The 57,671-nt window shown below is 55.3% G+C and carries 49 protein-coding genes and 1 pseudogene (2 of these 50 cut by a window edge); 23 read left to right on the forward strand and 27 right to left on the reverse strand.

Annotated features, from left to right (window positions below; translation table 11 throughout):
* Positions 1–53, forward strand: the 3' portion of a protein-coding gene (locus ACODS3_RS14970; protein ID WP_489034991.1) for a TonB-dependent siderophore receptor. It extends 2,452 nt beyond the left edge of the window; the window shows 53 of its 2,505 coding nt (coding positions 2,453–2,505); its start codon lies off the left edge, out of view; it ends in the stop codon at positions 51–53.
* Positions 54–194: 141 nt separating this feature from the next.
* Positions 195–635 (forward strand): CBS domain-containing protein, encoded by a 441-nt coding sequence (locus ACODS3_RS14975; protein WP_201000349.1) that lies wholly within the window; start codon positions 195–197, stop codon positions 633–635.
* 53 nt (positions 636–688) lie between these two features.
* Here the strand turns inward: ACODS3_RS14975 and ACODS3_RS14980 are convergent, their stop codons facing one another.
* Both ACODS3_RS14980 and ACODS3_RS14985 read right to left on the reverse strand, forming a co-directional pair.
* A complete protein-coding gene (locus ACODS3_RS14980; protein ID WP_201016937.1) occupies positions 689–1,219 on the reverse strand; it encodes a DUF4174 domain-containing protein in 531 nt (176 codons plus the stop codon).
* 114 nt (positions 1,220–1,333) lie between these two features.
* Positions 1,334–2,536, reverse strand: coding sequence for an aspartate aminotransferase family protein (locus ACODS3_RS14985; protein WP_201016936.1), 1,203 nt, complete (start codon positions 2,534–2,536; stop codon positions 1,334–1,336).
* A gap of 103 nt (positions 2,537–2,639) precedes the next feature.
* Here ACODS3_RS14985 and ACODS3_RS14990 point away from each other — a divergent pair, with 103 nt between their 5' ends.
* A complete protein-coding gene (locus ACODS3_RS14990; protein ID WP_201016935.1) occupies positions 2,640–3,557 on the forward strand; it encodes a LysR family transcriptional regulator in 918 nt (305 codons plus the stop codon).
* A 35-nt stretch (positions 3,558–3,592) separates the two neighbouring features.
* Here the strand turns inward: ACODS3_RS14990 and tssM are convergent, their stop codons facing one another.
* The 14 genes from tssM to tssA are packed head-to-tail and all read right to left on the reverse strand — an operon-like array spanning position 3,593 to position 21,719.
* Positions 3,593–7,090 (reverse strand): type VI secretion system membrane subunit TssM, encoded by a 3,498-nt coding sequence (gene tssM, locus ACODS3_RS14995; protein WP_489034994.1) that lies wholly within the window; start codon positions 7,088–7,090, stop codon positions 3,593–3,595.
* Positions 7,090–7,956 carry a type IVB secretion system protein IcmH/DotU gene (gene icmH, locus ACODS3_RS15000; protein WP_489034996.1) on the reverse strand — a complete coding sequence of 289 codons (867 nt, stop codon included), beginning with the start codon at positions 7,954–7,956 and terminating at the stop codon, positions 7,090–7,092. Before icmH ends, tssM begins: the two co-directional genes overlap by 1 nt.
* Positions 7,957–7,958: 2 nt before the next feature.
* Positions 7,959–9,293 (reverse strand): type VI secretion system baseplate subunit TssK, encoded by a 1,335-nt coding sequence (tssK, locus tag ACODS3_RS15005; protein WP_489034998.1) that lies wholly within the window; start codon positions 9,291–9,293, stop codon positions 7,959–7,961.
* Positions 9,286–9,786 (reverse strand): type VI secretion system lipoprotein TssJ, encoded by a 501-nt coding sequence (gene tssJ, locus ACODS3_RS15010; RefSeq protein ID WP_201017202.1) that lies wholly within the window; start codon positions 9,784–9,786, stop codon positions 9,286–9,288. The genes tssK and tssJ overlap by 8 nt, the downstream gene beginning before the upstream one ends.
* Positions 9,786–10,574, reverse strand: coding sequence for a type VI secretion system-associated FHA domain protein TagH (gene tagH / locus ACODS3_RS15015; RefSeq protein WP_304574659.1), 789 nt, complete (start codon positions 10,572–10,574; stop codon positions 9,786–9,788). Before tagH ends, tssJ begins: the two co-directional genes overlap by 1 nt.
* 18 nt (positions 10,575–10,592) lie before the next feature.
* Complete coding sequence (locus tag ACODS3_RS15020) at positions 10,593–10,733, reverse strand: type VI secretion protein (RefSeq protein ID WP_489035000.1); 141 nt, start codon at positions 10,731–10,733, stop codon at positions 10,593–10,595.
* 52 nt (positions 10,734–10,785) lie between these two features.
* A complete protein-coding gene (locus ACODS3_RS15025; protein WP_489035058.1) occupies positions 10,786–12,303 on the reverse strand; it encodes a sigma-54 interaction domain-containing protein in 1,518 nt (505 codons plus the stop codon).
* A 10-nt stretch (positions 12,304–12,313) separates the two neighbouring features.
* Entirely contained in the window at positions 12,314–14,893 is a 2,580-nt protein-coding gene (tssH, locus tag ACODS3_RS15030) for a type VI secretion system ATPase TssH (RefSeq protein WP_489035002.1), read from the reverse strand.
* Positions 14,894–14,905: 12 nt separating this feature from the next.
* Positions 14,906–15,907, reverse strand: a complete 1,002-nt coding sequence (gene tssG, locus ACODS3_RS15035) for a type VI secretion system baseplate subunit TssG (RefSeq protein WP_304574660.1) — start codon at positions 15,905–15,907, stop codon at positions 14,906–14,908.
* Positions 15,871–17,661 carry a type VI secretion system baseplate subunit TssF gene (tssF, locus tag ACODS3_RS15040; protein WP_489035004.1) on the reverse strand — a complete coding sequence of 597 codons (1,791 nt, stop codon included), beginning with the start codon at positions 17,659–17,661 and terminating at the stop codon, positions 15,871–15,873. The genes tssG and tssF overlap by 37 nt, the downstream gene beginning before the upstream one ends.
* Before the next feature lie 33 nt (positions 17,662–17,694).
* A complete protein-coding gene (gene tssE / locus ACODS3_RS15045) occupies positions 17,695–18,102 on the reverse strand; it encodes a type VI secretion system baseplate subunit TssE (RefSeq protein WP_304574662.1) in 408 nt (135 codons plus the stop codon).
* Positions 18,103–18,129: 27 nt separating this feature from the next.
* Positions 18,130–19,605: a type VI secretion system contractile sheath large subunit gene (gene tssC / locus ACODS3_RS15050; protein WP_304574663.1), complete on the reverse strand. Its 1,476-nt coding sequence runs from the start codon at positions 19,603–19,605 to the stop codon at positions 18,130–18,132.
* Between the two features lie 26 nt (positions 19,606–19,631).
* Positions 19,632–20,138 carry a type VI secretion system contractile sheath small subunit gene (gene tssB, locus ACODS3_RS15055; protein WP_489035006.1) on the reverse strand — a complete coding sequence of 169 codons (507 nt, stop codon included), beginning with the start codon at positions 20,136–20,138 and terminating at the stop codon, positions 19,632–19,634.
* Positions 20,139–20,171: 33 nt separating this feature from the next.
* Entirely contained in the window at positions 20,172–21,719 is a 1,548-nt protein-coding gene (gene tssA, locus ACODS3_RS15060) for a type VI secretion system protein TssA (protein ID WP_489035008.1), read from the reverse strand.
* A 516-nt stretch (positions 21,720–22,235) separates the two neighbouring features.
* Between tssA and ACODS3_RS15065 the strand changes: the two genes are divergently transcribed.
* The 7 genes and pseudogenes from ACODS3_RS15065 (at position 22,236) to ACODS3_RS15095 (ending at position 32,523) form a co-directional block, all read left to right on the forward strand.
* Entirely contained in the window at positions 22,236–22,751 is a 516-nt protein-coding gene (locus ACODS3_RS15065) for an Hcp family type VI secretion system effector (protein ID WP_489035010.1), read from the forward strand.
* A gap of 79 nt (positions 22,752–22,830) precedes the next feature.
* The gene (locus tag ACODS3_RS15070) at positions 22,831–24,894 is read left to right on the forward strand and encodes a type VI secretion system Vgr family protein (RefSeq protein WP_489035012.1); all 2,064 of its coding nucleotides are present in this window, start codon (positions 22,831–22,833) and stop codon (positions 24,892–24,894) included.
* Positions 24,891–25,436, forward strand: a pseudogene (locus ACODS3_RS15075) (DUF4123 domain-containing protein); the annotation flags it as partial. The gene ACODS3_RS15070 and the pseudogene ACODS3_RS15075, both read left to right, overlap by 4 nt.
* Before the next feature lie 248 nt (positions 25,437–25,684).
* Positions 25,685–29,464, forward strand: coding sequence for a hypothetical protein (locus ACODS3_RS15080; protein ID WP_489035014.1), 3,780 nt, complete (start codon positions 25,685–25,687; stop codon positions 29,462–29,464).
* 155 nt (positions 29,465–29,619) lie between these two features.
* Positions 29,620–30,522 carry a hypothetical protein gene (locus ACODS3_RS15085; protein WP_489035060.1) on the forward strand — a complete coding sequence of 301 codons (903 nt, stop codon included), beginning with the start codon at positions 29,620–29,622 and terminating at the stop codon, positions 30,520–30,522.
* Positions 30,523–30,739: 217 nt separating this feature from the next.
* Complete coding sequence (locus ACODS3_RS15090) at positions 30,740–31,642, forward strand: hypothetical protein (RefSeq protein WP_489035062.1); 903 nt, start codon at positions 30,740–30,742, stop codon at positions 31,640–31,642.
* A gap of 305 nt (positions 31,643–31,947) precedes the next feature.
* Positions 31,948–32,523, forward strand: a complete 576-nt coding sequence (locus ACODS3_RS15095; protein WP_201016920.1) for a GNAT family N-acetyltransferase — start codon at positions 31,948–31,950, stop codon at positions 32,521–32,523.
* Positions 32,524–32,535: 12 nt separating this feature from the next.
* On the opposite strand, the gene ACODS3_RS15100 is transcribed toward ACODS3_RS15095, so the two are convergent.
* Both ACODS3_RS15100 and ACODS3_RS15105 read right to left on the reverse strand, forming a co-directional pair.
* Positions 32,536–32,808 carry a hypothetical protein gene (locus tag ACODS3_RS15100; protein WP_201000330.1) on the reverse strand — a complete coding sequence of 91 codons (273 nt, stop codon included), beginning with the start codon at positions 32,806–32,808 and terminating at the stop codon, positions 32,536–32,538.
* A gap of 161 nt (positions 32,809–32,969) precedes the next feature.
* Positions 32,970–34,535: a TerC family protein gene (locus ACODS3_RS15105; RefSeq protein WP_201017198.1), complete on the reverse strand. Its 1,566-nt coding sequence runs from the start codon at positions 34,533–34,535 to the stop codon at positions 32,970–32,972.
* Positions 34,536–35,179: 644 nt separating this feature from the next.
* On the opposite strand from ACODS3_RS15105, the gene ACODS3_RS15110 reads away from it, so the two are divergent.
* From ACODS3_RS15110 to ACODS3_RS15130, 5 genes are all read left to right on the forward strand, one after another.
* Positions 35,180–35,461 (forward strand): hypothetical protein, encoded by a 282-nt coding sequence (locus tag ACODS3_RS15110; protein ID WP_201016919.1) that lies wholly within the window; start codon positions 35,180–35,182, stop codon positions 35,459–35,461.
* Positions 35,462–35,583: 122 nt separating this feature from the next.
* Positions 35,584–35,925: an FKBP-type peptidyl-prolyl cis-trans isomerase gene (locus tag ACODS3_RS15115; protein WP_201000328.1), complete on the forward strand. Its 342-nt coding sequence runs from the start codon at positions 35,584–35,586 to the stop codon at positions 35,923–35,925.
* Between the two features lie 165 nt (positions 35,926–36,090).
* Positions 36,091–36,318, forward strand: coding sequence for a hypothetical protein (locus tag ACODS3_RS15120; RefSeq protein WP_201000327.1), 228 nt, complete (start codon positions 36,091–36,093; stop codon positions 36,316–36,318).
* A 51-nt stretch (positions 36,319–36,369) separates the two neighbouring features.
* Positions 36,370–37,074, forward strand: coding sequence for a YoaK family protein (locus ACODS3_RS15125; RefSeq protein WP_201016918.1), 705 nt, complete (start codon positions 36,370–36,372; stop codon positions 37,072–37,074).
* Between the two features lie 91 nt (positions 37,075–37,165).
* Positions 37,166–38,128 (forward strand): class I SAM-dependent methyltransferase, encoded by a 963-nt coding sequence (locus ACODS3_RS15130; protein ID WP_489035017.1) that lies wholly within the window; start codon positions 37,166–37,168, stop codon positions 38,126–38,128.
* 86 nt (positions 38,129–38,214) lie between these two features.
* On the opposite strand, the gene ACODS3_RS15135 is transcribed toward ACODS3_RS15130, so the two are convergent.
* From ACODS3_RS15135 to ACODS3_RS15155, 5 genes are all read right to left on the reverse strand, one after another.
* On the reverse strand, positions 38,215–38,547 hold the full coding sequence (locus tag ACODS3_RS15135; RefSeq protein WP_201000324.1) for a DUF2790 domain-containing protein: 333 nt from the start codon (positions 38,545–38,547) through the stop codon (positions 38,215–38,217).
* A gap of 138 nt (positions 38,548–38,685) precedes the next feature.
* Positions 38,686–39,015, reverse strand: coding sequence for a DUF2790 domain-containing protein (locus ACODS3_RS15140; protein ID WP_201016916.1), 330 nt, complete (start codon positions 39,013–39,015; stop codon positions 38,686–38,688).
* A 192-nt stretch (positions 39,016–39,207) separates the two neighbouring features.
* Positions 39,208–42,339, reverse strand: coding sequence for a CusA/CzcA family heavy metal efflux RND transporter (locus tag ACODS3_RS15145; RefSeq protein WP_489035019.1), 3,132 nt, complete (start codon positions 42,337–42,339; stop codon positions 39,208–39,210).
* Between the two features lie 24 nt (positions 42,340–42,363).
* On the reverse strand, positions 42,364–43,635 hold the full coding sequence (locus ACODS3_RS15150) for an efflux RND transporter periplasmic adaptor subunit (RefSeq protein ID WP_489035021.1): 1,272 nt from the start codon (positions 43,633–43,635) through the stop codon (positions 42,364–42,366).
* 56 nt (positions 43,636–43,691) lie between these two features.
* On the reverse strand, positions 43,692–44,927 hold the full coding sequence (locus ACODS3_RS15155; RefSeq protein WP_489035064.1) for a TolC family protein: 1,236 nt from the start codon (positions 44,925–44,927) through the stop codon (positions 43,692–43,694).
* Between the two features lie 369 nt (positions 44,928–45,296).
* On the opposite strand from ACODS3_RS15155, the gene ACODS3_RS15160 reads away from it, so the two are divergent.
* The 4 genes from ACODS3_RS15160 to ACODS3_RS15175 all read left to right on the forward strand — a co-directional run bounded on the left by ACODS3_RS15160 (position 45,297) and on the right by ACODS3_RS15175 (position 50,517).
* Positions 45,297–45,971 (forward strand): heavy metal response regulator transcription factor, encoded by a 675-nt coding sequence (locus ACODS3_RS15160; protein ID WP_201016913.1) that lies wholly within the window; start codon positions 45,297–45,299, stop codon positions 45,969–45,971.
* Positions 45,968–47,338: a heavy metal sensor histidine kinase gene (locus ACODS3_RS15165; protein ID WP_489035023.1), complete on the forward strand. Its 1,371-nt coding sequence runs from the start codon at positions 45,968–45,970 to the stop codon at positions 47,336–47,338. The genes ACODS3_RS15160 and ACODS3_RS15165 overlap by 4 nt, the downstream gene beginning before the upstream one ends.
* Before the next feature lie 289 nt (positions 47,339–47,627).
* Positions 47,628–49,250, forward strand: a complete 1,623-nt coding sequence (locus ACODS3_RS15170) for a methyl-accepting chemotaxis protein (protein WP_201016911.1) — start codon at positions 47,628–47,630, stop codon at positions 49,248–49,250.
* Positions 49,251–49,320: 70 nt separating this feature from the next.
* Positions 49,321–50,517: a cyclic di-GMP phosphodiesterase gene (locus ACODS3_RS15175; protein ID WP_201016910.1), complete on the forward strand. Its 1,197-nt coding sequence runs from the start codon at positions 49,321–49,323 to the stop codon at positions 50,515–50,517.
* Positions 50,518–50,622: 105 nt separating this feature from the next.
* On the opposite strand, the gene ACODS3_RS15180 is transcribed toward ACODS3_RS15175, so the two are convergent.
* Positions 50,623–51,003 (reverse strand): RidA family protein, encoded by a 381-nt coding sequence (locus ACODS3_RS15180; protein ID WP_201000316.1) that lies wholly within the window; start codon positions 51,001–51,003, stop codon positions 50,623–50,625.
* A 203-nt stretch (positions 51,004–51,206) separates the two neighbouring features.
* Between ACODS3_RS15180 and ACODS3_RS15185 the strand changes: the two genes are divergently transcribed.
* From ACODS3_RS15185 to ACODS3_RS15200, 4 genes are all read left to right on the forward strand, one after another.
* Positions 51,207–52,559: a cation:proton antiporter gene (locus ACODS3_RS15185; protein WP_304576006.1), complete on the forward strand. Its 1,353-nt coding sequence runs from the start codon at positions 51,207–51,209 to the stop codon at positions 52,557–52,559.
* Between the two features lie 89 nt (positions 52,560–52,648).
* The gene (moaA, locus tag ACODS3_RS15190) at positions 52,649–53,647 is read left to right on the forward strand and encodes a GTP 3',8-cyclase MoaA (RefSeq protein ID WP_201000314.1); all 999 of its coding nucleotides are present in this window, start codon (positions 52,649–52,651) and stop codon (positions 53,645–53,647) included.
* A gap of 154 nt (positions 53,648–53,801) precedes the next feature.
* Positions 53,802–54,224 (forward strand): PAS domain-containing protein, encoded by a 423-nt coding sequence (locus tag ACODS3_RS15195; protein ID WP_201000313.1) that lies wholly within the window; start codon positions 53,802–53,804, stop codon positions 54,222–54,224.
* A gap of 6 nt (positions 54,225–54,230) precedes the next feature.
* Positions 54,231–55,775, forward strand: a complete 1,545-nt coding sequence (locus tag ACODS3_RS15200) for a flavodoxin domain-containing protein (protein WP_489035027.1) — start codon at positions 54,231–54,233, stop codon at positions 55,773–55,775.
* Between the two features lie 4 nt (positions 55,776–55,779).
* On the opposite strand, the gene ACODS3_RS15205 is transcribed toward ACODS3_RS15200, so the two are convergent.
* The 3 genes from ACODS3_RS15205 to ACODS3_RS15215 form a co-directional block, all read right to left on the reverse strand.
* Positions 55,780–56,289 carry a chalcone isomerase family protein gene (locus tag ACODS3_RS15205; protein WP_201016907.1) on the reverse strand — a complete coding sequence of 170 codons (510 nt, stop codon included), beginning with the start codon at positions 56,287–56,289 and terminating at the stop codon, positions 55,780–55,782.
* A 184-nt stretch (positions 56,290–56,473) separates the two neighbouring features.
* Positions 56,474–57,085: a peroxidase-related enzyme gene (locus ACODS3_RS15210; RefSeq protein ID WP_201017196.1), complete on the reverse strand. Its 612-nt coding sequence runs from the start codon at positions 57,083–57,085 to the stop codon at positions 56,474–56,476.
* A gap of 542 nt (positions 57,086–57,627) precedes the next feature.
* On the reverse strand, positions 57,628–57,671 hold the end of the coding sequence (locus tag ACODS3_RS15215) for an acyl-CoA thioesterase/BAAT N-terminal domain-containing protein (RefSeq protein WP_489035029.1). The gene runs 1,222 nt beyond the window's last position; 44 of the gene's 1,266 nt are visible here — the last part of the coding sequence; its start codon lies off the right edge, out of view — the gene reads right to left on this strand; it ends in the stop codon at positions 57,628–57,630.

Below are 57,671 nucleotides of genomic sequence, written 5' to 3' on the forward strand. Positions count from 1 at the left end.
GCTGGTACGGCGCGCAACGTACCGTGCAGGCCAGTGCGACCTATCGCTGGTAGATCATGCAAAAGGGGGGGCCTGGCATCCCCCTTTCACAAAGACTTGCCTGAATTCTCCGTTCCCGTGATTCTGTAGTGCCCTCAACCGAGGGCTACAATAATTCACACAGTCTGTTCAGGTCCTCATTCACGGAGAGCCATATGAAAACCGTTGCCCAATTGCTGAAGCTCAAATCCGAACACAACCAGCAAGTGCATACCATCGGTCCCGATCAGATGGTGCTCGATGCACTCAGGCTGATGGCCGACAAGAATATCGGGGCATTGCCGGTCGTTGCAGGCGGTGTGGTTGTCGGGGTGGTCAGCGAGCGTGACTACGCACGCAAGATGATTCTCAAGGGACGCTCGTCTGTCGGCACGCCGGTCAGCGCCATCATGAGCAGCAAGGTCATCACGGTCGATTCACAACAGAGCGTGGAAACCTGCATGGGCATCATGACCGACAATCATCTTCGTCACCTGCCGGTAGTGGAAGACGGGCAGTTGCTGGGACTGTTGTCCATCGGTGACCTGGTCAAGGAAGCCATCGCGGAACAGGCCAGCCTTATCCAGCAGCTTGAGCAGTACATTCGAGGCGATTGAGCCTCAACAGAAAAAGGGTGGAGCTGACAACACAGCTCCACCCTGCTCTCTCATCAATCGTCCAGCGTCTTGCCTTGGGTCGCCTTGCCGGGTTTCGCAGCCTTTTCGGCAGGCGCCGGTTTGGCTTCCGGTTCCGGGGGCGGCGCGGCAGCTTCTTTTTCGCGCATCGGCATCTGATCGATGGTGGCGAAGATTTCCTTGGGATCGATTGCCCCGGATTTCTCGATCTTCTTCTCGCCATCCTTGCCCACAAGAATGACCTTGGTCTGTACACCCGCACCCAGCTTGAGTTCGCGTATCAAGGCCATGGTGGACTGGGCATCCATGGTTTTGCCGTTACGCTCACCGATGGTATTGACCACGGTATAGAGGACCATATTGCGCTGGGCGAATGCCTCGCGATTGGCGGGTTCATCAAGGGCCTTTTTCAGGCTGATCAGGGTGGGGTCGACCGTGCTGGGGGCAATGATGATCAACGGACGTGTCTTGCCGCGCTCCTGCGCCAGCGGAGCATCGCTGTCGGCCGCGAACGACGGACCGGCAGCGATCAGCAAGGTGGCGAGGGTCAGGGACCGGATAAGCATGGTGGGCTCCTTTCAAATCCATGGGGGGTGAGACTCATAATTCCCGCCTTTGTTCTACCGCATCTGCATCATCACGGTATAGCCCAGGATTCGCCTTTCCCTCAATCCGTTGCCTCAGGCACACCCCTGAATTGCACTGCGGTCGACGCTATCCAGTGTCTTGACGATGCCCTGCACGATCATTTCGACTTCTGCGCCATCAAGAATCAGCGGCGGTAAAAGGCGGATGGTCTTGCCTCTCGTCACATTGATCAACAAACCTTGCTGGCGGGCTGCAATCAAGGCCAGGTTAGAAATGGCTTGTTGCAGTTCAATTCCGATCATCAATCCCAGGCCACGAATGGCCAGTACCTCTGGGTGATCGCTCAGTTCTTCGCACAACCGCTCAAGCAAGTGCAGCCCTTGCTGACGAGCGTTCTGCACAAGATCCTGCTGCTCGATGATGTCCACCACAGTACAGGCGGCGCGGCAGGCCAGTGGATTACCGCCAAAGGTGCTGCCATGACTGCCGGGTGTAAACAATCGGGCAGCCGGGCCTTTCGCCAGGCAGGCGCCGATGGGCACTCCATTGCCCAGGCCTTTGGCCAGGGTCATGACGTCGGGCACTATGCCTTCGTGCTGAAAGGCAAACCATTGCCCGGTACGCCCCATGCCCGTCTGGATTTCATCGAGCATCAGCAACCAGTTGCGCCGTGTGCAACATTCACGCAAGGCTTTCAGATACCCATCTGGCGCGACCTGCACCCCGCCCTCGCCTTGCACAGGCTCGACCAGCACGGCGGCGATGCGATGGCCATGGCTTTCACATATCCGGTCAAACGCTGCCAGATCCCCGAACGCAACCTTGATGAAATCCCCCGGTAAAGCGCTGAAACCCAGCCGCACGGCAGGCCCGTCACTCGCGGACAAGGTGCCCAGCGTGCGCCCGTGAAAAGCGTTTTCCATGACCACCACCAAGGGCTGATCAATGCCTTTGTGCCAGCCATGCAAACGGGCGAGCTTGAGTGCCGTTTCGTTGGCCTCGGCACCGGAATTGTTGAAAAACGCACGCTCCAGGCCCGATAACCGGGTCAGCTTGTGTGCCAATCGTTGCTGCCAATCAATGCTGTACAGATTGGAGGTATGCAACAGTAGGCCTGCCTGCTCGCTGATAGCGGCTACCAGCAAGGGATGAGAGTGGCCGACATTGGTCACCGCAACGCCTGCCACGGCGTCCAGATACTCGCGCCCTGCCTGATCCCACAGACGGGTGCCCAGGCCACGGACAAAATTCAGGGCCAGGGGCTTGTAAGTGGTCATCAGGCAATCGGCGGTCATGGTGTAAAGCTCCAGGGTGGTCAGTCGTTTTTTGCAGTATCGTTAGCCACCAGAGCTGGATAAACACTGAAACCCTTCAATCATTTTAAACTTGGACTTGATAATGGATTTGTTCCAGGCAATGTCGGTGTACGTAAAAGTTGTGGAAGCAGGCAGCATGACCGGCGCCGCACAGGAGTGTTCGATTTCCACAACCATGGTCGGTAACCATCTTCGGGCGCTGGAACAGCGCCTCGGGGTCAGCCTGCTCAAGCGCACGACCCGGCGTCAGCGCCTGACAGAGTTCGGCACCGCCTATTACGAACGCTGCCTGGAGGTGCTGGGGCTGGTGGCCGCATCCGAACGACTGGCCGAACAGGCTCAGGGCGAACCCACCGGCACCCTGCGTATTACCGCTCCTCTGACATTCGGCTCGGAAGTGCTGGCCCCATCCTTGTGCGAGTTCTCTTTACAGTTTCCCAAGGTCAAGCTGGATCTGGTCTTGACCAACCAGCGTCTGGACCTGCTCGACAACGGTTTCGATGCCGCCATCCGCATGGGCAGCGTTCCGGAAAACTCGCGTCTGATCGCAAGGCCCTTGCAGGACTACACACTGACCATCTGCGCATCACCGGATTACCTGGCCCGGCGCGGCATGCCCCTTCGGCCGGAGGACCTGCAACTGCACGACTGCCTGGCCTTCGCCTACCCGGCCGGCGATGACTGGAGCGGTGTGGAAAAGCACTGGCGCCTGACCGGGCCGGAAGGTGAAGTCACGGTGGAGATAAGCGGCCCGATGGTGATGAACAGCTCGTCAGGCCTGTACCGCACGGCCAGGGTTGGCGCAGGCATCGTCATGCTGCCCGACGCTTTCGTGCAGCAGGACCTTCGCGACGGGCGACTGGTTGCGCTGCTGCCTGACTACCACTTGCCCAGCAGGCCCATGCATTTGATCTACTCACCGGATCGCTACCAACTACCCAAACTGCGCAGCTTTGTCGACTTCACCATGGAACGCTGGGGCAAGCAGGTGCCGGAATAAAACAAGGCCGGGCGGCAATTCCCGGCCTCAAAACATCAAAGCTGTGCCGGCATCCGGAATCTGCGCAATACCGAAACATCGAAAGGGTTCGCAGATCGTTGACCGAGCAACAGGTAATTGGCCCGCAGCCCACCCACATCGGCCTTGAGCACCAGCACATCCCGGCCTTTGAGGTATTCAACCTGCATCAGATCGAGAAGCCGGAAAAACGACCATGGCCCGGTACTCTTCTCGATACCTATCGGGCGTTCTGTCATTCGCTCCAGCACCAGGCTGGCACGGCCGTCATCTGCATCGGTGGGCCACTTGAACGAGACCGGCACAATCGGGCCATGGCGATACTCCATCATCTGGTTGCCCAGACGAAACTCGGCACGGCAGACGGCCGGGTCCAGCGTGTAAGGCTCAAGCTTGAACTGCACCAGAGGTTCGTCGGGGTTTTCCGCAAAAAAACTCTTGCGAATGGTCTGCACACTGGCCATCTGATCGAGGTAGGCACGACTGGCAGGCAAGCCTGAACCATCAATGGTACGCAGGCGATAATGCCCCGGATCGCCACTTACAAAAGGCTTCATGTAACTGTCGAAAAACCGCTCGGCCAGCCCTTGCGCCTTGAAGAACTCGCGAAAGTCATTGATGGCGACATCGCTGCCACTATGAGCATGGAACGGATAGCGTTTATCGAGGGACTGCTCATAGAAACTGTACAGCTCGTTCCTGTAGCGCTGGTTGATATAGCGATAAGCCTCACCCAGAACGAATGACCAGGTACTTTCGGCCAGGCCGTTGAACCATCCACCAACCGGCTGCGGCAACTGAGTGGATGCATTGCGCAGGTTGCTCAGTGCATCCCGTTGCCCCGACATGCGGGTTCGCGCCATCTCGAAAGCCAATAGCTCAGGCTGACCGGATCGCGCCAGACTGGCGAGTTGCAGTTGAACCTCGTTCAAAGCCTGGATCACCACAAACAGATCCGCCGCCGGGCCGTTGTGTTCGTCCAGCAAGCGATGCAAAGGTTCAAAACGGCGCTGCAACGATTTCTTCGCAGTGTCCGGCAACACCGGGAGCAAGGCCGCTGCCGGCTCAACCGCAGCAGACGCCACTGCATTCAACACACCTTTCGGGGCAACTGCTGGCGCTTCCACCACCGTTTCGGCTGCTGCTGCAAACTGGGTGTTATCGCGTACTTGCGTCAGCAGTTGCAGTAACGGCGAATTGGCTGATATCAGGCCTGAAACCTGAGTCGCGCCCTGCATGGGGCCGTCAAAAGGCTGCAATGAAACCTGCCCGACAGCCTCGCTCCAATGATTGGCATAATCACGAAAATACAGCTGCTCCAGCTCGACCATCAGGCTGCGCAGTTCCATGCCGTTCAGGCCTGTGCCGTCGCCCAGCACCCAATTGTCACGCAGGATGTCATTGACCGCGCCAACACCCTGGGTCACGAAGAACTGTTGGTAGCCTCGCCGAGTATAGAAACCGGGAATCGGGTATTGCGTGCCAACCAGAAGGCTGGCCTGGGTGCCGATATGTTGAGCAAGACGATAATCCCCAAGATTGCGCGCCTGCTCGCGCAATACCCGATAGACGATAGTGGCCAGCGACTCGCTACGAAGCGCCTGACGGGCCTGGGCCACCAGCGCATCGTTGACGGGGTAAACGAAAGACTCTCTGAGCAGGCGTTCCAGATGGCCATTTAGCTCGTTTTGCTCCTGCGCCTGACCTGCATACCGCAGCGCCCAGTCCGCCGCCATCCTGTCTCGCAGCAAGGCTTGATCCCGACGCTGGGGCAAATACAACATCAGGTAAGCACGCAGGCTTTCCAGCAGTTGCTCACGGTCCTGCATGCTGGCCTGTATCTGCGCCTCCAGCGTCCGGGCCACACGAGGTAACAACAGGTTTTGCAGTTCCGCCTGATAAGCATCCATCAGCACACGATTGCTGGTCTCGCCTTGATAAAGGCCGCTGTGCTCATGAAGTGATACCTCTTCTGGCGCGGGAAAAACCTGGGCGGCTGCATGGCTGAGGTTCAGAGGCTTGAGTATCGCCAGAGCATCGGCCTGCGTATTCAGGGTCGAACGCTGCTGTGTCCACTGCTGCGCCAGATGGCGAATGCTCTCCAGGCGATCATGATTGGTGGAAAAACCGTTCGCCCACAGCGCACCGAACAACGCCAATATCATCAGGGCAGCGCAATACAAGCCGCGACGCGCCCAATCCACTCGCCAGCGCTCGCCCTTGTCCATCATGGCCAGGGCCGCTTCGGGGAAAATGACCCGGCTCAACAGGTAACGAATGAAGCGTGCGCGCCCGGTGTGCATGCCTGGCAACACCTTGTTGTTGCCCGGCGCACTGTTGCCCTCCTCTGCACTGGCCTCTTGAACGCTTGCGGGCAGATGAGGCGCGCAGGTCAGATAGAAACCGCGCAGTTGCGTGGCGCGCTGATATCGACTCCCCGCAAAAGCCATCTCGGCAAACATGCACAGCCGATGCCCGATCAACCCGAACTGATCGGGAAACCCGAGCATTCGCCCACGCCGCTGAAGGTCATGCTCCTGGTGGATACGCATGATGACCTGGCTGCCCAGGCGTCGCAGCAGTTCTTCGAACTCGTGCTTGAGCACATCGGGATCACTGCCTGGCTGATCCTTGCCGAACGTCGCGCCAAGCACCTGCTCGCCTTCTTCTCTGGATAGCTGGTCGAAAAACTCATCGAACCCCTGCAGCGAGTCGGCCTTGGTCAACACCAGATAAACCGGCACATCGACATGCAACTTGCGATACAACTCATCCAGACGGTTACGTACCGCTTCGGCGACCATCTCCAGACGGACTTCGTCATTCTCCAAAAGGATATCGACAGACAACGTCACCAATACGCCATTGACCGGACAGGTCCGTCGACGGTTACGCAGCAGCCCCAGCAACGTAAGCCAGGCGCTGGCATCGACTTGCGGCGTGGCCTGCTCAAGGTATCGGCCCGGCGTATCGATAATCACCGCCTGATCGGCAAAGTACCAATCGCTGCTGGCGGTGCCTCGGGTATCACGGGTCAACTTGCGCCCGGTTTTATTGAGCGGAAACTCCAAGCCGGAAAAGTCCAGAAGGCTCGTCTTGCCACTCCCGGCAGGGCCGATCAACAGGTACCAGGGCAAACGCTCACCCTGACCGCCATACAGGCTGGAAAGCTTGATGACACGCAACGCATCCCTGAAACGTCCGGATAACTCCTTGTGCTCTTTTTCAATCAGGGCCTGCTGGCGAAGATGCTCCTGACCAGCCGTGTCGGCCTCCAGTTTCTTCCTGCCTGCTGCGCTGCGCCAACTGACGAAGACCATGCTCAGCCCCCACAGCAGAAACAACAGGCTCACGGACAAAAGACGGGACGTCGGGCTTTCCCAGAACTTGTGATCGGCCACCGCCAGCAACGGCCCCACGAACCATATGCACAGCGCCAGAAACAACACGGACAGCAGCGTCCACAGCCATGTCCGGCAAAACAGGGCTGCCATTTTCTTGAAGAGATTTTTCATTACATGTCTCTGTTTGCGGCTGAGGTCTTGGGTACTGCGGCGTGGATCTGACGATAGGGTTTGAGCACCATCTCGCGCTGCTCGGCCAGTACCCAGGCGAACCCCGAATACATCACTGTCAGGCTCACGAAGGTGAACACACCCACCAGCCACCAGGGAGCCGGGCGAATGGCCGGACCCTGCTGGCCCTGCATTCCATGCCAGTTCGGCGATAGCTCTGAACAGACATCGCCGCGCAACTGCCGGATCTGCCGATAAAGGCCGTCACGAATCCCTTCCAGCTCGATGCTTCCGCGCTTCATGACCCGGTATTTGCCTTCAAACCCCAATGACAGGCACAGATACATCAACTCCAGCATGGGTAAATGCCGGGCCGGATTGCTCGATAAGCGCTCCAACAAAAGGAAGAACTTCTCACCGCCAAAGGTTTCCTGATGAAAACGGCTCAGCAGGCTCATCGTCGACCATTCGCTGCCCCAACTTGTGGTCAGTACGGTTTCATCAATCACTGTACAAAGCACATAACGGGCAGCCAGCAGTTGATCGTTCTCTATGCCCTCCTGCCGGGCTCGGGCCTCGAAAAGCCTGATGTTCTGCGAAAGCCTTCGGTTCAGTGAGTGAAGTTCATCCGCCTCTGCGCCAAGGGCCAGCTTGACGATCTCCGCCAACAGATCACTCGCGGCCGTTACAAGAGGGTTGATGTTGATGCTGAACGTCTCGGCAGGCACCACACGTGCCGTATAGCTCAGCCGCTCTTCGAGTTGCTCGAAACCTGACGGTCTGGCGAAGTCTGTAAGCCCGCCATGTCCGCTGTCCTGCTGATGAACCAGGTTGTCGTCCTGATCGCCTTGCATATCAATGCGCATGTTCATGAGTTCCTGATGGCCCAGAATTTCAGTTCGAGCCCGTCAAACTCACCTGAAACATGGAAAGCAAAGCCACCGGAGTTTTCCACCTGGGCTTGTTCCTGAGTACTGAGTTCGAGAATGAAATAGGTCTTGTTCGAGTGAAACGGAATCTGCCGGGGCGCGACCGGCAGTGGCCTGAGCCTGATTCCCGGTAGATGCAGGCTGACCAGTTCGCGGATGCTCTCTACAGACCCGACCTTGAGATGTGAAGGCAATCGATGCCGTAACTCTTCGGTATCGCAATGCGCACTGGCCGCCAGAACGAACGACGCCGAGCCAAGCAATTGCTGATCGACACGTGGGGAAACCAGAACCCCATACTGACGGGCCTGAAGTTCCAGTTCGGTTGCATGTTGCTCAAGCACCATCGACAACACTTGCCGGATATCAGCCATCAAGGCCCTGAACGTCGCACACTGATCGCCATGTCGATAAGTGCTGCTCAGTGAGGGACGCCTGCTGTCACTGCCGAAAGTGGCCAGGTCACCCAGCATGACCAGCAGCACGCGGTACAACTCTTCAGGATGAACATCTTCGATATTCAGGTAATGCTTCAGGATAAGTTCAGTGCGATTGATCAGTTGCAACATCATGAAGTCGCCAACTTCCGCGCCCCCGACCTTGCCGCTCGCCCGAATGCGCCCGGCAATGACATCGCCTCTGTATTCCAGCAGGCCCACAACTTCCTTGAGGCATGAGGCCAGATAGGCCGAGCTGCGAACGTTGATGAATGTCGGTGTGAACTCAGTCGCCAGGGTGATCGCCTTGTCTGGAGAAACAGACAGGACATGGCACAGCTTGAGCTTCACATAAGTCTGTTCACTCTGCTGCTCACCCAGCAGCAGGCGAAACTCCGGGCGCGCACAAATGATCTCCGTGGCGTTACCCTCCCCGGCATTGGAGTCGGATATCTTGCTTGTATAGGCGGTGTAACGTGCCAGCACATCCGGCTGTTCAGGGCCTCGCGCCTCAATGTAATTCCCGGTCACCAGCGGCAACGCAAGATAGACCGACGTGTCCATGATGTCTGGCGGTATATCCAGCACCAGGGGTTTATCGCGGTCCCTGAGGTCAAAGATGCTTCCATCGGGAAGAACACCCGAGGCCTGCGCAATCACTATTTGCCCGGAAGCAAGAAACTGCGGGTCAATCACCAACGTCATGAAACCCCACAGGTAGGCACCGGCCAACCGTGTACGGGTCTTCATCTGATGGTCATAGTAACGGTCGTTATGCTGGAAGTGCTGCGGGCGCAACAACATACCTTCGCGCCAGATGACTTTATGCTCATTCATGACCGGTCATTCGCTTCGGCTGATATTCATCACTGCGGTGAATACCGGTTTCATCGAGTGTCAGCCCGGTGCGCGTATGCCCTTCGGCCGTCAGCGGGATAACATGGCGCCACCGGGCTTCAGGCAGGTTTCGATAAGCCGCCAGGACACCGATATATTGACTGTCTTTACCGGCTCTCAACTTGAGATCGATACGTTGCCCTGGCAATAACTCCAGTTCCTCACTGATCACCAGATCCTTATTCAGGGATTCCCTCGCACGCCCATACAAACTGAAGAAATCCAGGTTCTCGAAAGTGACGGGATGCCTTAACTCCAGCAGACGCAAGACAATGGGAGATGACCGACCATTGATATCCGGATTAAGGTAATCACTGGCAGTCAACTGCAGACTCAAACGAGTCTGGGTCGAGTAAGGCGACAATGCCGAACAACCGCCAAGTGCCAGCAGCACTGACAGCATGATCGAACTCCTGAAGCAAAACATAAGCATCATCCTTGGGTATTGAAATGGAGGGTATTGATCAGGCGAATCTGTTCTTGATAGGCCTGAGAAAAATTGCGAACCAGCAGGTGTTCTTCCCATTCACTCTCTTGTTCCAAAGTGCGGTAATGGCGCATATACGCGCGCCAGCGACTGCCCGCTGTCCGCAATAACGAGGCACCGTTATCCAGCTCAAACTGCCAGGTCAGGTGTTGCGGTGAAAAATGATCGAAAGTGGCACGCACCAGGGTCCGACTGGCGTCAAACATGGCAACCTGATGCGCCTGCAAGTCACGAAAGGCCTGGACAAGCGACGGCGATGTGCCCAGCAGCAATTTATCCATTGCAATGCTGATATCTGCCGCGTCTTCAAGCGGGCTAATGCTGTCAGGTACTAACTGCAACTCGCGTTTCAACTCACTGCGGGTGTGCAGGTTTTTTCGCAAGCCGCCAATACACTGCCGGAACAGGCGAGCGGTATTTATCGCCAGGGCTTCACGGCCGGACAGTTCAAGATGATCGAGACTGATCCCCAGCGCATCGCCAAACTCTTTCCAGAAGTCGTCCATCAGCCTTTCCGGCTCGACCGGACAAGGTTCAGTGACTGGCATATCAATCAACTCAGGCAACGACATATGTTCACTGTCTACTTGAGCATGATCCTGACTCTGGCCTGTCTGCCAGGACGCACTGGGCAATGAATAGAAGTCATTCATGTCTGAATAAACACTGTTTCTGGACTCCAGTGCTGCAAGAGGGTCCAGCAAGGTGTTTTCCACTTCAAAAAGCCGTTCCATGAGCACACCTATTTATGATTACTTACCACGGTTTAGTGAGTCGGGATCGCCCAGAGGACGGTACTCGTCATCATCAAACTTGAAGTGGCCAGTGCATCCCGCAAGAAAGGCAATAACCACAAGAACAGAAACAACAGGCAGCCAGTAGCGAACACTCATAAAACCTCCATGAGCATGGATAATAAGAACAACCAGAAGAGTGTCTTTTTAATCAGACATGCAACTCATCGCGCTTGATGTTCAAGTGAGATATTCGATAAAGCAGCGTGCGACGGGCCAGCCCCAGTTCACGTGCAGCCAGACTGCGATTGCCGCCACTCTTGCGCAAACTATCAAGCAATACGCTGCGCTCTACTTGTTCAAGGCGCTCCCGCAGATTGAGGCTGGTGTCACGACTCAGCAGCTTTACATCGAAAGAGAAATGCTCAGGCAGTAGTTCATCGCCTTCGCACAGCAGCACAGCGCGTTCGACAAGCCCTTTCAACTCGCGGACATTGCCGGGGAAGTTACGTTTGCACAGCAGAACAAGCGCGACTTCGGACCACCGAACAGGGACCCGTTGAAGAAAGTGGCAGGCCTTGTCGGAAAAATGCCGTGCCAGTTGCACAATGTCGCCTTCACGATGGCGCAAGGCAGGCAACTCAATAGGGAACTGTGCCAGACGATAGTAAAGGTCTTCCCTGAACAGACCTTCGGCGACCAGCGCCTGAAGATTGCGGTGGGTTGCTGCAATGATGCGCACATCGATCTTGCGGGTAACGTTTGAGCCCAGCGGACGGATCTCTCCTTCCTGCAAGACCCGTAATAACTTGGCCTGCAGAGACAGCGGCATATCGCCAATCTCGTCCAGCAACAGCGTACCGCCATTGGCTGCATCGAACAGACCTGCCCGGTCACGATCCGCCCCGGTAAATGCACCTCTGCGATAACCGAACAGCTCGCTTTCCAGAAGCCCCTCAGGAAAGGCACTACAGTTCTGGACGACAAATGGCATGGAGCGACGAGGCCCGTGGTCGTGGATGGCTCGGGCAACCACCTCCTTGCCTGTGCCTGTCTCCCCGGTCAGCAAAACGGTATATGAGCTATGCAGAACCTTCCCGATCAAGTGACAGGTCTGATGCATGATCTCGCTCTGGCCGATCAAGCCATAGCCGGTGTCTCGAGGAGTCGTTGCCAGCGGCTGAACGAAAGGCTCCTGCAGGTTGCGCAGACGTTGCAACAGATGCATTTGCGCAAGCACGAATGCCCCCAGCCCTCCCAGTGACTCAGCAAAACCCGCCAGAACCCGGCTCTCAAGGCTGGCGCACAATAACAGGCCGGCAACCCTCTGTTGCTGATTGATCAGAGGGACACATAACAATGACTTCCAGGTCTTTTCATGGGGCGGCAAAAAACCGGTGTCGAATGAACAGACATCGAGTTCACTCACACTGACAACCTGATTCTGGCAGAGACATAACTGCAATGGCTGCTCGCTGTTGAAGTCCACTGCAAGGCTTGCAGTGGCTCCAGGTATGACCACACCGCCCAGAGACTCTGCACACAACTTCAAGTGCGTATGCGTGGCATCGAGCCGATACAACCGGGCCAGCTCGCAACCACTCAGTTCCGATGCCGCCAGAGCAAACCCCTGCAACAGCATCTCGCTATCGGATATCTGCGAAATGCTGGTGTATTGAATACAGAGTTCCTGTGCATAGCCAAGTGGCTCTTCGATTGAATCGAACATGAAGCCCATATCACACACACTCGCAAATAACGGTGCCTGTACCGTCGAGCGTGACATGTACTTTTTCCAGCCTGTTTCCCCTGGCCATGGCATCCAGTACGTGGTCTGCAATCAACGGCAATACGTGAAGGTCAAGCAAACAATCCACCAACCGGGCACCGCTATCGCTTTGAGTACAATGCTCAGCCAGATAAGTGACCAGTTCCTGACAGTGGCTGAACATCAGTTGCCGGCCTGACAACCGATCACCCAGACGGCGAAGCTTGAGTTCGATCAGTTCCCGCATCAGAGGCCCACAGACCGGGTAATAAGGCACCACCTGCATCCGTGCCAGCAACGCCGGCTTGAAGTGAGCACTGAGCACCGGGCGGACAATCTTGTCCAGCTCATCGGCATCGGGGCGCTGACCGTTCTGGCAAAGCATCGTGATGTAATCGCTCCCAAGATTGGAGGTCATCAGGATCAGGGTATTGCGGAAATTGATCTCCCTTCCCTCGCCATCATTGAGCACACCCTTATCGAATATCTGGTAGAAAAGATTCAATACATCGGGGTCGGCCTTTTCCACTTCATCCAGTAAAACCACCGAATATGGCTTCTGCCGGACAGCCTCTGTCAACATGCCACCTTCGCCGTAACCCACATAACCGGGTGGCGCACCGATCAATCGGGAAACCGTATGCTTTTCCTGAAATTCGGACATGTTTATCGTGATCAGGAAGCGCTCTCCACCATAGAGAAGATCAGCTAGAGCCAGAGCCGTTTCTGTCTTGCCGACACCACTGGGGCCTGTCAGCAAAAAGACGCCGACAGGTGCATCGGGTTTGTTCAGGCCTGCCGCCACCGCACGCATGGATCGATCAAGTGCCTGAACAGCCTGTTCCTGACCTCGAATCCAGAAACGCAGGTCCGAAGCGAAGTCAGCGACCTTTTCGCTGTACTCACGAGCCAGTTGTGAAAGCGGAATACCGGTCCAGGCGCTGACCACCTCAGCGACCAGACGGGGACAGACCTCAAAACTGACCAATCGATTGCTTGCCTGGGCCTGGACCAGGCGCTGATGGGTGATCTGCAGTTCATACTCAAATGATTCGGATACGGCGTCGTGGTCTTTCTGCGCACGCGCAGCAGCCAGCTTCTGTCGTAACTCAAGCAAATGCCCGGCAATCTCTCGTTGCTCAAGCCAGAGCCTTTCCAGTTCAGCCTCATCCTCTCGAACCTGCGCCATCCGGGCTTGCAGCGCATACAGCAAGCACGCATCAACCGACAATCCGGCATCTGCATCACGCCGCAAGGCATCGAGTTGACGCTGCCCCTCAGCCAGCTCGGCACGCAGACGTTCAAGGCTTTCAGGAGCCGCAGCAAGACTGATGCGGACACGAGCACAGGCCGTATCCAGAACATCAACTGCCTTGTCCGGCAACTGTCGTCCGGTCAGGTAACGTGCAGATAACCGGGCTGCCGCAACCACCGCATCATCACGCAGATAAACACCGTGACTTCTTTCATAGACCTGGGCCAGGCCGCGCAGAATGGTGATGGCTTCATCGACCGTAGGCTCATGCAACTGCACAGGCTGAAAGCGCCGTGAAAGCGCCGGGTCTTTCTCGAAATACTTCTTGTACTCTGCCCAGGTGGTTGCCGCGATGGTCCGCAACTCCCCTCTCGCCAGAGCAGGTTTCAGCAGGTTCGCCGCATCGGAACTGCCGGCCTGCGCTCCTGCGCCGATCAGGGTATGGGCCTCATCGATAAAAAGGATGATCGGTTCTGGAGAAGACTTCACCTCATCGATGATGCCTTTGAGGCGACGTTCAAACTCCCCCTTGAGGCTTGCACCTGCCTGCAACAAACCCATGTCCAGAGACAGAAGTTCGACGCCCTGCAAAGGCCGAGGGACTTCACCACGGGCAATCCGTAGCGCCAGCCCCTCCACAATGGCAGTCTTCCCGACGCCCGCCTCGCCGACCACAATCGGGTTGTTCTTTCTGCGACGGGCCAGGATGTCGATCATCTGCCGGATCTCGGAATCACGGCACAGAACCGGGTCGAGCCCGCCCTCACGGGCTTGCCGGGTCAGGTTGTGGGTGAAACGGGCCAGCAGGGACTCCCCGTTTCCTGACGGGACATCGGCAGAGGCAACCTGCTCGCCAAGCGCAAAGTCCCGCACACGATCGGTATTTATCTTCGCCAGAAGTGGCTGATAACGGCTACCGGCGTAGCGGATCGGATTGCGCAGCAGAGCCAGGATCAAGGCGGCCTGACCGATCTCGCTCTGGCCCAACTCCAGATTGGCGACCAGTAACGCATCCTGAAGCCACTGAACCAGCTCAGGGGCAAATACCGGATTTCGGGAGGAGCTTTGCTCCATGCTCATTTGCAACGTTACCGCCAGCTCTCCTGGCTCGACATCTGCGTCCTGCAAGGCGCGGGACAGTATCCCCCCGGGACGCTCGAGCAAGGCCAGCAGCAGATCCTCTACTAGGATCTTGCTCCCGCCTCTTGCCACACAACGCCCAGCAGTTCCCTCAAGGTCTTGGCGGGTTACTGCATCCAGTGCCTTTACAAGTTGTTGCAGGTCTACATTGATCATGAATATCTGTCCTTAATGACTATTCAGAGTGACGAGCCCGTCAGCCCGCTCACATCCAAGCCAACTGCTCCAGCCGAGATGGCAACGGTTCGATTCGCCAATACGCTGCTCTCTGATTTCGTCCTGGCGTAACTCCAGACGAATGTCGTAATCCAGTTGATCGCGCAGGGTGAAACGCACCAATGCCGAAAGACTTCCAAAACCGGAACCTATGGGCAGGAATTCGTGAAAGCGATTCCAGCCAAGCTGTTTGATATGAATACGGAATTTTCCACCTCGGTCGCAGACTCTTTCGCCCAGTACAACATCCTCGCCAAGACGGTTATTCACCACACCCAGGCGATTGCATTGCCGCTGAACAATATCGACAGAGCGCTCCATACACTGCTCGATAAACACACCTGCATGTTTGAAGTAGTAACGCAGAACAGACTCTATCAATGCAGCTGAATGAGCCCGCAAACTCAGCAACCCCAGGTAAGGCAACAAACGCTTCCAGTTCAGTTCTTCAGTACTGCGAATATCCTCCCCTGCGAGGCCTATCAGCGCAAAAAGCTGCCCTGAAAACGAATCCTGCGCACCACAGGTGAAACTGGCGTCATAGCGATATTTACGCCAGACCGGAAAAAGAAGTCGTTGCAGACGGTGATGAAAGACATCAAGAAACGAGCGTGTCGTTTCCGCTTCTCTGCTATCACCCAAGGCTTGCTCACTATAAAAAGCAGGTAATGGCGAACTGGCTCCGGACAAACACAAAAGATTAAGCCCGAGCCGTGCTCGTTGCTGTCCATTTTCTTCAAAAAAGTGCAGACAATCGATATCACTCGCGGGAAACCCCAGACTTGGATTGGCCTGAAACTCCAGCAACTCCTGAATCTCGTCTTCATCGATATCCGGGTTACTTTCCCGAAGTCGTTCGAGAATCAAGGGTATTGCCTGAAACAGGGAATACCTGGGTATTTCCTGACTCAGGCGATTCAGATCAACGACTGAAGTCCCATGCGCGGCGTCCATTCGTATACCTCTCCCTGGGTGCTCTTGACATGCAACTCGTGAAAAGAGTTGAGACTCGCATAAAGAGCAAAAAACTCATTAAGTACCGAGGCAAAGACAAACAAGCCTCCTTCACCGGCACACCCTTGTGTATCGATCAACAACTCGGTTTTCAATCCACGAACAGGAAGGCCTCGATATAAATGGTCGACCGGTTCATGACGGATAGACTTGAGCGCGCTCAAAAGCAGCTTGCTGACCTTTTCCGCCTGCTGATCGTAATGGCGTGGAAAGTCATACGTTTCCAGAATGTTTCTCAGTGCCGATACATTGTTCAATGACAGATAGTTCAAGGACATGTTACTTATCACTCGCCACAGAAACTCTCTATGCAGAGGTGGCGCAAAGCAGCGAGTGGCCGGTGTAATGTTCTTGAACCTCAAAAAGTCAGGCGTATCTTCGCAAGGCCTGCAAATGCCCCCCATCGGTATGTGAAAGGGAAGACCCTGATGGGTACACGTCAACTCTACAGCGACTGTTTCATGTCGCTCAGTCTGGCGACCATCAAAACTCAAATACGTATCCAGACCATCATGCAAAGGCGAAGGATGCTGACGAATGCTGTAATAAGGCTTGGGCTGCTGCACATCAAAACTGGAATCGTGCTCGAATGACTCGAACAGCACAAACTCCTGATACCCAAGACCTCCCGGCTGCCAGCCCGTCACCTTATCCACCGAAAAGATCCCGCACTTTTCTGAACCATGACCGCCCGGCATTAAAAAATATTCATCCCGTGTTCCCTCTAGACGAATGGGCACGGCATCCTGCTTGAACAGATTCACGACAGGAGTGCAATACAACTTGATATTTTGAAGGGTGGGTCGCAAACGCTGAATATCATTTTTTGCAATATCAAATGACAACTCGACGCCTCTCACCTTTTCAATGAGACCCTGGGCCAGCGTGTTGACAACTTCAAGCCCCAGCACATCGACGAATAAAAACTTCTCTTTAAATATGAAATACTCTTGCAGATAACGATAACCACGAAACGTATTCAAGGGATAGGGAATCAGTGCCTCTTCTTCTGAGAACCCCACAGGTTGCACTTTGTCGACAGAAATATTGAAAGACACTTTCTCCCCGGCAGCTCCTGTCGTCAAAGGATTACCCTCTGCATCCAAAGGAGTCACGCTGACACTTTCAAGGTTACGCATCAGGCCCAGGTACAACATCTCGCTGATGTGTGGTTCTCCGGCAAGATGCAGACGCAAGCGATTCAATTGCAGAGAATCAATTGCCCCATCACCGTTCATCTCAAGACGCAGGCCAAGTAATACACCGCTGCCATTTTCCGAACAGTTCAATGCGCTCAGTCTTAACGGCAGAACTTCCGTCCGGTAGCAGGTGCTGAAACGACAGACAGAGTCCTCGACAGGTATGCTTTCCACAGGAGTGCCACGGGCAACGATCACTCCCGCGCCAGAATATTCCAGTGGCTCGAACTGCAACATGCTGACAGCCGGGAACGGGCGCATGTAATTCGGCCATAACAACTGCACAAGGGAGTGAGTCAGCTCAGGTAACTCATCATCGAGCTTTTGCCGCAGGCGTCCTGTCAGGAATGCAAATCCCTCCAGTAACCGCTCGACATCCGGATCACGCCCGGCCTGCCCTAAAAAAGGGGCCAGTGAGGGATTACGCTCGGCAAAGCGACGCCCTAATTGACGCAACGCCGTCAACTCACTTTGATAATAGTTATTAAAAGACAAGCGTTACCCACCTGTTCAGGGACTGACTGACACTTAATTGATATTTACTTTTCCACAACCATCCAGACTTGCCGCAAAACTTACGGCACGTTTTATACCGTCCAACACCAGGAAGCCCTCAATAGAAAATCGCAACCTCAACTTGTCATCTCCGGGCGGCAGGGGCGCGATAGATACATCGTATAAACGAGGCTCACACATTCTGATGAAAGCCTCGATAGTTGAACGAGAGGAAACAAGGATGTCATGCAGACTCATGCTCATATCATTCAAATCCGGCAGCCCATAATCGGGCAGTGTCTGTACGCTACCCGCTCGGGTACTAAGCATTTTCGCAAGATGAGCAGCCACCGAAGCAATGACACACTCTTCACGGCTCATACCATTGCGGCCCCTGCTCTCACCCCCCAGACGCTCGAAAAGACTACCGTAAGGACTCATTTCAGAGCGCCTGCGACTTGCATCCCGTTATTCCTTGTCCAGCTTGCCGACCAGGGAAAGCGTAAAATCCGCTCCCATGTATTTGAAGTGAGGCCGCACGTTCAGGCTGACCCGGTACCAACCCGGTTCGCCCTCAACGTTGCTGACAATAATCTGCGCAGCACGCAATGGACGTTTGCCACGAACATCGGCACTTGGGTTTTCCTGATCCGCCACGTACTGACCAATCCACTTGTTCAGCTCAAGCTCAAGATCGGTACGCTCCTTCCAGGAACCGAGCTGCTCACGCTGCAGCACTTTCAGGTAATGCGCCAGTCGGTTGACAATCATCATGTAAGGAAGCTGAGTGCCCAGCTTGTAGTTCAGCTCAGCTGTCTTTCCCTCGGCACTGATGCCGAAGAACTTGGGTTTCTGCACGGAACTGGCGGAGAAAAAAGCTGCGTTATCACTTCCCTTGCGCATGGTCAGGGCAATGAACCCCTCTTCGGCAAGTTCATACTCACGGCGATCGGATACCAGCACCTCGGTGGGTATTTTGGTTTCGATCTCACCCATGCTCTGGAAGTGGTGCAGCGGCAGCCCCTCAACGGCACCGCCACTCTGAGGGCCGATAATGTTCGGACACCAGCGAAACCTGGCAAAGCTGTCGGTCAAGCGAGTGGCAAATGCATAGGCCGTATTTCCCCACAAGTAATGTTCATGGCTACCGGAAACGTTTTCTCTGTAGATAAACGTTTTCACCGGGTTCTCTTGCGGATCATAGGGATTGCGCAGCAGGAAACGCGGCACCGTCAAGGCACAGTAGCGAGCGTCTTCCTGTTGACGAAAACTTTGCCATTTGACGAATTGCGGGCCATCGAAGTGATCTTTCAGATCCTTCAGGTCAGGCAAGCCTGTAAATTGCTCCAGACCAAAAAAACCGGGACCGGCAGCAGCGATGAATGGTGCATGAGCCATGCAGGCAACACTCGATACATACTGCAGGGTTTTCACGTCAGGCGAACTTGGCGAAAAGAAATAATTGGCGATGATCGCCCCAACCGGGTTACCACCGAACTGGCCATATTCGGCGGTATAGACATGCTTATAAAGGCCTGACTGCATGACTTCTGGCGAGTCTTCAAAATCATCCAGCAAATCTTGACGGGATACGTTCAATATTTCGATTTTTATATTTTCACGAAAATCAGTGCGTTCAACCAGCAATTGAAGACCACGCCATGAAGCTTCCAGTGCCTGAAAGTCTTTGTGGTGCAGGATTTCATCCATCTGCTGACCAAGCCGGGTATCGATCTCGGCGATCATTCGATCAACCAATGCCTTTTTTACGGGCTCCTTGCTGTTATGTGGCTTCAGCAACTCTTCAATGAAAGCAGCTACTCCACGTTTGGCAATATCATAAGCCTCGTCGCCGGGCGTCAGTCTTGTTTCGGCGATGATCCGGTCAAGAACCCCATACTCTACAGCGTTGTCATTTTCTGACTGTAGCGCTTTAGCACTCATTAGATTGATTTCCTTATGCTTATAACTCAGGCGCTTTCCGATGCAGCACTATCCAATCCCAACTCACCCAGTACACGGTTGCGAGACTCATCATCGGCAAGCACACTTTCAATGGCCTTGCGAAAAGCAGGTGCATTCCCAAGAGGCCCCTTGAGCGCCATAAGGGCATCCCGCAATTCCATAAGTTTTTTCAGCTCGGGGACCTGTTCTACCAGGCTGGCCGGATTGAAATCCTTGATTGAGCGAACCCGGACATTGATGCCCAACTCTTCACTGCCATCAGACGCTTGAAGGCGGTTTGGCACACTCAACGCAAGTTTCAATTCCTGCTTTTCCAGTACAGCGTCAAAACTGTTTTTATCGATGCTTATTGATTTTCGATCCTCAAGCTTCCGCTCATCGGCACGTTGCGTAAAATCACCCACCACCAGAAGTTTGAATGGAAGCTCAACTTCTTCCTTTGCACCTCCAATCGCAGGTTTGAAGGTGACGTTTATCCGTTCTTTAGGCGCGACAGAACCTTCTTTTGCCATATGTTTCCCCTTTAGCGTTCCAGCCTTCAAGGCTTACTCAAGTAGCACCTCAAGATCGAGGTGACAAAGCCTGCGGTATATTTCATCCTTGCGTTCCCTTACCACATTGCTTTGCGGCAAGCTTTCATAGCAGCTATTCAATGTGTGCAGCACTTTCAAGGAAAGCTCGGGCTCCCATGTATGAAACCCTGACGCCTGTAAATACTGATCCAGTATTTCCAGCTGGCTTTTGGCAAGTTCATATTTCCTTGCGGTGTAACAAAGTTGTGCCAAGGCGAACTGCCAATAAAATCGATCCCGCTGACTCTGAGCAATCTGCAATTTTTGTTTAAGCATCTGAACGGCCGTCTTGAGCCCTTCTTTTCGCGAAACTTCCAGCGCCTCCTGTAACACCTGTTCCCACTCAGGTTGAGCAGCACTTTTTTCACTGGTATCAGCGGGACTCGCAACCTGGACATGGGGCATTACCTGCTCACTGATCCAGCCTCGCGTATCATCATCGGCGAAAGGCGATCCATCATGGAACTTCAGATCAGAAATGCCTGGAAGCCGCTGCAGGAACAAGGCAAAGAGAACCTCCACCTCCCGCATAGCCACCTCGGATTTCAATGCACGCAAGCACTCCCATACCAGACGCTGCCCATCAAACCAGAAAGGTGACTTGGCAAGACTGGCTTCAATATCAACCACCAGATCCGCATAGTGTCCCTGCTGAAAACGCTCTGCGTAGCTTTTCACTGTATCCTCTGAAATGCCGTGTAACGTGGTTATCTGCCTGACATTGCATTCGGGCATTCTGTCTGTAGACAACCACAACACCGTGCGGCTCAGGCGTAAAGCACGTACATCAGTAGCTTTCTGGCGTAACCACCAGGCGCATAATAACCGCGCACTTTCCTGCTGATCTTTCAATGCTTTATGAGCATCTTTTTCGTTTTCAATGACTGCCTCATTTTTAAAAACCCTGGCAGCCACCTGCTTTACCTGGGCAACAAGACTTTCTGTATCAGGCTTACTTTCGGTCGCACGCTGTACCATGCCTGCAAGCCGGCGACGAACTGGCAAAAGCAGCGGCGCCTCATCACCCAGACGACTCGTCAGCACGTTATCCAGAGCTTCAAGTATTTCAACCAGCTTTTGAAACAACGCTAACTGCGTTGTCACAGATACATCTTCGGCAAGCGCCTGTTCGAGCCGGGGGACCAGCCAATTCAACGCTGCCGTTCGAGTTCGCAACTTTCGAGGATGAAGCACTGGCCAGTGATGACTGCATAAATAGTGAAGCAAACTTACTCCTGCCAACAACCCGGAAAATGATTCACATTGATACAAGGCCCACGTCAACCAGACCGTAACACGCAAATCCCTGGAGCATCCACGCAAGATATATTCACTGCCCTCACGCACTTTAAGCCAATCGACCTGTACATTCCCCTGCAATGAGTACGCCTTGCCAACTTCCGCTTCCAGAGCCTCGAATTCGTTTGAAAAACGAATATCTTCACCCTCATGGGACATCTGGGAAACAGGTTGTTCGACAAGTTCAAGGCAATGAATGGAAAGCTTATCCAAGTAATTCATCACTCAACCTTACCCGACCAGTCAGGCAATTAACACGCAGATCAGAAAGACGCTTTGCGAAACTCACGATGCGGACACTAACCATGAAAAAATTCTTTAACAAGCAGAAAAAGCTCACACCGCAGACTTTCGGACCTTTCCTACAGCTCTGTCGGTAAAAATTTTACAATCATCCTTGAAAATTCATGACCGCAGCGAACAGACACCCGAAACACCAAATCAACCCTTGCAAATCAATGCAGCAAAAACGCCATCATGCGCAAGTTTTTGCGCAATACATTGTGGATATAGGTGTGAATAACATCCCACACCACTCATGAAACAACGCTTGAAAAGCACATATGCAAAAACTTGCGCAACTTTCCCGTTGAAATCGCCTGTTTTAAAACTAGCAAAATGCCAACCCCATGTTCCAAAAAGGAAAACCAAAACTGGCACACTTCTTGGTATTAGACAGACTGTACCATTGGCGAAATATGCCACTGGATGCTTATTTTTTTTGCAAGGAGAGTATCAATGGCTATCCCCGCCTACATGACCATCACAGGCACCGACCAAGGCCTGATTACTAAAGATGCCTCTACTTCCGACTCGGTCGGGAATATCTATCAGGAGAATCATGAACATGAAATCATGGTCCAGGCCATTAGTCATGTGGTTACTGTTCCCAGTGATCCGCAGTCAGGTCAACCTACCGGTCAGCGCGTGCATAAGCCCCTATGCATCACCAAGGTTTTCGACAGATCTTCCCCTCTGTTGCATGCAGCTCTTAGCGCCGGCGAAACCCTGTCCAAAGTCGAAATCCACTGGTACCGCATTAATGACGGCATACAGGAGAACTATTACGTCACCACGCTGGAAGACGCAATCATCGTTGAAATCAAAGACTACATGCATAACTGCCAGGATCCAGCCAGCAAGCATTTCACCCACTTGCAAGACGTCCATTTTACCTATCGCAAGATAACCTGGACTCATATATCAGCCCATAGCCTGGGCTCTGACGACTGGCGCGCCCCTGTCAAAGCCTGAGTCTGAATAACAGCCCTGTCGGTTCATCAGAATCGATAGGGCTCAAGTTGTCACTCATTCAGGCATGGAGTAATACGTGATGTCCGCACCCGCCCATCAAACACATTTCAGCCTGCATCTGGAGGACGTCAGACATGACTTTCAGGTGCTGGCCTTTACCGGCACGGAGGCCATCAACCAGCCCTTTGTCTTTGAGCTGGAACTGGTCAGCGAAAACCCGGCGCTGGATCTGGACAGCCTGCTCAATCGCTCTGCCTTTCTGCAGTTCGGCCCCGACGACGCTGGCGTGCATGGCTTGATCGACCGTATCGCTCAAGGCGACTCCCGCAAGCGACTGACCCACTACGCCATGACCCTGCGACCGCACCTCGCCTACCTGGGCCATCGCATCAATCAACGCATTTTCCAGCAACAGTCGGTGCCGGACATCATTGCCCGGATCCTGCAAGAGCACGGCATCCTGGCCGACCGCTATCACTTTCAACTCGGTCTGCCGTACCCGAAACGCGAGTACTGTGTGCAGTACGACGAATCGGACCTGCATTTCATTCAGCGACTCTGTGAAGAAGAAGGCCTGCACTATCACTTCCAACACAGCAGGGCCATGCACCGGCTGGTATTCGGCGATGACCAGACGGTCTTCCCCAGGCTAAAGCCGCTGACCTATCGACAGGACAGCGGGATGGTTTCCGATGAGCCGGTGGTCAAGCGCTTCAATGTGCGTCTTGAAACCCGCACCACACGCACCACGCGGCGGGATTATGACTTTCAGAAACCGCTGGTTCCCCTTGAAAGCGAAGTCCAGAACAAAACCCTGCCCGACCTTGAGGACTACGATTACCCCGGCCGTTTCAGCAACCGTGAGCGTGGCAACCTTCTGGCCCGACGGGCACTGGAACGCCACCGCCATGATTACCGCCTCGCCGAAGGCCATAGCGATCAGCCACGGCTGGTCAGCGGCCACTTTCTGGAGCTGGCCAGTCACCCGCAGAAAAGCTGGAACCAGCTCTGGCTGCTGACCAAGGTTCGTCACGAAGGCCGCCAACCGCAGGTGCTGGAAGAGTCGGCGGGGCCGTCTGACTGGCAGGGCTATCGCAATACCTTTCGCGGTACGCCGTGGGACGCTTTCTATCGCCCGCCTCTGCGCCATCCCAAACCACGCATTCAGGGCAGCCAGACCGCCATGGTCACCGGGCCTCGGGGCCAGGAAATCCATTGCGACAAACATGGCCGGATCAAGGTGCAGTTTCACTGGGACCGCGAAGGCCAGCAGGATGCCAAAAGCAGTTGCTGGCTGCGGGTGTCGTCCGGTTGGACGGGCAATCGCTATGGTGCTGTCGTCTTGCCACGGGTCGGCATGGAAGTGCTGGTGACTTTTCTGGAAGGCGATCCCGATCAACCTCTGGTCACCGGCTGCCTCTACCACGCCGAAAACACCCCGCCCTACGGCCTGCCCGAACACCGCACCCGCAGCGTCTTCAAGACCCTGAGCAGCCCCGGTGGCGGTGGCTCTAACGAGCTGCGCATCGAGGACCGCAAGGATCAGGAACAGATCTTCATCCACGCCCAGCGCAACTGGGACCAGAGCATCGGCCACGACCAGAAGATCCATGTCGGCCATGAGCGTCACGACCGGGTCGAGGCCAATAGCTACAGCGAATTCAAGGCCGAGGAACACTGCACCGTCGATGCCGACCGCAAGGTGGAAATCAGGGCGAACGATCATTTGAGCATCGCTCAGGTTCAGCACATCAAGGTGGGAGTGGCGCAGCTCGTAGAAGCCGGAAAGGAAATCCACATCAAGTCCGGCGACAAGCTGGTGATCGATGCCGGGATGGAGCTGACCCTCAAGGTCGGCGGCAGCTTTATCAAGATCGATCACAGTGGCGTGATGATGAACGGGCCATTGGTCAGGACCAATGAGGGCGGCTCTCCGGGCATAGGGACAAGTTCAATGCCATTGCTGCCAGGCCTGTTACAGCAGGCAGCGACGGAAAGACCCGGACAACTGTTGATGCAAAATCTGAGAGGCCCCGCTCCCATCGTCGAGTTATGTCAGAAACCCAAAGGCGGTACGCCATTGAATTGCCTGCTCGAAGATTGCGGCTGCCGCAAAGTATTGCTGACGGGAGAAAAACAATGACCTCTTCAGTGCTACTAGAACGTACGGACGATTTACTGGAAAAGATCTACAGCTTATTGCCCTCTCCGGCCCCACATTTCCTGTTCAACGAGACAGAACTGGCTGACTGCAAAGAACAAAGCCCGCTATGGCTGGAGGTTATGGATAACACGCCGTTGCTGGATGCCATTCACCTGGAACCAGAGCATTGGCCTGGACTGCTTATTGAAAGTACCTCATCGACCAATGTCCTGCTCGCGCATCTCAGGCGGATCCTCTTCATCCACTTCGATCAGATACGTCGGGGTGTCCTGCGCTATTCAAATCCCATTACAGCCAGCTATTTCTTCGGCATTAATGATGCGCAGGCTAACGCCCAATGGCTGGGGCCAATTTCACGATTGTCCTGGTATGGCGGTACATGGACAGACTATGCCTTAGACAGGCAACGCTGGCAGTCCACGGAGAATCCTCATGTACGCGACTGGCAATGCCCGGATGAGTCTTTCACTCCACACCTGGATGCCATACATGAGCATGCTCTCCAACGCCAGGAGCAAGAGCGCTTTGCCTACAACTGGTGGAGGAAGCGGTCCGATACATCCTTTCCTCAAACGCTGATCTATCTCGCTGAAGGAATGAGTCAAGGATTCGGCGAAGAACAAGACGTGATGAAGCGATATCTTTCGCTACGGGCGCAATATCCGACAAGCCTCATACAGCTTACAGATGAACACGATAACAATGAAAAACGCCTGCACGACCTGCAGCAGTCCCTGGAGCAACAAGTTCAGAACAAGGGTTTTCTTTCATGAGCAAACCTCTTGGCAGTCTGAGCGCTGGCCCGGCATGTGAAGCAGGAAAATTGATCGTACAGGTGATCGGTAAGGATCATCCTGACAGCCAAAAACTCCTGTTTTGTGACAACGCCGGTATGGCCTTCAAAGCAAGCATCGATGAACAGGAACATGAGTTGTACAGCAGCGTACTGCATGCATGGGATTACATGGCTCAGTCCAGACTTGAACTGGAAATCGCCACGACCGACGGTAAGCCTATTCGCCTCCCTTTACTTGATGATCTGCAAAACACGCCACGTCAGCCCGATGCGCAATTCAACCAACTGGTGCCAATAATCCCCTTCGTTGCCTTACCCGGCTCAAAAAATCGCAACGACTCCGGCACACCGATACTTGCTCGAGCGGGCTTTTTATATGTGTTCTACCGGCAAAAACTCTGGCGAGAACTGGAAATCCGGATTGCGGCCAACCGCACCACTTACCATGACATTGACGTCGCTCGATATCGCCAGGGCGAAAGCTTTCTGCCTGACGAGCGCAAGGCTATCGGTCAGGCGCTGGACGATATCTGGCTGCCCGCTATCTGGAACAACGTGAAAGTAAAAAACTTGCAGCTCTGTTTTTCAGAAATACAACTGAACGCCCCACGCCTCAAACGTTTGGAGCAGGACAGCAGCCTTAGAGCGTTACGTTGCACAAACCCGGACCTGTATTGTTCAAAGGCAAGGTTCAAGGAGCTATACAAGAATAAACCTGATGGCAAGTTCATGTTGGAGGCCTTCTCAAGCTTCGATATGCAAAACGCTATCAACCAGAGAAATGTCACCTTGGCAAAAGCTGTTAGATATAACCTGGATCTAATGGTATTCCCTGTCAGCCTGGCCGCGCCACAACGCTCACGCGAGCCTGGCTACGAGTGGTTGCTGGATCAACCCGCATTGTACTTATGCGACCTATCGGGGCAGTTTCCGGTACATGCATACCAACAGGCCAAAGACTTTCTTGCCTACGCAGCCAAGGGCGTGACCTTACAGGACACTCTCAGGCTGGAGTTAACTGCCGTAACCGATGCATTGCTCGCCAGCCTGCCCGGCAGTACTGCGCAAGAGCCACATAATCCTGTTGAGTTATGGGCAGCACAAGCAAACGTCAGTGACGTATTGGCCAATGCCCGACGACGTCAGATTTGCGGTGTATTGCTGGAAGATCCGCGTTACCGTTTACGTCACCTGCAACGACGCATCGAAACGCATACACAATTGTTTGGCCTCTGTGCCCGACGCGCCATGCAACATCCACATCACTCAAGTGCATTGCTGGTACAGCACTTGATCGCGCCCAGGGCCATTCAAGGCCAACCCAATCCACTGCACGAAGGAATGGCAAGGCTTAGCGAAACCGGCAAGAGAAATATAAATTGCAGTACGGCCACGGTTGAGCGTACACAGGTCTGGCAACACATGAGCACTGCCCAAGAGCTGGTTGCCCTTAGCCTTTCACAAGCATCCACACAGCAAACACTTGCCGATCATCTGAGCCTGAACGGATTCGACTATGTATCTGCACTGTTTGAATTAAGCAGAACACTGGCAGCCATTGCATTGACACCTGCGCAGCTAGATCCTTTGGCCAATGGCCGTGATCTCACCGATGCCGTCACAGGTGTCGGCATGCACAATCCCGAGGTCAGCAAAAGCCAGAATTTTTTGGGACAAATTGTCGACGCCCCCCAATCCCCCTTACATGCAATGCTTTGGCCTGTATGCAATCCGCAAACCGTATACGAGGCCTATAAAATCCCGGACAAAGAGGATGAAAACTCAGGCGACGGACGTTTTCGTGCGACCGAACTGGCGAAACATGAAAACTTGATAACTCCCAGTCCTGTGAATCAGGCCACTCTGGATAGCGTAATACTGAGCAATCTGCTGGCTGGTGACAGCCTCATGAGCTTTCTATGGCTCACCAGTGGCAAGGGTATCTCCGCTGCATTGGTCAGTATATTTGAAAATCTCCAAGGTGCTCTGGACAAGCCTCAAAGCTACGGTGGTACGGTCCGCAAAGAACTCCTTCAAGCAGAAATTGACGCTGAAAAAATCAAAAAAACGAATAACAACGCCAATGATCTTCCGGAAAAAGCGGGGCAACACCTTGGCGCATCAGAGCTTACGGTCAACATTGATCGACAGTCACTCGGCTTACAGCAATTACGCAGCATGCTGCCCAAGACCTTCGGGCCGACCTACTTCATGCAAAGCAGCCAGATCAACCAAGGCCACTATGTGTTTGGTCTGGAAGACCTGCCTACGCGACAGGCCCTTCACAACACCCATTACGGAGAGTTTCTCGATAGCCAAGGCAATCGACTGAACAAAAACGATAATCCCAGAATATCTTCCAACAGCGGGGCTACCGGCGAACATAGGGTGTTAGTGATACCGCGTAATCACAATACTGCAAAACTGATAAGCCAGATGAACCAACAACTGACAGCAGCTCAGGAGGCAGCATACGCGGCACAAAGCCATAGCCCAAATACCCAGCAGGGCTTGGGTAGAACGCTCAGCGAGCTAAACGAGAACATCACAAATGCCTCTTACCGAATACTCGCCTCGTCCCCCTTTTGCGTTGGGGTATTGATGCTAGAGATGTGGAATGTGAGTTCTGAAAAACAAGGGCAAGAGCAAAGCATTCGTGAAAAAGGAAGTTTCCGAACGAATATCGGTTTGGCTGGTGCAGCCATTGATATAGTTGTTGCGATGGAGGCCTTAACTATAAAACTTTCTGGAGCAGACCCTGCAAAAGTTATTACCAGAAAAACCCTTTTCCATATTTCCGAAGAAGGAGCCAAACGCTGGCTTGGCAGTGTATTAGGAGCAGCGCTCACTAAAGAAATATCAGCCAGGCTCATTCTCCAGTCTGCTTCCGGCCTGACTCTCGCCAGTGTTAATCTTTACGATGCCTGGTATTCATGGCAATGGAACGACAGGGCCAGATATGGCTATCTGATGATGTCCATGGGCGGTATAGCCAGCACTGCTGGGGGGCTCCTGGGAAGCACGACAACCATACTGGGACTTGGACCTCTTGGCTGGCTTGCGCTGTTACTGATTGTCGGCGGTGCCGGACTGGTCTTCTGGCTGAGCAGTACACCGCTACAGACATGGCTTGAAAATGGCCCCTTTGCCGAAAGCAATTCCATTGCCCGACACTTACAGGACCCAAAGGAAGCGTTCTATCGACTGATCAGCCTGCTTGCCGGCATCAGCATCGATATACAACGCAATCCGGCCTATGAACTTGAACCTAAACTGGATCTCCATGCAGAAGTGCCTTACCGGGTACGTACTTCTAACACCCTGATTCGGCTTAAAAGCTACTTGCCTGGCATGATTGGTAGCCTTGGCACTATTGATATACAGGCTGATTGTCGAGTCTGCATGCTCACTCAATCGTCCAATAACCAAGGCGTACCCTACACCAGTGAAAGCGAACTTCCACAAACGTCCGAAAAACCTGTGGCTCAACGCTTATACCCGGATGCATTGGAGCTGTACTTCTCGACACCTCATTTTCAGCCATTACGACTAAGTGATACTAAGTCTCAATATTTCAAGTGGTACATCAGAGCTCAATTTGTACTCAGTAACGACGGCGAAAAGCGCTACTTTCCTGCTCCACCGGTCAAGGACCCAACTCAATACAGCCCGAACTGGGCCAGACCAGACTTCAGAAAAATCAGCCAACCGTTCTGGGCAGATGAAATCACCCACCAAGGCCCTGCACAATGAATAACCCACAAGCTTCGTCTTACTATGGCCCACATGCTTACCGACCAGACCGCATACCGGACCAGATCGCATCGAGTCCGCGCAGCTGGTTACATAAATTCGCGACCAGACGGTTGCCATGGGGGGAGACTCAGGACGTTACCCTTATCCGCCTCATGGAAGATCCAACACCCAAAAGCATGAGGTTCTGGGAACAAGCCGAAAAGGAAAAACCGGAGCAACAGGCTGCGGGAACTTATGTACCGGCCCCTTTTGAAGGAGTGGAACTGCATCAAAAATATGATCAGGAGCGCTTCAGGTTCGCTCAACTCCCTTTTCGATCACAGTTCTGGTTATTAATGCTTGCGTTTGGCAAGGGAGGCTTTATTGTTTTTCTGCCTATTTCACTGTTCGTTCACCTACTAGCAGTAGTTGATTCGCGTCGTTCGTGGTGGGAAGAGACCTCTGATCTTCTTCTTAGTGTTTATCCCGTATTTTTGGGTATTCCCCTCCTGCTCTGGCTCATCGGCCACATCATTGTCAACTACTTCCCCCGCATCTGGTTCCGCCCACCCAAAGGCCCGCTTTGGGAGTTGAATCGTCGTACCGGGCTGGTCACGCTCTTCGATTACAAGCGATTCAAGAAAGACGGTGTCATCGACGAGCGGGTAGCGCCGTTCCATGAGTTTGATGCCTACATGACCACCACACCAGATCGTCACGGGCCGATGCATGGGTTATTGCTATGCCATCGCTATGACGATATCCAGATCAATCTCAATAGTCTGTTCTGTCCCGATGACATGACAAATAAACCTTGCGCGCTATGGGACTACCTGCAGAACTTCATGGATACCAGCCGCCCTCTTCCCGATGTACCACGCCATGAGCCTTATCGCCATCTGGACCCCATCACGGCAGAGCATGACCGCAAGTACAGCCGTAAACAGCGTTACTGGATGAACATGGATGACGACACTTTCAAAGCGAAGGTAAACGAAATGAGTTATCGGATTGCAACCATTGACACCCTCATCCGCCCCAATCTGATGGCGCGACATGTGATTTATAGTGACTGAGAAAAACCAAGCACGCCCCTGCTCTGACTCGGGAGCAGGTACGCCAAGGCCCTGCACAATGAATAACCCACAAGCTTCGTCTTACTATGGCCCACATGCTTACCGACCAGACCACATACCGGACCAGATCGCATCGAGTCCGCGCAGCTGGTTACATAAATTCGCGACCAGACGGTTGCCATGGGGGGAGACTCAGGACGTTACCCTTATCGACTTCATGGAAGATCCAACACCCAAAAGCATGAGGTTCTGGGAACAAGCCGAAAAGGAAAAACGGGAGCAAAAGGCTGCGGGAACTTATGTACCGGCCCCTTTTGAAGGAGTGGAACTGCATCAAAAATATGATCAGGAGCGCTTCAGGTTCGCTCAACTTCCTTTTCGATCACAGTTCTGGTTATTAATGCTTGCGTTTGGCAAGGGAGGCTTTATTGTTTTTCTGCCTATTTCACTGTTCGTTCACCTACTAGCAGTAGTTGATTCGCGTCGTTCGTGGTGGGAAGAGACCTCTGATCTTCTTCTTAGTGTTTATCCCGTATTTTTGGGTATTCCCCTCCTGCTCTGGCTCATCGGCCACATCATTGTCAACTACTTCCCCCGCATCTGGTTCCGCCCACCCAAAGGCCCGCTCTGGGAGTTGAATCGTCGTACCGGGCTGGTCACGCTCTTCGATTACAAGCGCTTCAAGAAAGACGGTGTCATCGACGAGCGGGTAGCGCCGTTCCATGAGTTTGATGCCTACATGACCACCACACCGGATCGTCACGGGCCGATGCATGGGTTATTGCTATGCCATCGCTATGGCGATATCCAGATCAATCTCAATAGTCTGTTCTGTCCCGATGACATGACACATAAACCTTGCGCGCTATGGGACTACCTGCAGAACTTCATGGATATCAGCCGCCCTCTTCCCGATTTACCATGCCATGAGCCTTATCGCCATCTGGACCCTATCACGGCAGAGCATGACCGCAAGTACGGCCGTAAACAGCATTACTGGATGAACATGGATGACGACACTTTCAAAGCGAAGGTAAACGAAATGAGTTATCGGATTGCAACCATTGACACCCTCATCCGCCCCAATCTGATGGCGCGACATGTGGTTTATAGTGACTGAGAAAAACCGATCAACAGCCCTAGGCTTTGTACGAAAAGTGGCTGCGCTCGGTGATGCTGCGTTAAAAACAGGCTCGTGCGCGAGTCCGGGCTCGGCGCCCCCATCGCAATGCTCATTTACAAGACGTAAAGTCGAGCGCGACTCCGACCGTTCCTCGCCTGTTTTTGCCTTGCCTGACCTTCGCTCGCCGACTTTTCGTACAGAGCCTAGCCCCGGCAGAACCCAGACTGTACAAAATCCGGGGCTCAGGCAAAATCTACCCGCCCGATACGACATTCTGCTACAGCCCTTCTGCAAGGAACCCCATGATTCAGATTCGCCCCATGACCAACGACGACTTCGAGACTTTCTGGCCCACTTTTCAGGCTGTCGTCGTGGCACAGGAAACGTACGCCTACGACCCTGCTCTGACTCGGGAGCAGGCACGCGACCTGTGGATGGGGTTGCCGCTGCATACGCTGGTTGCAGAAGAAGACGGCCAGTTGCTGGGCAGTTATTACCTCAAGGCCAATGCCGCCGGTCCCGGCAGGCATGTCAGCAATTGCGGTTATATGGTGACTGAGGCGGCACGGGGGCGTGGCGTGGCACGCCTGATGTGCGAGCACTCTCAGCAACTGGCTCGCGAAAGCGGTTTTCTGGCCATGCAGTTCAATTCGGTGGTATCCACCAATGAAGCGGCGGTTGCCCTATGGAGCAAGCTGGGTTTTGAAACCGTGGGGCGTCTGCCACACGCCTATCGCCATCGGCAATCGGGGCTGGTGGATTGTCTGGTGATGTTCAAATGGCTGATCGATGAGCCTGAAGCTCAAGAACCAGCCCAGCCGAAGTTGATCGGGCGCAAGAATATCGAGTCAGTGGTTTCGCGGCCACGGCGTCGATAATCAAAAGTCGGGTCAGTCCTTGACTTCGTTCAGGGCAAATCGTCGCCCCTTGGTGTCCCGTACTTCGGCCCCCACGATATAGGCGATGGTTTGCCCGTCATGGTCAACCAGACGCTGCGGGGTTCCAAGGCTCAAGGTGCCTATCTCGCCACTCCAGTCGCGGCGCGGATCATGCTCCAGATAGGCGTAGACCTTGCGCTCGCGGATACGCCAGACCGGATAGGCCTTGCGGGCAGAAACGACGTCATAAGTCAGATTGGGATTGAACAGGAAGGCAGCGGCCATGGCAGTCTCCGTTTTGTGGACGTGGTTGACTGCATGTTGAAACCACTGGGAATGAGGCAGGATAGACCAAGCCTCGCTGGCAGTGCAGGTTCGCCTGACCGCCGACAGCAAAACGTGGGTGGTACGGGCTAAAAACACCCATACCACCCACGATTCAAGGTTTAAGAGGTTTGCGCATCCGGCTGCTTTTGCAGCAGAACCCGAGTCACGCGCCGCTCCTCGACACCGATGACCTTGAGTTGCCAGCCTTGCCAGTCCAGGTTGTCCCCGATCACCGGCAAGCGATCCAGCAGGCTCATGACCAGACCGGCCAGGGTCTGGTAATCATCGGTTGCCTTGGCCTGGAAGCCGGTCCGCTCGCGGATCAGGCTCAGGTTCAAGGCACCCGAGACCAGGAAGTCCTCGCCCTGCGGCACGATATCCGGGCCTTCCACTTCGCTGGCATCGGGTAACTGGCCGGCAATGGACTCCAGAATATCGGTCATGCTCAGGACTCCGATGAAATCGCCGAACTCATTGACCACGAATGCGATGTGAGTCGATTCCTTGCGCATCTGCTCCAGGGCATTGAGGATCGTGAAGTTATCCAGCAGGTTGATGGCCTTGCGGCTCATCAGGCGCAGATCAGGCTCGTTACCGGCCAGGATTTCCTTCAACAGTTCCTTCTTGTGTACAAAGCCTAATGGCTCATCGATACCAGCCTCACCGATCAGCGGCAATCGGGAATACGAAGAGTGCATCAGCTTGAGGCGGATCTTCTCTGCATCGTCACCGATATCGATGTAATCGACTTCGGTACGCGGCGTCATGGCCGTACGCACAGGGCGCTCGGCCAGTTGCAGGACGCCGCTGATCATGACGCGCTCGCGGCGGTCAAAGACCGGCTCGGTGCCTTCGCCTTCGACCATTTCGATGATTTCCTCATCGACCTCGCCCGCCTCCAGCTTGCGGCCACCCAGCAGACGCATCACCGCATGGGCTGCACGCTCACGACGCGGAAGATGACCATGGGCAGACTTCTTGCTGCGCTTGCGAGCGATCTGGTTGAACACCTCGATCAGGATCGAGAAGCCAATCGCGGCATACAGGTAGCCTTTAGGTATATGGAAACCCAGGCCTTCTGCGGTCAGGCTGAAACCAATCATCATCAGGAAGCCCAGACACAGCATGATGACGGTCGGGTGACTGTTGACGAACTTGGTCAGCGGCTTGCTGGCAACCAGCATCAGGCCGATGGAGAAAATCACGGCAATCATCATGACCGACAGGTGCTCGACCATGCCGACCGCAGTAATCACGGCATCCAGCGAGAACACGGCGTCCAGCACCACGATCTGCGCCACGATAGGCCAGAACATGGCATAGGTGGCATTACCGGCGCGCTGGCTGACATGGCCTTCCAGTCGCTCATGCAATTCCATCGTGGCCTTGAACAACAGGAACACACCACCGAAGAGCATGATCAGGTCACGTCCGGAGAAGCTGTGATCGAACACCTCGAACAGAGGCTCGGTCAGCGTCACCATCCAGGAAATACTCGCCAGCAGGCCCAGCCGCATGATCAGCGCCAGGGACAGGCCGATCACGCGGGCCTTGTCACGCTGCTCGGGGGGCAACTTGTCAGCCAGAATGGCAATGAACACCAGGTTGTCGATACCCAGCACCAGTTCCAGCACGATCAGCGTAAGCAGGCCAAGCCATGCCGTGGGGTCAGCAATCCATTCCATAGGAATCATTCAGTCTCGTGCAAGAAGTGGCGGGAGGATGTCATCGGCAGAATCAAGCATGCACTCTGCGGCATTACCGGGCGTTGCTCGGCAAATCCGGAGGGCAAAAGGCTGACGGGGCAAACACCCTGCAAGAGAGTGAAGAAACCAATGCTTGAATGAAGTGATCCACTCGATAACGAGGCGTGGGCACGCGAGCAGACAGAGGGTGTTGATGAAGCAGAGCGACCAGGAGGCTCCTGAGGGGTATTCATATAGTCCAGAAATTTAATGCGGGATGAGATCCTACAATATAAAAAGATATTTCACCCGTCGAATAAGTATTACAAAGATTGACGGGGGTCATGGAAAAGAGCCCACCAGCGACACTATGTCGCACGCCCAGAGGCGACCAGTTATCTGACAACAGCCGCCAGCCGGTAGCTGCTGCCGCGCATTTATCTTAAAATGTTGCAATATCGTCAAGCGAGTGCGGAATCGAACATCGGCAGCAAGGCTGTCTTGTTGCGATACCCCCAAACGACTTGAACTGACTCATAAAAAGAAAGCCCGTCATAGACGGGCTTTCTGCGTTTTCAGCTTTTGCTTTTTGGCTCATCGAGCCCCAAGGCCAGCTCCGTTTTCTGATATTGAGGCTATTTCCAATGCTGCGGCTTGTTGTGATTCACCTGTTCCAATGGTTCAAACGTCTGTCCTCGGTGCTTGCATCCCGTGGCTCTGCAGATACCCGCTACTCCCGTGATTTCACGCGCGAAGACGATCAGGGTCGCTGGACATTCATTTCGATCTTTGTCGTTTTCACCTTGAGCCTCTACTGCCTGGCCGGGCTTGGCTACTACGCCAAGGTCAATGTCTGGGACCACTTTACCGAAGAGCAGAAAGCCAATATCGCTCAGGCGATGGTAATCAGCACGCAGAACCTCTGATGCCTGACTCTGCAACGAACCGGACGGGGAAGTGAAAACTTCCCCGTTTTCGTTTCCGCAGCTTGCTACCCCAAAGGTTTTCTGCGAGAAAGCAACCCCGCCCCTCACTGGACAAGCTGGCAATGAGCAACGAATTACAGATTACCGACCTGCATATCGGGGACGGCAAGGAAGCGGTCAAAGGCGCCTTGATCACGACTCATTACACGGGCGTGCTGGACGATGGCACGGTCTTCGACTCATCCCATGAGCGGGGAAAACCGTTCCAGTGCGTGATTGGTACCGGCAGGGTCATCAAAGGCTGGGACCTGGGCCTGATGGGAATGAAAGTCGGCGGTAAACGCAAACTCTTCGTCCCGGCCCATCTCGGCTATGGCGACAGGAAGATGGGCGCCCATATCCAGCCCGGCGCCAATCTGACCTTTGAAATAGAGCTGCTGGAAGTGCTGACCCGCGACGATTGATCCAGGTCCGCCCGGCGGGACGTTACGGGTAACGCACACAGTATCCGGGCTGCCCGCCACCCTTTCCTGCATGAATGTCAGATAACGACCCACGGATTGCTTGTTAACGTGGAAAAAGCCATGCTCAGGGCATGGAGTTCAGACATTTATCTGACAGGAATATATATGGCTCTCAATAAGCCGACGCAGGAGCTGAAACGGCACCTGAAGGGTACGGCATCCAACCTCGAAAAAACGGCAGATGAAATCCTCAAGATCGCTTCGGACATGAAAGATGTTGATGTGACCGCCATTCTGCAACTGGTCAACAGGCTCTACAGCGATGCCGATCAACTCAAGGCTTATGCCGACGAGGTCAAGGCAAAAAGGATCGTGCGCACCAAACCGCAATAGACCCTGTATCGAACCCCTGCTCCGCACTTGCCTGCTGCCAGAGAGCCGTCAATGTTGCCATCGCCCGCAAAGATCAACGCCAGCCCCAGACACCTGAACATGCAGAAATGGCGCGGCAGGGTCGGTATGGCGCTGGCGGCCAGCCTGTCGGTACTGGCCGGCATGACAGACGCGATAGGCTTCATGGCCACCGGGGATTTCGTTTCATTCATGAGCGGCAACACCACTCGCCTGGCCGTCGCCATCAGCGATGGGGACCCGGGAACCACCACTCGCCTGATACTGGCCATTGCCGTGTTTATTGCGGGCAATGCGCTGGGCGTCATCGTTGCCCGTCTGGGCGGCAGGCGCGCCCTGCCCTTGCTGCTCAGTATCGCAACATTGCTCTGTGCCGCAGCGGCCTGGCCGATGGGTGCGAACATTCTGGCACTGGTCTGGGCCATTCTGGCCATGGGCATGCTCAATGCCGCAGTCGAACAGGTCAACGGCCTTCCGGTCGGCCTGACCTACGTGACCGGCGCTCTGTCACGTTTCGGGCGTGGCCTGGGGCGCTGGATGCTGGGCGAGCGACGCGATGGCTGGCGGATTCAGCTTGTGCCATGGGCAGGCATGTTCATCGGCGCCGTCATCGGGGCTGTGCTCGAACAGCGCATGGGCCTCAATGCGCTGCTGGTCAGCGGGGTGCTTTCTGCGTTGCTGGGGCTTGTATCACTGAAGATCCCCCATCGCTGGCAACGCCGCTATATGCCCCGTTGAGTTGCCTGCCAGAAAGCATCGACATCGCTTCGATTTCAGCGTCGGTTGAAATGCGTTTAACATACGCGCCCCTTTTCTGCCGACCCTTGTCATGACCCCTGATGCGCTCGCCACACTGCAACAGCACCTGCTCAATGCCTTGAGCACTGTGCCCGATGAAACCCGCCGCCTGTTTCATGGCCGCGGCAGAGTATGGCCGGGGCTTGAGCAGATCACGGTCGACTGGATGCAAGGCGTGGTACTGGTCTCGCTGTTCAAGGAACCGCTCGAATCAGAGCTGGAGGCATTGACACGGCAATTGATGGAGCTGACACAATCGCCCCAATGGCAACAGAGCCAGGCACATACGCTACTGCTGCAACATCGCTATCAGCCACAAAGCACCGTGCAATGGCTATTGGGCGAGGTGATCGACGAATGGGTCATCACTGAAAACAACCTGCGTTACAAGGTCGATTTCGGCAAGAAACAGAACAGCGGGCTGTTTCTGGACATGCGTTACGGTCGTGAATGGGTTCGTTCCCAGGCCAAGGGCAAACGGATACTTAACCTGTTCGCCTATACCTGCGGCTTTTCAGTGGCCGCCATTGCAGGCGGTGCCGATCACGTCGTCAATCTGGACATGGCCAAGGCCGCCCTCAATCGTGGCCGGGAGAATCATAGACTCAATGGCCATGACCTGAGCCGGGTCAGCTTTCTGGGCCATGATCTTTTCAAGTCCTGGGCCAAGGTCACGCGCTCCGGCCCTTATGATCTGGTCATCATCGACCCGCCGTCTTTTCAGAAAGGCAGCTTCATGCTCGACAAGGATTATCAGAGGGTTCTGCGCCGCTTGCCGGAACTGCTGACCGAGGATGGAACGGTACTGGCCTGTATGAACGATCCGGCAGTCGGCACGGACTTTCTGATCCGGCACACAGCGGTTGAAGCTCCGGGATTGCGCTTCAAACAACGCCTGGAAAATCCGCCCGAATTTCCCGATGCCCGTATCGAGGGTGGTTTGAAAGCTCTGGTGTTCAAGGCTGATGGTGAACCCCGGGCAGGATGGGCATAGCTGCGAGGAATGCAGCCGGGAATGCCTTTCTCAAATGCAATAAGCGGCTGGCGCATACGCACCAGCCGCTTATTGGTTTACAAGCATCAGTTCCTACCGGCACACTCAGTTATTGCCTTGTAACTAAGTGTATTGAGATCGCCTTGCGAATCTTCATAAGTCATGAACTTATAGTTGATACCGCAGTCGCCAGGGGCCGGGGTCTTGATGACCACCTTGGCAACATCCAGCTTCATTCCGTAGGCATAGTTCTGTATAACGGGAACCGGCTTCTGGACCTTGGCCGCATATTCCTCGACCTTGATCTGATGCGCTTTGCTGCGTTCATCACTGCTCCGTAAATCCGAAGTACTGAAAGCGTACGAGGTCAATGGCGAAGCCAGCGCAAAAGCAAGAACGGACAGCTTTAAAACATTCATCTATTTTCTCCTGTTTAGTGACGATTCAATGTAGCAATCCAATAATTTGATAAACACTGCCATCTGGCATAGCCCAAAGGACCAATTGTTTCTGAATATTTTTATTTGTAGACATCAACGAGGCAAGCGGAGCCGTCATCAATTCTTGCCGGCACAGTCACTCAGCACCTTGTAACGCAGTGTATTAAGCTCGCCTTTTGAGTTCTCATACGTCATCAATTTAGCGTTGACCCCGCAGTTCTTTGGAACCGGCGTCTTAATCACCACCCTGGCAATATCCAGTTTCATTCCGTAGACATAATTCTGTATTTCAGGAACGGACTTTTTCGTCCTGGCCGCATAATCCTCGACCTTTATTTGATGCTCCCTGCTCCGCTCGTCGCCCCGTAGATCCACAGAACTGAAAGCGTACGAGGTCAGCGGCGAGGCAAGTGCAAAGGCAAGAACAGACAGCTTCAGAACATTCATCTTCCGACTCCTATTTAGTGATGACTCACTGTAGCAATCGGACACTTTCCAGAACGTTACGTGAGAATTACCATTTTGTAATGACGTAATAATCCCTCTTTCAAACAACTTGCCCCGTCCAGCTTTAATTGCCTGAAATATAAAAAGCCCGTGACAGTCACCTGCCACGGGCTCAATCAGCCAAAAAGTTCTCTATTGCTCCCGACGATACGCCCATTGATACAACGCAGGCAGGACAAGCAAGGTCAGAATCGTGGACGACAGGATGCCGCCGATCACGACGGTTGCCAGCGGCCTCTGTACTTCAGCGCCAGTGCCTGTGGCCAGGGCCATGGGGATGAAGCCCAGCGAAGCGACAAGGGCCGTCATCAAGACAGGTCGCAGACGGGTCAATGCCCCTTCGTGAATCGCCCTGGACAGGCTGAACCCTTCTTCACGCAGGTTACGGATAAAGGCAATCATCACCAGACCATTCAAGACCGCGACACCGGACAGGGCAATGAATCCGACGCCTGCGGAAATCGACAACGGAATGTCCCTGAGCCATAAAGCCAATATGCCGCCTGTGAGCGCAAAGGGAATCCCGGTGAACACCAGCAAGCCGTCCTTGAGGTTGTTGAACATCATGAACAGCAGCGCCAGCACCATCAGCAACGCGACAGGCACCACTATTTTCAGGCGTTGGGCCGCCGATTGAAGCTGCTCGAACTGGCCGCCCCAACTGGTCCAGTATCCTGGCGGGATCGTCACTTGCTCCTGAATGTCCTGTCCTGCCTGCTCCACGAACGAGCCGAGGTCCCGGCCACGCACGTTGGCGCTGACGATGACCAGGCGCTTGCCGTTCTCGCGGCTGATCTGGTTAGGCCCCAGCACCAGATCCAGAGTCGCCACTTGCGACAGGGCAATAAAGCCGATTTGCGAGTTGCTGCCCGGGCTTGCCGGAACGGGGATCAACAGGTTCGAGAGCCCGTTCACGTCGGTGCGCAGCTTCTCGGATAAACGCACCACCATATCAAAGCGGCGGTCCCCGTCATACAAAGTACCGGCCTGACGCCCACCGACAGCAATGGCAATGGCATCCTGCACATCCCCCATGTTCAAGCCATAACGGGCGGCCTTGTCGCGATCGATATTGATTGTCAGCACCGGCAGGCCGGTGGTCTGCTCGACCTTGACCTCTGAGGCACCACTGACTTTCTGAAGCGTTGCCGCAATCTTGTTGGCAGTCTGGTTCAGGACATTCATGTCATCACCAAACACCTTTACCGCAACATCACTGCGCACGCCTGAAATCAGCTCATTGAAGCGCAACTGAATCGGCTGGGACAGCTCGTAATTGCTGCCCGGTACACTGGCAGCCGCTGCCTGCAATTCGGCAATCAGCGTCTCTCGCGACTTCTTCGGGTCAGGCCATTGATCCGTCGGCTTGAGCATCACATAACTATCGGAAATGTTCGGCGGCATCGGGTCAGCGGCAATTTCCGCCGTGCCTGTACGAGCGAACATACGCTCTACTTCAGGCATGCGTTCGATAATGGCCTTTTCGAGACGCTGCTGCATGTCGACCGATTGGGTCAGGCTGGTGCCCGGCACACGCAATGCCTGCAAGGCAAAGTCGCCTTCGCTCAGGCTCGGAATGAACTCGCTGCCCATCCGGCTGGCGGCCACACCAGAAACGGCGATAACCGCAAACGCCATGCCGAAGGCCAGAGTGCGGTGGCCAAGCACCCAATCCAGAACCGGCGCATACCGCTGCCGAGCCGTACGCATGACCACGCCTTCCTCTTCTTTCACCTTGCCAGTGACGAACATGGCAATCGCGGCAGGTACGAAGGTCACGGACAGAATCATCGCGCCCAACAGGGCAATGACCACGGTAAAGGCCATCGGGTGGAACATCTTGCCCTCGACGCCTGTCAGGGCAAATATCGGCAAGTAGACGACCATGATGATCAACTGACCGAAGATCAACGGACGCCGGGCCTCACGCGCGGCTGCAAACACCTCATGGAAACGTTCGGAACGGGTCAGCATCCGGCCATGCCGCTGCTGGGCATGGGCCAGCCTGCGAATGGCGTTTTCGACGATCACCACCGCGCCATCGACGATAATCCCGAAGTCCAGCGCCCCCAGACTCATCAGGTTGGCACTGACCTTGTTGGCGAACATGCCGGTGAAGGTGAAGAGCATTGCCAGCGGAATCACCATGGCGGTGATCAGGGCGGCGCGGATGTTACCCAGGAACAGAAACAGGACAGCGATGACCAGAATCGCGCCTTCGACCAGGTTCTTCTTGACCGTGGCAATGGCCTTTTCGACCAGATGGGTACGGTCATACACCGTAACCGCCACAACCCCCTTGGGCAGCGAGCGGTTGATCTCGGTCAGCTTTGCCGCCACCGCCTGAGAGACGCTGCGACTGTTTTCCCCGATCAGCATGAAAACCGTCCCCAGCACCACTTCACGACCGTTTTCGGTCGCGGCACCGGAACGCAGCTCCTTGCCGATCACGACATCGGCGACATGGCTTACCCGGATCGGAGTGCCCTGCACATTGGCAATCACGATATTGGCGATATCCGGCTCATTGACCAGTTGGCCCGGCGCACGCACCACCAATTGCTCGCCACCACGCTCGATATAACCGGCGCCGACATTGGAGTTATTGCGCTCAAGCGCCACGATCAGGTCATTGAGCGTCAGCTTGTAGGCGGCCAGTTTCTTGGGGTCCGGGGCGATCTGGTACTGCTTGGCAAAACCGCCAATGGTGTTGATCTCAGCGACACCCGGCACATTGCGCAACTGCGGCTTGATGATCCAGTCCTGAATCACCCGAAGGTCGGTGGCGGTATAAGGCGTGCCATCTTCCTTCAGCGCCCCCTCCCTGGCCTCGACCGTCCAGAGAAATATTTCCCCAAGCCCCGTGGAAATAGGCCCCATCATGGCATCTATGCCTTCGGGCAACTGCTCCTTGGCGGTCTGTAAACGCTCGCTGACCAGTTGGCGAGCGAAAAACAGGTCGGTGCCATCCTCGAAGATCACTGTGACCTGAGACAACCCCGAGCGCGACAGCGAGCGAGTCTGTTTCAAGCCCGGCAGCCCGGCCATGACGGTTTCGATGGCAAACGTAATGCGCTGTTCGGTTTCCAGCGGAGAAAAACCAGGTGCAGCAGTATTGATCTGCACCTGGACGTTGGTGATATCGGGCACCGCATCGATGGGCAGCTTCTGGTAGCTGGCAATGCCCAGCCCTACCATCAGCAAGACCGCCAGCATGACGACAATGCGTTGCTCTATGGCAAATTGAATCAGGCGTTCAAACATGGGAGAGTTCTCGTGCGTAGCGGATCAATGGGCATGCTCGGCCGAGCCCTTGCCCAGCTCCGACTTGAGGACGAAACTGCCGGCGGTTGCGACTTGTGTATCGACTGCCAGCCCCTTGAGAACCTCCACATACCCGCTGTCGCTACGCCCGAGCGTGACAGGCTGGACCTGGAACCCCTGGGGTATACGTACAAAGACAGAAGGTTTTTCTTCGATTGTCTGAATCGCTTCCTCGGGAATGCTGATCGCGACCTCGCTGGTCTGAGCCGCCACGGCGATGGAAACGAATAATCCGGGACGCCAGGCGCCCTGCGGATTGGCAAGCTTCACCCGCACCGTTGCCGCCCTGCTCTGCTCGCCCAGCAGGTTACCGACATAGCTCACCTGACCTTCGACTTCGGCATTCATGTCCGGTGAGCTGACCTTGACCTTGCGCCCCACAACCACCTTGTCCAGATCCTTGGGAGTCACACCGAACGTGGCCCAGACACGCGACAGATCCGAAAGCGTGAAAGCGTTGCTGCTCTCGCTCACGACCTCGCCAAGCCCCATATGCTTTTCCACGACCACGGCATCGAAGGGCGCGACGAGTTCATAGCGATTTCCGCTGGCATTGCCCGCTGCGCCCATGGCACTGACTTTCTGTCGGGCATTGGTCAGAGCGATTTCCGCCTCCTGCAAGGCCTGACGAGCCTGCTGGTAATCCTGCTCGGCAGAGATCTTGTCTTCCCAGAGTTTTTTCTCGCGCTGAAATGTCAGGCGGGACAGTTCGACACGGCGCTGGGCGGCGCTCAATTCACTGCGCTGTTCCGAAACCTGCTGGCTGGCAATCACCGCCAGGACCTGGCCTTTTCTGACCTGCTGCCCCAGATCGGCCTTCACCTCCTCCACGACACCGCTGACCCTTGGCACCACATGCGAAGTGCGATCCTCATCGAAGCGGATTTCACCGGGAAACGAGACGGTAGTGTTCATCTGGCGAGGGGCTGCAACACTCAGCTCTATGCCCGCGGCCTTGATCTGAGCCTCGCTCAACTCCAGCAAGCCGTCCTCTTCATGGCCTTCATCGCCATGGTCATCCTTTTCTGCCGGCTTGGCCTTCTGCGCTTTGCCATGATCGTCATGCTCTTCCCCTTCATGACCTTGTTCATGGGCGTGAGACGATTCCTTCTCGTCTTCATGGGCATGATCGGAAGAAGCGTTGGAGAAAGACTGACCGCCGCCGATGGTCAGACTGCCCAGGCCAATGAGGACCACCACTGCCGTCACAGCGGCAATGTTGCGTTTGTTATTCATGAGTACTCCTGATTGGCCATCCTGAGCTTGACGCCCGTGTCGCTGGCCACCGCTGGCTATTGAAGTTGAGTGAGAAAACGGCCCGAATCGCCGTAGATGCGTTCGATGGCAACCCGTGCATCAGCCGCACGGGCCAACGACTCCAGGTATTGGCTGCGTGCAGCAATCAAGGTGCGCTGCGCATCGAGCACTTCAAGAAAACCGAACTTGCCCATCTCGAATCCACGGGTCGCGGTATCGACGGCTTGTTGAGCGGCCGGCAGGATGACCTTGGTGAACGACTCGGCCTCTTGGGCTGCAGTGTCCCACTGATCCAGCGCAAGTTGCGTCTGGGTACGCAGCTTCAACTCAACGGAGTTGCGCAGGTCACGGGACTGATCGGCCCGGCGTGCTGCCGCCAGGACATTGCCCTGATTGCGGTCGAACAGTGGAATCGGCACGGAAAAGCCGACGACATTGACCCGCTCGCGTTCCTCTCGACTGTATTGGCTGCCCACGCTGACGGTGAGATTGGGAATGCGTTGCGCCTTCTGTGAACCCAGTTGCGCTTCGCCCAGTGCTATGCGCGTTTCAGCCAGGCGCAGCTCGGCGGTCTGCTTGATTTCATTAAACAGGGTCGGCGCGTGAGGCGCCTTGCCCGGCGACAGGTTCGGGGATTGCAGACGCTCGAAAGAGCTCTGCGACTGGCCCATGATCCGGGACAGTTCACGCCAGGCGCCCGACTTGGCGATCTGAGCCTGACGCACCTGCAAACGGGTTTCGGCCAGTTGCACCTGAGCGCGAGTGGCTTCTACAGGCGACGATTTGCCGGCACGAATCCGGCCTTCGGCAACCTGAAGCCCGCGCTCGGCCAAGGCCTGGGACTCCAGCGCAAGATCCAGCCCGGCCTGCGCCCGCAAGGCAGCAAAAAAGGCCTGGACCACATCGCCGCGTAAAGCGTTGCCACGTTGTTCAAGTTCAAGTGCAGCGACATCCTGGGCGCGGCTGGCGACATCGATCCGGGCACCTCGCTTGCCACCCAGTTCCAGTGCCTGACTGATGGCGATGGTCGTGGTGCTGGTCGCCTTGCGGGTGTCTTCCATCTCCCATGACAACTCGGGGTTGGGTATCAATCCTGCCTGCTGCCTTTCCCCCTGGGCGATGTCGATTTCCCTGCGAGCGGCAGCCAAATCCGGGTTCATGGAAAAGGCTGTGTCCAGCGCTTCGGAAAGATTGATGACCTGTGCTTGTGCAGCCGTCGCGCTCTGGCTGCAAGCCGCCAGGAACAGCACACAGGCAAGGCCCATTTTCATTCTGCCGGGCTTGCTGCCCGGTGGACTGTTCAAGATTCGATAGCCGCGCACGTTGTACTTCCCCACTTGCATAAATCCACGCCTGATCGGCGATTGCACCGGCAAGCATGTGCTGCCGAGGTTGACGCAGGGACTTTAGGGAATGGCAGTTATCAGTGGGGTTGCTGGAAAATTACAATTTCGTTATCTGCAAAAAGCACGAGACTTTGGCCTTAAAGTAATCCACGAAATCAGGTTGACCCTGTAGCCGCTACAGACTCCAGAATCCTGCACGCCAGCATCTTGCAATGAAAAAACGCACTCACGAATAGCCTTCCAGGGTATTGGAGATTATTCACTCACCGATTTACTCAAACAGGATATTCAACCATGCGAATCCTTGTGGTCGAGGACGAGCCGAAAACTGCCGAGTACATGCATCAGGGCCTGACCGAAAGCGGCTATATCGTCGATATCGCCGCAACAGGAATTGACGGCCTTTGCCTGGCACAACAACAGATCTATGACGTTGTCATTCTGGACATCAACCTGCCTGGCATGGATGGCTGGGATGTCCTGGCACAACTGCGCAAGACCAGTAACACCCGGGTCATGATCGTGACCGCCCGTGGTCGCCTCGATGAAAAGATCAAAGGCCTGGAATCGGGAGCGGACGACTATCTGGTCAAGCCCTTCGAGTTTCCTGAACTGCTTGCAAGGATTCGCACCCTGATGCGACGCAGCGATCAGGCCAACGTGCCTCAGGTGTTGCAGGTAGCGGACCTGGAACTCGATCAGGGCCGGCATCGTGCATTCCGGGGCAAGCAGCGTATTGACCTGACGACCAAGGAGTTCGCCCTTCTGCATTTGTTGATGCGTCACAGCGGCGAGGTTCTGTCGCGCACTCAGATCATTTCCCTGGTGTGGGACATGAACTTCGATTGCGATACCAACGTGGTTGAAGTTTCCATCCGCCGCCTGCGGGCCAAGATCGATGACCCGTTCGACAACAAGCTGATCCATACCCTGCGCGGCGTGGGTTATGTGCTGGAGTCCCGCGAATGAAACCCACGCGGCTGTCCATGCAACTGGGGCTGACCGTCAGCCTGATGTGCGCCATCCTGGTCATCGTCATGGCGACCCTGGCCTCGCTGGCCATCTCGCGCCAACTGGATCTGCGCGCCACCAACAGCCTGGAAGAAAAGCTCAAGCAGATCGAGCACAGCCTGGCCGAGACGGCCAGCAGAGCGGATATCATGCTCAACCCTCATAACCTGCGTGACCAGATCATGGGCCATGACGATTTCAGTCTGGCGATCATCGATCCTGAAGATCCGACTCATGTGCTGTTCAACATGGGTCATGCAACGGCAGCGCAGATTCTGGCCATGAACGCCGACAGTCAGGGCAACGGCAAGGTACTGATTGCCTCAAGGCTGGTGCCATTGCGCGATAAACAGAGGGTAACCGTCCTGTTGTCTCTCGACCGGCAAAGCGATATTGCCTTGCTGAAGTCTTATATGACCTCGACCCTGATCGCCTTGCCGCTGATTCTGCTTCTGGTCGGCGCGGTCGCCTGGTGGGTGGTGCATCGCGGCCTCAAACCGCTGCGGGCCTTTCGCAAGGTGGCGCAAATGATATCGGCACGCGACCTCACGCATCGGGTAAAGACCAGCGACCTGCCTGACGAACTGAGCAATCTGGCCCATGCGATCAATTTCATGCTGCACCGTCTGGACAGCGATGTTCAGCAGTTGACGCAGTTCTCTGACGATCTGGCCCATGAACTTCGCTCGCCCATGAACAACCTGATGGGCAAGGCCCAGGTGACGCTTTCCAGGGAGAGACCGCCCGGCGAATACAAGCAGGTGCTTGAATCCTGTACCGAAGAGCTGGAGCGCATGTCGCGCATGGTGTCCCAGATGCTGTTCCTGGCCAGCGTCAGCCAGCCCCTGGCCCCCATAGCCTTCACGCGGATCGATCTGGCGGAAGAAGTGGACAAGGTAGTCGAACTGTTTGCCTTGTCGGCTGAAGAAAAGGCCATTTCCCTACAGGTAACCGGGCACGCACGAATAAACGGCGAGCGTCTGATGATCCAGCGGGCCATCTCGAACCTGCTCTCCAACGCCATAAGGCACAGCCCTGAAGGAAGCACAATCGACATCAGCCTTGAACAGCAACAGGATCGGGTTTCGCTCCACGTCGGCAACACCGGTGAGGGTATCGAGGCCGAACATCTGCCACGCCTGTTCGACCGCTTTTACCGGGTCCATGCCAGCCGTTCGCGGCATCAGGGCGGTACCGGGTTGGGACTGGCAATCGTACGCTCCATCATGAGCCTGCATGAAGGGCATGTAACAGTGCAAAGTACACCGGGAACTTATACCTGTTTCAGCATGATATTTCCTGCCACGGATCAATCCGCCGCTTAATTATTGACGGCAAATTAATGACACTCTATAAAACATTCCCATTCACTTAAATATGAAACTTTATAACCCTTCATAGCGATAGACAGTTGGCGTCGACACTGCCTATCGCATCCTCACGTCTACTTTCAGGAAAACTTGAATTAATAGATTCAATTGATAGTGCATTTACGCAATAAAAGTTTTCTTTGCCCACTATGTTTTTTTCACATCACAGCACCTACAGTGATATCACGTTGCCACGCGATCGATTGTTGGCTGCTGCTCTAACAGGGGCAAAGAGGATCCAAAAATGAAAATAAGAAATATCCGGTTGAATACGCGCGCCCTTCTCAGTTTCGGCCTTATATGCCTGCTTCTCATAGGCTTGGGAGGAACTGTTCTTTACAAGATGGATAGCCTCCATAACTCCGTACGCAAGTTGCAGACCGACCTGCTGCCCAGCGTAAGACAGGCTGGAAGAATCGAGACCGCAGGCCTGCTCTACCGCCTGGATGCCCGGCGATTCGTGATGGATGAAGACCGGCAGAGCAGCGCCTCTCTGGACAAGTTGAAAGGTCTGAAAAACACACTGATTCAGATGACCGACAACTATGCCCCCATGGTATCCAACGACACCGAAGAGCAGGTCTATCGTCAGGTCAAAGCCAATGCTCAGGCCTATATCGCCAAGATCGATGAGTTGATGGAACTCAGCAAGACCAAGACCAACAACGAACTCTTCGTCTTTATCCGGGACACCAGCAGCCCGCAAGCCAAGGCACTGCAATCGTCCATAGAGGCCTTGATAGAGGTCAATGTCAAGATTTCGGAGCAATCAGGCAGCGCAGCAAACACCGCTTATGAAAACGGGGTGACATTCTCGATCGTATTTATTGTCATTGCCGTTATCGTGACAATCCTGGTCGCGACCGTTTTTACCCGCAGTATCGCTCGCCCCGTCAAGGCACTGCTTGAAACCACCCAACGCATTGCCGAAGGTGATTTACACACCCATGTGGAAATTACCGGTGCCGATGAGCTGACAGAGTTGCAAAGTGCAACTGCGACCATGCTCTCCAGCCTGAAAAGTACCATTCAACATATCTCCGATTCCTCCGGCCTTCTGGCTTCGGCGGCAGAGGAAATGAGTTCGATCACTCAGGAGTCGACAAACGGCATCCAGCGTCAATCCATGGAAACCGAACAGGCAGCCACCGCTGTAAATGAGATGACCGCAGCCATTGAAGAGGTCGCCCGCAATGCGGTGTCCGCCTCGGAATCCACTCAGGCCTCGGAACGCTCGGCAAAAACCGGACAGGAATGTGTCAGCAAAACCATCGGCGCGCTCGAAAAACTCAGCGCTACGGTCGACCGCACCAGCACCGAAGTCGAAGGTCTGGCCAATCAGGCGCAGAACATCGCCAAGGTACTGGACGTCATTCGTGCCATTGCAGAGCAGACCAATCTGTTGGCACTCAATGCGGCAATCGAGGCGGCTCGCGCAGGTGAACAAGGCCGCGGCTTCGCAGTGGTGGCTGACGAAGTCCGGGCTCTGGCCCACCGTACTCAATCCTCGACTCAGGAAATCGAGCAGATGATCCAGGGCATCCAGAAGGATTCGACCCTGGCCGTGCAATCGATGAAACAAAGCAGTGAAGAAGCCGATGCGACCTTGCTGATCGCCCAGGAATCCGGGGCCGCAATAAAGGAAATCACTACCGCCATCTCCCAGATCAACGAGCGCAACCTGCTGATCGCCACCGCGTCCGAAGAACAGGCCCATGTGGCGCGATCCGTCGATGAGAACCTGGTCAGCATCAGGAATCTGTCGGTGCAAAGCTCCTCGGCTGCCGATCAGACCTCAACGGCCAGCCATGAGCTTTCCAGGCTGGCTGTCGACCTGAACCGACTGGTTTCCCGGTTCTCCGTTTAACGAACACGTCTGAACAATCAAGGGATGAATGTTCTGCTGATTCACGATCAAGCCAAAGCAGGTATTTATCGTGCTCAAACACATTCCCGTCACCGAGCTTCGTCTCGGCATGTATGTACACGAACTGTGCGACTTGCGCGCCGACCACTCTTTCTGGACCAGCAGCTTTCTGCTCAAGCATGAAAGCGACCTGCAACGCATCCGCAGCTCCAGCATCACCCGACTGTGGATCGATGGCAGCAGAGGCCTCGATATAGAGCCCGTCAACAAGAGCAAGACCCCCTCCTCGCCACCCCGACAGAACCAGCCTTGCGAATTGGCAGAAGAAATCGGCTACGCCAGAGAGCTCTGCCTGCGCTCCAAGGCCGCAGTGGCCCGGATATTCAGCGATGTGCGCATGGGCCGGATCGCCGAGCTGGAAGACATGGGCGACCTGATCGACGACATTTCGGACTCATTGGCGCGCCATCCCGATGCACTGCTCAGCCTGGCACGGTTGAGAAGCGCTGATGAGTACACTTACATGCATTCGGTTGCCGTGGCTGGGTTGATGATTGCCCTGGCTCGTCAACTGGCCTTGCCCGAAAGCCTGGTCAAGGAAGCTGGCCTGGCAGGCCTGCTGCATGATGTCGGCAAGCTGGCAATACCATCGGCCATCCTCAGCAAGCCCGGGAAACTCAGCGACGAAGAGTTTGCAATCGTTCGCAAGCATCCCGAACTCGGCTGTCAGTTGCTGGGTGAAAGCAAACACTTCAGCCCCCGGGTGCTGGATGTATGCCTGCACCACCACGAACGTTTCGATGGCAGCGGCTACCCTGACCGGCTCGCGGGTTCACAGATCAGCCTGTTTGCCAGAATGGGCGCCATTTGCGACGTTTATGACGCCATTACTTCCGATCGCCCCTACAAAGCCTGCTGGAGCCCGGCCGAATCGATCAGCAGAATGGCCGAGTGGACCGGGCATTTTGACGAAAAGATCTTCCAGGCCTTCGTCAAATGCGTCGGCATCTACCCGGTGGGCTCACTGGTGCGCCTGGAAAGCGGCAACCTGGGCATCGTGATGGAGCAGAACAAGACTTCGCTGCTGACGCCCAAGGTCAAAGTGTTCTACTCGGCCTTGTGCAAGATGCCCATCGCCCACACCCTGATAGATCTCTCCACACAGGCTGGCGAGGACAGAATCGTCAGCCGCGAATGCGCGAAGAACTGGGGATTCAAGAACCTGGACCATTTGTGGGCGGGGTCGCCTGAAAGCGTGACACATTGAGTCTTTGGCGCCGTAGGAGCGAATTCATTCGCGAGACAGAATTCCAGGCGATGAATCTTTATGGAATGTACTGGCCTTTCGCGAATAAATTCGCTCCTACCGGCGTTATGCCTTGGCGGCCATCGCCGTCACTTCAACGCGCATGCCTTCTACTGCCAATGCCGCCACGCCAACCGCAGCACGCACCGGCCAGGGCTTGGCGAAGAAGCGCTGGTAGACCTCATTGAAAGCAGCACGGTCAGCCATGTCGGTGAGGTAGATGGTCAGGTGCAACACCCGATCCATGGAACTGCCCGCACGTTCCAGCGCAACCTTGAGTGCCTGCAAGGTGCATTCGCTCTGCTCGACGATGCCGCCCAACTCCAGGCTGCCGTCGGCGCGTGTGGGAATCTGGGTGGAAACCAGCAAGCCACCGAAACCGGCAACGTCGGAAGAAATGGATGTGGCGTCGGGATCGGGGATAAATGTGATGTCCTGGCTGGCCATGGGTACCTTGCTTGAATGAGTAAAAGGGCGGCGTTTATTGAGCAACGCCTTTGACGCGGCAAGTTTACAACGACCGGCCAACAAGCGTCTCACACTCAACGCCCCTCGGCAGCATGCCCCTCCCACTGTCAGATTCTCTCAACTAACCCGTCACCCCACAGTCACAAGACCATACGTCACCCGATTGCGATGGGCATGCCTCTATGAGCTTCACGATCTGCATGACGGTGCTCGGCGCGTTGTTGATGCTGCTGGCACTGACCTCATCCTTCTTGCGCTGGTTGCCGGTCACGACGTCGGCTGTGTGCCTGGCGTTCGGTTTCGCGATTGGGCCGATGGGGCTGGAGATGCTGAAGCTGGATGTCCATGAAGCCAGACACTGGCTGGAGCGTCTGACCGAGGTTGCAGTGCTGTTTTCGCTGTTCAATACCGGGATCAAGTTGCGACAGCCACTGCGCAGCAAAGCCTGGCATTCGGCGTATTGGCTGGCCGGGCCGGTGATGCTTGCCACGATTGCTGGTACTTGCCTGGCTGCGCACTACCTGTTCGGTCTGTCATGGGGTATCTCGCTGCTGCTGGGTGCCATGCTTTCGCCCACCGATCCGGTACTGGCGGGGCTGGTGCAGGTGACCAATGCCCAGGATCAGGATCGCTTGCGTTTCGGGCTTTCCGGTGAGGCTGGCATGAACGATGGCACTGCGTTTCCGTTCGTGATCTTTGCCTTGTTATATATGAGCAATGGCGGGCTGGAAGCCGGATGGGTTCAGCACTGGGCAATCAAGAGCCTGGTCTGGGGCGTGCCGGCCGGCATGTTGATCGGTTACGGCATGGGCCGTGGCGTCGGGCATCTGATGATCTTCCTGCGGATCAGGAATGCAGACAGCACGACCTCACCCAATGATTTCCTGGCTCTGGCCTTGATTGCCTTGTCTTACGTGGTTGCAGAAGGCGCAGGTGCCTTTGGTTTTCTCTCGGTATTCGCGGCCGGGTTCGGCTTGAGGCAGGCTGAAGCACGCATCACTCAATCTCATTTGCCTTCCGAGCATGTAGCCCAACCGGTGATTGGCCATATGACCGCCAATCAGGAAAAGGCCACGGTCGCCGAGAGCGAGGACCTGAGCGAGTCGCAATTGGCCGCCGGGATCATGATGGGCGATATGCTGGCATTCGGCAGTTTGATCGAACGTTCGATGGAAGTGCTTTTGATTACCCTGCTGGGCGCGGCACTGGCGTTGTACTGGGACTGGCGGGCCATCGGCCTTGGCCTGGCGCTGTTCTGCATCATTCGCCCGGCCAGCGTCTGGCTGCTGGTGAGCCGACGCCTGCTGGACCGTCGGCAAAAGGCGCTGGTCGGCTGGTTCGGCATACGCGGAATCGGCAGTCTGTATTATCTGTGTTTTGCCTTGACCCACGGTTTACCGCAAGATGCAGTACATACCGCCATTGGCATGACCTTGTCGGTAGTTGCATTGAGTATCCTGCTGCATGGCATTAGCATCCAGCCATTGCTGGAGCATTACGAGCGCCGCTCGGCGAGCGCTGGCAAGACGCCATAGATCCAGTCGATCATGTCATCATCACAAGCGATTGGACTGCGGCAATTAGACTCAGCAAGCTTGCACCTACAGCATATTGAGAAGGTGAGATGTCAGATCCCGTCCTGATGGACCGTTTTGCACGCAAAGTCGATTATCTGCGCATGTCGGTGACCGACCGGTGCGATTTTCGTTGCGTGTACTGTATGGCCGAAGAGATGACATTCCTGCCTCGGCAACAGATCCTGTCGCTGGAGGAAATCCATCAGGTCGCCGAGCGCTTCGTGGCTCTGGGCACCCGCAAGATTCGCCTCACCGGTGGCGAGCCGCTGGTGCGCTCCGGTATTGTCGACCTGTGCAAGCGTATCGCCGCCCTGCCCGGCCTGCGCGAACTGTGCATGACCACCAACGGCTCGCAACTGGACAAACTGGCCTCGCCACTGTTCGATGCCGGGGTTACGCGCCTCAACATCAGCCTCGACAGTCTGGACCCGCAACGTTTCCGGGAAATGACACGCACTGGTGATCTGAACAAGGTCATCGCCGGGATCGACGCCGCGAATGCCGCAGGCTTCACCCACACCAAGCTCAATTGCGTGGTGATGCGTGGCCGCAACGATCACGAGATCAATGATCTGCTGGCCTTTGCCATCGATCGCAAGCTGGATGTTTCCTTCATTGAAGAAATGCCGCTGGGCATCATCAGCGAGCACAGCCGTGCCGAGGCATTTTACTCAAGCGATCAGGTTCGCGAACGCATCGCCGAGCGCTACACACTGGTTGCGTCCACGGACTCCACTCAAGGTCCGTCGCGCTACTGGCGTCTGGCCGAAGCCCCTGATATCCGCATTGGCTTCATTTCCCCCCATAGCCATAACTTCTGCGGCACCTGCAACCGCGTGCGCCTGACGGTGGAAGGCCGGCTGCTGCTGTGCCTGGGCAACGAGCATTCGGTTGACCTCAAAGCCGTGCTGCGGGCCAACCCCGGCCAGCCCCACAAGCTGGAAAAAGCCATAGTCGATGCCATGCAGCTCAAGCCGTGGAGTCATAACTTCACACTTGATGACGATGTACAGGTCGTGCGCTTCATGAATATGACTGGCGGCTAGTCAATATGACATCAAGAGTCATATTGACTCCATGACAAAACAGGTCATAAAGACACCAACCCAATAAAACCTCTGATTTTATTGGGTTTTTTATTTGGCATGGAAGTTGAAATACCAGAGGAAAGATCACCACTCTCTCTTCTGGAGATTCACGATGCAAAGCCCGATTACCACCAAGGTTCTGGATGCTCTCGATAAGGTCATGGTCATTTCCACCACCGACCTGCAAGGCAATATCACTTACGTCAACGATCTGTTCTGCAAGCTGACAGGCTACGAGCGTGAAGAGCTGGTCGGTCAGCCACACAGCATCGTGCGTCACCCCGCCGTACCGAAAAGTACCTACAAGGCCATGTGGGACACCATCAAGAAAGGCGAAATCTGGACAGGCGTAATCCCTAACGTTGCCAAGACCGGCGGCCTGTATGTGGTCGATACCACAGTGCAACCGGTGTTCGATGAGCAAGGCAATATTGTCGAGTACATCAGCATCCGCCGCGTCATCAACGATCTGATGGGTGACTTCGAGGCGCTGGAGTTCTCCAAGGAACAGTTCGACGAATACTACGACCGGTAAACTGCCATGAACGTCGAACGAGTCTTTATCGGTTACGGGTCCGAATCGGGCAATGCCCGCGGGCTGGCACAGCGTCTGGAATGCCTGCCCTTTCTGCAACGTTATGCGCCGCAAGCCCGGGAACTCAATAGCCTGGACCTGGAACAGATGACGGCGGCCGACCTGCTCCTGGTCGTGTCGAGCTCGTTCGGTGACGGGGAACCGCCAGCCAATGCCGAGCGGTTCCTTGAGCAGGCTGTGCAGGCCAGCAACATGGCTGGCCTGCGTTACGCAATCTTCGGGCTGGGCGACACCGCCTACCCGACCTTCTGCGGTTTTACCAGGACGCTGGACACCCTCCTGTCGAGCAGGAACGCAATGCCGGTGATCAACCGCGTCGATGCAGATACCGATTTCGAGGGCTTCTTTGCGACATGGTCCAGGGTGCTCGACTCGGTACTGCAAGGCGATAGCCAGGCTGGCGCCACCTTGCACCTGCAAGTCGTCGCCTATGGTGAGAAAACGGCTTACCCGGCCAGCATTCTTGAACAGCGGCGCTTGAATCAGAGCCCGCCTTACGCGCACCACATCAGATTCAATATCCAGGGCAGCGGTATCAAGTACCGCGCCGGAGACAACCTGTACGTTCTGGCCGAAAACGCGCCCGAACAACTCGCCGCCCTTGCCCGCTGGTTCGATGACGAACAGGCCCGCACATGCCTGGCCAACAAGGAGTTGCGTCAGATCGGCAAGTCAGTCCTGAGGGATATCGCCAAGGCGAGCGGCAACGATGAGCTGAAAAGCCTGCTGAAAATCAGCCATCGCAAGCTGCTGGATGAATACCTGCACGGCAAGGACATTCTGGATGTGCTCGACGACTTCTGCGAACCCGGATGCTTTACAGTCCAGGAGCTTGCCCACTGGTTGCCCGACAATTTACCCAGGGCTTATTCGATTGCATCTCATAGCCACCCCGATTACGTGGACTTGTGTATCAGGGAAGTGGCCTACAGCCTCGCCGGGCGCGAACGAAAAGGAACCGCCACCGGTTTTCTCACTGGGCAACCTCAAGCCGTGAACATCTTTGCCCGCAGCAACCCCCGCTTCCATCTGCCGGACGGTGTGAGCCATCCGCTGATCCTGATCGGGACCGGCACAGGCATCGCGCCCCTGATCGGCTTGCTGGAACAGTTGGAGAACGAAGCCGCAAACCCGACGACCTGCCTGGTTTTCGGCGATCGGCATCAGGCCTCGGATTTTCTCTATCGGGAGCGGATCGAGCACTGGCAGACTCAAGGCGTGCTGGACCATGTGCTGACCGCCTTCTCACGAGACAACGAAGCCCGCTATTACGTGCAGGACGCGCTGGTGGAACATAGTCATATCATCTGGGACTTGCTGAATCAGGGGGCGCATCTGTATCTGTGCGGTAACAAGGCCAACCTGGAGTGTTCCATCTGTGAAGCACTGGTAAGCATTGCACGCTCGGCGGGCCGTCTCGATATCGAGACAGCCGAGGGGTTTGTCAGGCAGTTACTGAACGACGGAAGGATTCACAAGGAGCTTTACTGACCCGTCATTTGCCAAGCAACTGCTCGCGCAAATCCGGATTACGGGTCTTGGGGTCCAGCCAGATGGCAAAGAACGCTTTGGCGAACTCGCTATCCTGGACCACATGCTGCAATTTTGCGCCGACATAAAAACGTGCCTCACGTCCCGGCAGGTAAACACCGGTGATCTTCATGCCCGGCTCGACATCGACGAAAGACTGCTGCATCTGCTGACGCCACACCGACAATTGCTCCTCGCTGACGGACGAGCCGGAAATACGCTGGATTTCATCGATGCTGGCGTCAACCAGCTCGTCCCGGTCGATGGAGCGGTGGTAAGTGAGTTCCAGCGCCATGGGGGAGTCAGCCAGGAACGGCTTCGCAGGCGTCCACAAACGGGCGGAGTAGATACGTAATCCGAAAAAACGGAAATCGCCGGAACCGACGACACGAGAATCAGGCAAGGCTTCACGCCAATCGGCAAATGCGCTGCCGCTTAGCATAAGCGCCAGCAGCAACCAACGCGGCGCGATCATGTACGGCCTCTGTGCTCCTGCCGGACAAGACCGACAGGTAAAAATAGGAAGAGCCAGCGGCGTGGTCTATACCGTAAACGGCAATGTCAGCGCCACACCGACTGGCTCTGCTGTAAAATTTATACTACAGCGGTAATTTTGTACAACACTCGGACAATATTTTTATCACATATGAAACAGATTCTTACACTGGAGTGTAGACCGGCTCGCCCAGATTGAGCATCAGCCGGTTGGCCCAGGCAAAAATGGAGATGGCGTGGATCAGATCCAGTACCTGTCCATCGTCGAGCCCCTGCTCACGTAACGGCCTGATATGTTCAGCGCCCAGTGACGCCGGTTCCCGGGTAAGATCAATGGCAAAACGCACGATAGCCTTTTCCCGTTCAGTCGTACCAGCGGTCTGCGGATCGGCAAATACCTGGGCAATCACATCATTGCGCTTGGCCAGTTGCTCGAAACGCTGGGCATGCACCGACGCGCAATACACACACTGGTTGATACGCGACACGACAGTGCTGGCCAGCTCGCGCTCGGCACGGGACAGACCACCTGGCGCGTACATGATCGCGTTGAACGCTGCGGAGCGCTGACGCAGGATCTGCGGCTGGTGAATCAGCGTCAGGTAGTAATCCGAAGTCTTGGCCTGCGGATGGCTCTCTTCCAGAACGGCCAGTTGCTCAGCGTCAGCCTGAGTCAGGTCAAGGGTATTGAGCCAGGACGTCCAGCCCAGAGTGCGACTGGTAAAACCCTGAATGTCGAGAGGCTCGCTGCCAACGGCACCCGGCTCTTGCTGCACAGGCACATCTGGCACAGATTCGACGCCGACATGAGCTGCAGAGAGGGCCGAAAGGCCTGACGTGAGGCGGACCTGATAAGCAATAAACGCCAACAGTTGCGCAATGACAACGACCGATGGCGTATCCAGGCCAGAAGCTTGCAGAGCTGCCAGGGCTTCACGGTCACCCTCTACCGGATTGACAGTCAGCCGACGGGTGAACTCCAGCATGCCTTGCAAACGTACCGAGGCAAAAGCCTCGGGGAGAACGGGATTCAGCGCACCGAGCCAACTCTCAGGCAATTGTGCTTGCTGCAAACGGGCCAGATAGAAATCGGCCAACGCCTGCTGAGCGCTCAACTGACAGGCGTACAACGCCAGCAATAGCCGCTCTTCCAGAGGCAGGCTGGTGTTCAGGGAAGGATCGAAAATCGTCTCGAAGCTGCCTTGGGTAGCCGCTACGACTTTGCCTCGAACCTGGCGTACGGCGTAGATTGCGCTGCCGACGTCAAGCCCGGCTGCACGATCAACGATGTCTGCTGAGGCAGAAAGGGTTTCATTACTCATGGTTGTGCCTTATCTAAGTGCTGCGAAACGGCCGCATCGA

The sequence above is a fragment of the Pseudomonas sp. FG43 genome (genome assembly GCF_057809175.1).

Bases quoted from the DNA above. Each gene is read 5' to 3' on its own strand.
- ACODS3_RS15020 (WP_489035000.1), bottom strand. From the start codon at position 10,733: ATGAGTGTTCGCTACTGGCTGCCTGTTGTTTCTGTTCTTGTGGTTATT.
- ACODS3_RS15165 (WP_489035023.1), top strand. From the start codon at position 45,968: ATGAAACCCACGCGGCTGTCCATGCAACTGGGGCTGACCGTCAGCCTG.
- tssB (WP_489035006.1), bottom strand. From the start codon at position 20,138: ATGGCAAAAGAAGGTTCTGTCGCGCCTAAAGAACGGATAAACGTCACC.
- ACODS3_RS15145 (WP_489035019.1), bottom strand. From the start codon at position 42,339: ATGTTTGAACGCCTGATTCAATTTGCCATAGAGCAACGCATTGTCGTC.
- ACODS3_RS15085 (WP_489035060.1), top strand. From the start codon at position 29,620: ATGGAAGATCCAACACCCAAAAGCATGAGGTTCTGGGAACAAGCCGAA.
- tagH (WP_304574659.1), bottom strand. From the start codon at position 10,574: ATGGAACGGCTTTTTGAAGTGGAAAACACCTTGCTGGACCCTCTTGCA.
- tssK (WP_489034998.1), bottom strand. From the start codon at position 9,293: ATGAATGAGCATAAAGTCATCTGGCGCGAAGGTATGTTGTTGCGCCCG.
- tssM (WP_489034994.1), bottom strand. From the start codon at position 7,090: ATGAAAAATCTCTTCAAGAAAATGGCAGCCCTGTTTTGCCGGACATGG.
- ACODS3_RS15065 (WP_489035010.1), top strand. From the start codon at position 22,236: ATGGCTATCCCCGCCTACATGACCATCACAGGCACCGACCAAGGCCTG.
- tssG (WP_304574660.1), bottom strand. From the start codon at position 15,907: ATGGACGCCGCGCATGGGACTTCAGTCGTTGATCTGAATCGCCTGAGT.
- ACODS3_RS14980 (WP_201016937.1), bottom strand. From the start codon at position 1,219: ATGCTTATCCGGTCCCTGACCCTCGCCACCTTGCTGATCGCTGCCGGT.
- ACODS3_RS15105 (WP_201017198.1), bottom strand. From the start codon at position 34,535: ATGGAATGGATTGCTGACCCCACGGCATGGCTTGGCCTGCTTACGCTG.
- ACODS3_RS15025 (WP_489035058.1), bottom strand. From the start codon at position 12,303: ATGTTCGATTCAATCGAAGAGCCACTTGGCTATGCACAGGAACTCTGT.
- ACODS3_RS15070 (WP_489035012.1), top strand. From the start codon at position 22,831: ATGTCCGCACCCGCCCATCAAACACATTTCAGCCTGCATCTGGAGGAC.
- ACODS3_RS14990 (WP_201016935.1), top strand. From the start codon at position 2,640: ATGGATTTGTTCCAGGCAATGTCGGTGTACGTAAAAGTTGTGGAAGCA.
- ACODS3_RS15135 (WP_201000324.1), bottom strand. From the start codon at position 38,547: ATGAATGTTTTAAAGCTGTCCGTTCTTGCTTTTGCGCTGGCTTCGCCA.
- tssE (WP_304574662.1), bottom strand. From the start codon at position 18,102: ATGAGTCCTTACGGTAGTCTTTTCGAGCGTCTGGGGGGTGAGAGCAGG.
- ACODS3_RS15080 (WP_489035014.1), top strand. From the start codon at position 25,685: ATGAGCAAACCTCTTGGCAGTCTGAGCGCTGGCCCGGCATGTGAAGCA.
- ACODS3_RS15100 (WP_201000330.1), bottom strand. From the start codon at position 32,808: ATGGCCGCTGCCTTCCTGTTCAATCCCAATCTGACTTATGACGTCGTT.
- ACODS3_RS15140 (WP_201016916.1), bottom strand. From the start codon at position 39,015: ATGAATGTTCTGAAGCTGTCTGTTCTTGCCTTTGCACTTGCCTCGCCG.
- tssA (WP_489035008.1), bottom strand. From the start codon at position 21,719: ATGAATTACTTGGATAAGCTTTCCATTCATTGCCTTGAACTTGTCGAA.
- ACODS3_RS15090 (WP_489035062.1), top strand. From the start codon at position 30,740: ATGGAAGATCCAACACCCAAAAGCATGAGGTTCTGGGAACAAGCCGAA.
- ACODS3_RS15155 (WP_489035064.1), bottom strand. From the start codon at position 44,927: ATGAAAATGGGCCTTGCCTGTGTGCTGTTCCTGGCGGCTTGCAGCCAG.
- ACODS3_RS15195 (WP_201000313.1), top strand. From the start codon at position 53,802: ATGCAAAGCCCGATTACCACCAAGGTTCTGGATGCTCTCGATAAGGTC.
- moaA (WP_201000314.1), top strand. From the start codon at position 52,649: ATGTCAGATCCCGTCCTGATGGACCGTTTTGCACGCAAAGTCGATTAT.
- ACODS3_RS14975 (WP_201000349.1), top strand. From the start codon at position 195: ATGAAAACCGTTGCCCAATTGCTGAAGCTCAAATCCGAACACAACCAG.
- ACODS3_RS15205 (WP_201016907.1), bottom strand. From the start codon at position 56,289: ATGATCGCGCCGCGTTGGTTGCTGCTGGCGCTTATGCTAAGCGGCAGC.
- ACODS3_RS15110 (WP_201016919.1), top strand. From the start codon at position 35,180: ATGCTGCGGCTTGTTGTGATTCACCTGTTCCAATGGTTCAAACGTCTG.
- ACODS3_RS15170 (WP_201016911.1), top strand. From the start codon at position 47,628: ATGAAAATAAGAAATATCCGGTTGAATACGCGCGCCCTTCTCAGTTTC.
- tssC (WP_304574663.1), bottom strand. From the start codon at position 19,605: ATGAGTGCTAAAGCGCTACAGTCAGAAAATGACAACGCTGTAGAGTAT.
- ACODS3_RS15185 (WP_304576006.1), top strand. From the start codon at position 51,207: ATGAGCTTCACGATCTGCATGACGGTGCTCGGCGCGTTGTTGATGCTG.
- ACODS3_RS15115 (WP_201000328.1), top strand. From the start codon at position 35,584: ATGAGCAACGAATTACAGATTACCGACCTGCATATCGGGGACGGCAAG.
- tssH (WP_489035002.1), bottom strand. From the start codon at position 14,893: ATGATCAATGTAGACCTGCAACAACTTGTAAAGGCACTGGATGCAGTA.
- icmH (WP_489034996.1), bottom strand. From the start codon at position 7,956: ATGCGCATTGATATGCAAGGCGATCAGGACGACAACCTGGTTCATCAG.
- ACODS3_RS15125 (WP_201016918.1), top strand. From the start codon at position 36,370: ATGTTGCCATCGCCCGCAAAGATCAACGCCAGCCCCAGACACCTGAAC.
- tssJ (WP_201017202.1), bottom strand. From the start codon at position 9,786: ATGCTTATGTTTTGCTTCAGGAGTTCGATCATGCTGTCAGTGCTGCTG.
- ACODS3_RS14985 (WP_201016936.1), bottom strand. From the start codon at position 2,536: ATGACCGCCGATTGCCTGATGACCACTTACAAGCCCCTGGCCCTGAAT.
- ACODS3_RS15180 (WP_201000316.1), bottom strand. From the start codon at position 51,003: ATGGCCAGCCAGGACATCACATTTATCCCCGATCCCGACGCCACATCC.
- ACODS3_RS15095 (WP_201016920.1), top strand. From the start codon at position 31,948: ATGATTCAGATTCGCCCCATGACCAACGACGACTTCGAGACTTTCTGG.
- ACODS3_RS15200 (WP_489035027.1), top strand. From the start codon at position 54,231: ATGAACGTCGAACGAGTCTTTATCGGTTACGGGTCCGAATCGGGCAAT.
- ACODS3_RS15150 (WP_489035021.1), bottom strand. From the start codon at position 43,635: ATGAATAACAAACGCAACATTGCCGCTGTGACGGCAGTGGTGGTCCTC.
- ACODS3_RS15130 (WP_489035017.1), top strand. From the start codon at position 37,166: ATGACCCCTGATGCGCTCGCCACACTGCAACAGCACCTGCTCAATGCC.
- ACODS3_RS15160 (WP_201016913.1), top strand. From the start codon at position 45,297: ATGCGAATCCTTGTGGTCGAGGACGAGCCGAAAACTGCCGAGTACATG.
- ACODS3_RS15120 (WP_201000327.1), top strand. From the start codon at position 36,091: ATGGCTCTCAATAAGCCGACGCAGGAGCTGAAACGGCACCTGAAGGGT.